This is a genomic window from Prosthecobacter debontii, from assembly GCF_900167535.1.
GTDB classification, from domain to species: domain Bacteria; phylum Verrucomicrobiota; class Verrucomicrobiia; order Verrucomicrobiales; family Verrucomicrobiaceae; genus Prosthecobacter; species Prosthecobacter debontii.
Map to the genome: position 1 here is coordinate 56,913 of NZ_FUYE01000010.1, position 57,671 is coordinate 114,583.

Consider the following 57,671-nt stretch of genomic DNA (forward strand, 5'->3'; position numbering starts at 1 on the left):
CTGCGTTTTGTATCTGGCGAGAGGCTCTTTCCGAGATTCGCCGACCAGGTTTCACGGCCAGGGTTCTTTCGATTTGCCCTAATCGCCCCACAAAACCCCATTTCCGCTCGCGCTATCTATGCGTCGCAATACGCTCTTTTCTTTTAGACAACTCTTGTTACACAATCGCCGAATCAATGCCCTCCGGCAAGCCCGCAGATACGGAGGTCATAAGCCTTCAGCAGCTCGTCGTTAGGGCAGCAGCTGTATTCGATTTTGTCGGCAGAGTCGCAGAGATAAGATCCAGGGAAAAAGTCGCATGGCTATTTTGTGGGTGGAAGACCAGGGAGTGACCCGTATGAATAATCGCCTTTTCCAGCCACCTCGATATCGAGCATTGTCATCGGAGGTAATGGCTTTTTACCACCAGGAGCTAGGATCCGCTTGGGTAGATGCAGATACTCGCCTTTTCGATCCAGCTTCACCGTCTCAACAGAAGCGTCATTGAAGGCGACGACGATCCCATCTTTTGGCCAAGCTCTGCCACGCACAGGTTTAAGCTCCTTATCCGCCCACCACCTCGGAGGCCATGAGAGATCAACCGTGTTTTCCAGGACGACAGGGTAGTAGGAAGGCGATGTCGGGCTTAGGCCAGCAACCATCATCCAGTGATTTTCTCCAGAAATGAGTGCCTGATCATTGTCAGGCGCGGTGCCGAGATTTTTATCCGGCATGAAACGTGATCCCGGACAGCCAAAGATGGTCTCGTCTGGAACCCAGCCTTCCTGAACTAAACGACGGAAGGCCTCATTGGAGGTGACCTGAGTCAAATCCAGCCCATGATCCGTGTAGTGGTCGCCATAGTCGCTCGCGTAAGTGAGTAATAACGCCACGATCTGCCGCGAGTTGCTGGCCGCCTTCATCTGGTTGGCTTTGACGGTAATACGACAGCTACAGGGTATCAAAGTGTCGATCAGCAAAATCAGCACAATACCTGACACAAGCCAATGCCACCAACGCCAGCCGGTTCGTGTCTGAGGGGGGGGGCTCATTCATGAAGGCATTACACCTCACAGGGATTCATGGAGGCAAGGCTAAAAATACAACCCAAGTCTGAACGCGGTAGGAAACCGCTATTACACCTGGCTCACAAGGCCATGAAAAACCCTGATTGGAACATGCCAACCAGGGGTCGAGGGAAGAAAGAGGAATGCGCTGAAATCAACGATCACTTCGCATAACCTGCCGCTGGCGTGCCGTCTTCGGCGAGCTTACCGGTGGTCCAGAGGATGGCACGGGTGACGAGACTGAGGTAACGTGCATCGGCGACGGTGTCGTTGTTATGGCCGATGGTGGTGCTGAAGACACGGGTTTTGTTAGGCCCGTATTCATTGGTCCAGGCAACCACGGCATTCGCTTCGGTGGCCTTGGCGCTCGGGTCAGGCTGCTGGCCTTTTTTCACGCGAGGCATCTGCATTTGTTTACCGCTGGCCAAGGGCTTGGCGGTGAGGACCTGAACGTTGTTGTAGAGTTCCTCATTGATGGTGGTCCAGTTGTCCAGGCCCTTGGTGATGGGGTGGGTTGAGTCCGTGAAGGAGATGTCGATAGGCGACTGCGGACCGTGACCGGTGGATTGCAGACCGATGAATTCATACCAATGCGAGTTGTCCGCACCTGCGGCGACGGGCTCTTTAAAATTGCCCCAGCGATAGCTGTGCATGGCGCAATGAAGATTGATCGCCGGAACGCCGCCTTTATGGGCATCGAGGATATTGGTCACATAGGCAGGGTCGGTGACATCGGCCGAGCACTCGTCGTGAATGACAACATCGAAGTCTTTGGCCCAGTCTTTGGTCTGGTAGATCTCAAAGGTGGCTTTGGTGGTTTTGTCGGGATTGAAGGCGACGTCCACAATGGCATTCAGGCGGGACTCAATGCCTTCTTTGAGAATGGTCTGCTGATGTTCGTAATCATGGCAGCAACCACCCGCGACGATGAGGACTCGCAAAGGTTTGGGAGCTTCGGCAGCTTGGGCCAAATAAAGACCTGCCGCGAGTGCGACAGTGAGTATAGGAGCAAGGAGCTTCTTCATGGAGGCTAGGGATGTAGTCAGTCTCCAACGATGAGTCGAGATCAAACTTGCGAGCAAAGCCTCGGCAAGTTCGATCCCCTGCTCTGCCGCGAGTTATTTGAACTCAGGATAAAACGGATTGTGGCGTTTTTCCTCACCGATGGTTGTCATGGGACCGTGTCCAGGACAGACGATGGTCTCATCAGGAAGCGTGAAGATCTGAGCGCGATTGGTGGCCAAGGCTTCGGTGAAAGAAACCGCACCGCCGCCCATGGAGCTGGCAAACAAGGCATCCCCGACGATGGCCACGGGCTTCTGCAAGCCGGTGATCACATAGGTAGTGCCACCTTTGGAGTGCCCGGTGGTGACTCGTGAACCGATTTTCAGGCTTCCCACGGACCATTCGGTGCCCGGAACAAAGCTCTTGGCTCCCGCATGCGGCTCAAGCTCGCTGACCAGAACCTCTGGGGCCTGGAGCGTGGGGATATCGGCCACATGATCCGGATGGGTATGGGTGAGGAACAGATACTTCAAGGTCAGGCCGAGCTCTTGAATCTTCTCCACCATGGGCTGAGCGGTTGCGCCGGTATCGAAGGCAGCGGCTTCTTTCGTGGCCGGATCCCAGACTAGATAGGCATTCACCGTCATGTCATGGAAGGTGGTGTTGAATTGAACCAAGCCCTCCAACGCGACCGGTTCAGGTTCCCAAGCGTGATCCGACATCTCGGCCAAGCTCGGCCCGTGCAAGCCTAAGGCAGCGGCCAGCTTCATCAACACGGAGGCATCGGTGGCACCTTCCTTGGTGGCTTCCACCGCAGCAGCCGTCACTCCGACCCGATCCGCCAACACATCGTTGGTTAAACCCAAGCCACGCTGGGCTTTGTCGATGACGTCGTTGAAAAGATCTTCGAGAGGAATGCTCATGGGCACGGAAAATTGAAAGGGAAAAGATCAAAGGATACGAACCTCGATGCCGTTTAGGCAGCGGCTCTTTTCTTCTCGGCACGCTCCTGCCACCAGAACGCCAAGCATGCGAGGATAAAGATCGCCTTGATGCTGTAGCCCGTGTTCAAGGCCAGGGTGATCCCGTCGGTGAATCCATAGCTGTGCAGGCCAATACTAAGCTGATTGACCCCGAACCAACTGAACAGCGTCACCGCTCCTAACACGAGCGATAGGGCGTGCAGACCGATTTCACGAATGTAACCACCGAGACGGGCATGAAGGATGATCAGGCCCATGAGCACGATCATGAGAGCGCCGTTTTCCTTCGGGTCCCACCCCCAGAAGCGCCCCCAGCTATCGTTAGCCCAGATTCCACCCAAGACCGTGCCCACCAAGGCGAAGAGAAGCCCGAAGCAGACGATCCCATAAGTGATGCGGGTAATGAGGCGGCGGACGTTAGCCACATCATCCCCACGAGCCACCAAGCGATAGATGACATACACCATGGACATGATGGAACCGAGCATGGCTCCCGCATAACCAATATTGATGCAAGTCACGTGAGTGGCCAGCCAGAAATTGGTGATCAAAACCGCCTCAAGGGTCGGCATCGTATCCTGTCCATCCAGGGCCATGAAACGATTGGACAAGAACATGCCCAGCGCTCCCACAAAACCAGTGACCACGAGTCCGATCCCCTGACGGGTGACTCGCTCCACAAACAACCCCACCAAGCCGATGCTGGCCGTGATGAAGATGATGGTTTCGTAAAGCGTCGCGATGGGGGCGCGCTCATTGATGATGCAACGCTGGACGATACCCCAAACATTGTAACTCAGAGCCAGAATAAGCGTCACCCAGGCGATACGAGCAGTCCAGCGCGCCCAAGAAGTCTGCGGAGCGACGAGACCGACGAAGCTCACCAAGAAGCCCAGCAAATACCACACGAGAGCGTAAGTGAAGTAGTCCGCTTTATAGTAGCTGACCTCACGGTCCACATGCTTCAGCTCACCACGCTTTTCCGCCTGGGTTCGGACGTCATCCACGAACGTCTTGGCCGCGGTTTTAAAGGTGTCCGCATTCAAGCTAGCCGCGTAGAGGGCGTCTTTACCTTTGGAACGACGCAAGTCGCCTTCCGAGAGTGAGCCATCCCGCATGAGATTGGTGATGGTCTGCTCGACCGTCATCCAAGTATCGTTTTTGAGGTCATCCGGCGGGAGAAAGGCCAGCGTCTTGCCAGGACGAAGCGTGGTGTTGATGAACAGTTCGAGGAGCTTGTTACTGGTTTCTTGCCCGAGTGCTTCCAGTTTATGATCGCGAATGAGAACGCCGAGTTTCTCAGCTACATCCCAGACGCTCAGCGTGGCTGCATCCGTAAAGTCCTTGGAGGCTTCCGGAGGTAGAATAGCGGCAATCTCCTTTTTCCAATCGGTGCGAGCAGCCGTGAGAAAGTCACTGACTGCATCGAAATCGAAGAAGTTGCGAGCGAGGTCGATCACATTGCGCTGAACCCCTGTGCGAGAATCGTTGGGAATCTCGCTGTAGGCTTGCGCGCGTTTGACCAGTTCTTCTTTGCCTTTGACGATTTCGTTCCAGGAATAGCGATCCCGGAGACCTTTGGGGTCCACTCCGATTTCCCCGACGGCTTGAGAGTTATCGACAACGAACAGCGGCAGGTCTCGGGCAATGTCGGGACGGAACCAGGTGAGCAGGAGCCACTCGGTGGCCTTGAGTTTGGTGACTCCAGGCAGTGAAGGGTGATCCACGGAGATACTTTGTTTACCATGCAAGCGCAGCAACAGATAACGCGCATAGGTATCCAGCGGTTTGACACGACCTCCTTCCTGGACGGGCAGGGATTGGAAGGTTTTGATGATCTCAGGATCTCGTAAGATCGCTGGATCTGGCTGCTGCTGGGCATGAGCCTGAAGCAGACCGGTCATCAATAAAAGGAAGCAAAGAAAATGTTTCATGAGCCAGAGAGCGCTAAGAGGTGAATCAGGCCGCTTTGGGTTTGAGCGCGCGGCTGAGGAACCGCACCAAGTGCATGACGAAGTGAATGATCAGGCCGATGGAAACCGCCACACAGCTCCAGAGCGGCCATTGGTCCGAAGGGTTTTTGACCACGGTGAACACCGACTGCTCACCGCTGGTGCCCGTGCTGAAGCTGGCCTGATAGACCACATAACCTTGATCACGCACCGGCACGTTCATGGTCACCACCAAAGGATCCTCTTTGCCGTTCGTGATCTTGGTCACATGGCTGGTGTATTTTTTGGCCTTCATGGTGCCTGGATGAAGCTCACGCTGGAAGTCTTCCAGACGGATGGCGAAAGGCAGCTTCCACTTCATCCGGGAAAGAGCGAAGGTGTAAGAATGGTCTCCCGCCTTGAAGGTGTAAGGTGCCAGTGCCCCTTCCCAGAGAAGCGTTTTTTGAGGTGTGCCCTCCTTGGGTTTGATGGTGATCTCCGCAGCCGATACGTTGGCTTCATCTTCCTTCGCCAGCTTCACGGGTTGGATGCGATAACCATCAATGGCACCCACTTCACCGTCTTCCGCCTGAACGATGTTTGCATTGCGCTGATACCCTGTGACTTGAATTTCAAAAGGAAGGTCCTTGGCAAAAAAGTCACGTGCCTTACCTGGGCCGAGATCTGAAAAATGGCTCATCGGGATGATCAGTGCCGTGTCTTCCCCTTTGCCAGCAGCATCAAAGCGACGGATCTCAATGATACGCTGATGGTAGCTCTGATACTGGTCACTGGCTTGACCTTCAAACAAGGGCATGGCGCCTTCTGACTTGTAGAGAAAACTCACGAACCCGGCTACAAGCATGAACATGATGGCCAAGTGTGAAATGAGGACCCCAATGGTTCTCCAGCCCTTGCGTATGCGAATGACTGCACCGCAAAGCATGTTGATGAACAGGATCACCATCAAGAGCCCGCCCCCAGGAAGCGGCACAGGCAAGACGACATCACCCATTTTGAAATCGTGGATGAGGCCCCAGGAATCAAAGTAAAGGCGCTGGCTATCCAATAGCCCCATGTCCTTCTGGGCTAAGGTGCCCAGAAAAGTGATCAAAAGCAGGAAGCTCAACACCACGATCGCCAAGCCGTATGAGGCAAAGAAGGCGAATACGCGGGCAGGCACATTGGTGGAAGACGTGGCAGACATTTCAAAAAAGGGTCGATACAAAGCGTTAGACTCACTGCGGCATGCGCAGACTCAAAGAACCGACAAATTGGTCAAAAGCTGCCGTATTGGCCTCCACCAGATCCTTAGGACCGACCATTTTGACAAAGAGACCGGAATCTCCCAGCGTGGCTACGACACCGAGCAAGCGGTAGTTTTCTTTGGCCTCAGTGGCGCCGACATTGGTGTAGTTGCCGTCCACCGTCACAAAAACGCCCTGAATCCCCATGAGAGTCTTCGTCGGCAGCTTGGCCAGCTCTTCTTCGGTTATATCCGGCTGTCCCATCTGTTTACGCCAGCGATTCACGTTAGCCAGCACACCACCGGCTCCACCTGGCAGCATGGAGAGGTAGCACTCGCCTTCCTTGTTCGGACCGAACGTGAGATTCACCGGTCGCATCTGACTACGCTCCGCACGGCCCCAGCCTGCGGGAGTCTCCCACAGCAGGCGTTCATCACCAAAACGCTCTTGAGGATAGGCATTGAGTTTCGGTTTGGCCTCATAGCTGGAAATTTCTCGGGTCTGGGTAATTTCCATGCGCTCCGTGATCCTTTCACAGGAGACGAGAGCTGGCAGGCAGGCCAAAAGAAGACCCGCGAGAGAAGAATGGGGGGCTCTAGGGGTGAGAGCAATCATGTGGGTGTTTAGTCAACGAACGAGAACGGCGAACCGTTAGTTCGCTCAAGAAAAGCTCCAAAACAAGAAAGGAAGCGCGAGAGCTACGCTCCTCAATTTGCCTTCGGTGCCGGAGCTGTTGCTGGAGGAGCCTCTTTTTTGGCGTCCGGGGTAGGTTTAGCAGCGGGCTTTGCCTCGGGCTTCGGAGCTGCGGCGGGCTGAGTGCCCTCCTTTTTGGCCACAGGAGCAGCAGGTTTGGCAGCATCCTTCTTTGGCTCTTCTTTTTTAGCTGCAGGAGCAGGAGCAGGCGGTGGTGCGGGAGGAAGGGCTGTCAGCTTGGCAATCTCAGCTTCACTAAGCCCCACATTAACCTTCAGACCAGGAATCTGGCCTTCGAGCGCTTGTGCTCCGGCTTTTGTCACACCGGTCTGCCACACGAAGAGTTTTTTGAGGCCTTTGGCTCCAGCCAATTTAGCAATGCCTGCATCGGTCGTTTTGGTGGCATAAAGGTTCAAATACTCAAGCTTCTGAAGCACGGCGAGCTTAGGCAGGATGGTGTCCGTCACTTTGGTGTTCTCCAGATGCAGACGCTGCAGATTGGTCATTTTAGCCAGGGTATCCGCAGCCGCATCCGTCACCTTGCTTCGGGCTAGGTCCACCCAGAGAATATGCGTCGCGATGGGTGCCAACATCGCCAATTCCTTATCGCCAAACTTGTCGGTGGCGTTGATGACGCTCAGACGAAGTTGCTCGGTATCCTGAGCAAGCGGCATGAGCGAACCGTTCAGTGAAGCCACCTTCGCAGTGATCTCGGCGACCTGTTTCTTTTCCGCGTCTGTCAGCGGTTTAGTTTTGGGCTTTTCTTCTTTTACGACCTTCGCCTCTGTTTTAGGCAACCCTTTGCTCAGGAGAGTGGCCAGAGCGCCTTCCACATCGGCGGTAGGCTTGGCCGCGGCCACTGTCGCCGACTCAGACGCCCCCGTGGCGATCCACCACTTGAGAAGAGCGACTTCTTCTTTGGTCATCTGGGGCTCATCGCTAGGAGGCATGTGCTCATCGTCATCCTCCGGTAGCTTGATACGCACCAGCATAAGACTGTCATCAGGCTTGCCGGACACCACGTTCACATCCCCTTCACTGCCGCCTTTCATGATGGAGGCAAAGTCATGCAACTGAAGCTTCCCTTTCTTTTTCTCAGCACCGTGGCAACTCACACACTTGGCTTCCAGGATCGGTGCGATCACATCCCGATAGACCACGGCCTTAGCCGCAATGGCCGGATCCAGTTTGGCTGACGTGGCTGGTGCGACTTCCGTCGGTTTGGGGGCCTCTGTCGGTTTCGTTGGGGCTGGCGCAGCAGGCTTGGCCGCCGCCACGGCCGGTGCAGCCGCAGCCGCTACGGGGGTAGGTTTGGCGTCGTCTTCAGGGCTCCAGCCGACATTGACTTGCACGGTAGGGAGCTTGCCTTTGATCTGAGCTACCCCAGCTTTGGTCACCCCTGTTTGCCAGAGATAGAGCGCCTTCAGTTTGGAGAGCCCGGTCAGCTTGGCGATCCCGGCATCGGTCACTTTGGTGTTGTAAAGGTTAAGATACTCCAAGGCCGTGAGCCCCTTGATGTGATCTAAGCCCGCATCGGAGATACTGGTGTTCTCCAAGTGGAGCTCGGTGAGGTTTTTCATGCCACCGACCGCCTTGAGCCCAGCATCCGTGATCTTGCTGCGAGCTAGGTCCAGCGAGGTGATCTTATCCGCAATCGAAGCCAGAGGGGTCAAGCCTGCATCGGTAAAGTCCTTGGCCACATTGAGCGCCGTGAAGCGGTAAGTCTTGCCCTCGGCTGAGACGGGCATCAATGAGGCCCCCGTGGCATTCACCTGATCCACGACAGCTTTCATGGCAGGATCTGCGGCTGGCTTGTCAGCAGCAGAAGCCAGGGTGGACAAAGCCAAAAGGCACAGAAGAGAATGGCGGAGGGACATACGCTAGGAATCGTGGGTGGCTAAAAAGAGAGTAAGGTTCGCTGCAACTACGGCTGTCCTTTCAAGAGAGCCGCGACTGTGGCCTGAGTTTCAGATGGAAATTGAGCCTCGGCGACTTTTTGGGTGTTTGAGGCACCCGACTGAACCCACCAACGGATGAGAGCCGCCTCCTCAGTCGTGAGCTGGTCTTTGCCATCCGGTGGCATGTGCTCATCGTCATCGATGGGCAGCTCAATGCGCTGGATGCTGAGGCTTTCGGCGGGTTTTCCGGCCACGAAGTTTATTCCGCTTTCGCCGCCCTGAATTGCCAATTCATAGGTATCCATTCGCAGGTCGCCTTTGGATTTTTCTTCATTGTGACACTTATTACATTTCGCCTCAAGGATAGGCAGAATGATGTTCTGGAAAACGAGTTTTTCCCCGGAGGTAGTTAGACCGCCCAGAGGCGCTGAGGGAGAACCGGTCGGAAGAACCGTTGGAGTTTGTGGAGCGTTGGTTACCGGCTCAGGGCTGGCGCTGTCCTGAACTATAGCGGGAGGCGTGACTTTAGGTTTTTCAACAAAGCTCAGCATCCATTTTTCCATACTGGTCATCTGGCTTTTGATCGGCTCCGGCGCATGCTCGGTGAGGAACTTGTTACCATGGGACATGTTACCGCCAAAGTGAGCGCCAAGGCCCATCACACCGAAGGATAGAAAGAAAATGGCACGGTAAGCATAGAGGAGCTCAAAGCTCCCCTGCCCCATGCCAATGATTCGCACAACAAGAGCCAAAAGAACTCCTGCGGTGCCGACTAGAGCCAGCATCTGGTGAAGGGTGAAATTACCTCCTTCATAGCCCCCCTCACGGGACAGCATGATGCCTGCAAGCACCGCAACCACCGCTCCTGCCGCCCCGACCCAGAGCGTGAGAAGCGCCGCTGGACCGAGCTTCTCCTCACCACTGCGAGTCAGACAGCCCAACTCCATGGCGCAGAGTACGATGAGGGCTCCCACGGGCAAATGTAAGAGGATGGGGTGGAAACGCCCCACGAAGAGCACCATGCTGGACGCCTCTTCCGTCGGCTTTTCAAAAAGAGGGGGGAAGACCATTAACCCGGCCACAAATGCGACGATGAGCAACAGCGTGGCTATCCAAGTGCCAGTGTAGGATTTGGGGGCATTCGAGTCGGAAACGGAGCGGGACATAGGAGGTTGACGATAGCTTGATGTTATCAGGCTTATCAACGCTGATATCGGACAGAATTGTTCACCGGACTCATGCCGAATGACGCTCTTCGCATGTCCGATTAACCTTACCGTGACCTGAATCGCAAGATTGATCCAATCCCCATCAAGTCAGGGGCGAGGATTGGTGCGACTGATTGTGGCAACAATAGCCAGGCTAAGGCACACTGGGATTATGAGCACGTTACCTTCTCTCTACGAACGGCTCGGTGGTGAATCAGCAATCGCCGCCCTCATTGAAGCGTTCTACATTCGGGTGCTGGCAGATCCAGAGCTCGCCCCGTTTTTCCGCCACAGTTCGATGGATCGCCTGCGCGCGATGCAGACCGAGTTTTTCTGCATGGCTCTAGGCGGGCCCATCATGTATTCCGGTCGATCACTCGGACACATCCATCACGGACGGGGGATCAGTCGCCATCATTTTGCGCTGTTTGTCGGGCATCTTCTCGAGACCCTGAAGGACATCGGTTGTGACACCCAAGAAACGGACGCGGTGATTGAGCACATCAATACCTTTGCCAATGAAATCACCGGCACGTCTTACTGACGCGTAAGCCGCATATCCAGCCAGACCGCCGCCAGGAGCACACTGCCACGCACCACCAGTTTATACTCAGGTGAAACAGACATCAACGTCATGCCATTGAGCAAAGCCGCCATGATCAGAGCACCGGCGAGCACGCCTAACACACTACCACGCCCGCCACGCAGACTCACTCCGCCAATCACACAGGCAGCCACGGCGTCCAATTCCATCCACTCCCCGAGATCGGTGGTCGAGTTTCCTGTATAGGAGGTCAGCATGAAACCCGTGATGGCCACAATCGCACCCATCAGAGCAAACGCAGCGATCACTACTTTTCCAGCAGGCACTCCCGAAACCAAAGCCGCTTCGGGATTACCTCCAATCGCATAAAGATACCTGCCAAAAGCGGTGTGCTGGGTCAGTAAGTAAACCGACAGAGCCACAACGCCGAAAATCAACGCGGGCAACGGAATGCCGCGAAACTGATTGGTCACAATAACAAAGAGCAGTACGGCTTGCGCGGCAATGAAGAGACGCATGAAAAGCGCTTCCCCATCCTCGACCTCAAAGCCATTGAGTCGGCGTTGTTTGCGGCCTTGGATGGCAGCGAAGCTAAAGACGGCGATGATCACTGCAGCCACGCCATAGCCAACCATCGGAGGTAGATAATAGGTGCTGATGAGGGAATAAAGATTCGTTTGGCCACCCGCCACCACCGGTACGGTTTGATTTTGAATCACCAACCAAAACAAGCCACGAAAGACCAGCAAACCTGCCAAGGTCACGATGAAAGCGGGAATCCTTTCCCGCACGACCAGCATCCCCTTGCCCCACCAAATCAGCAGCCCAGCGATGAGGCCGACACTCAGCGACACCGGCGCTGGCCAGCCCGCCTTCGTTGTCAAAACAGTGGCAATCCCGCTCAAGAGCGCCAGCCCGCTGCCCACGGACAAATCGATGTGCCCGGGCAGAATAACCAAAAGCATGCCCATCGCCAAAGTGGCCGTGATGGACAGCTCTGTCATCAGCAGCGACAGGTTACGAGAGTCAAGAAACTTGGGCTCAACGATCGCAAAGAACCCACAGATCCCCAGCAGAGCCAGAGCAATGGAAAAGTCCCGGATGGATAACGTGCGCGTCATGAATAGCGGCGGAAAAACCGATTTTCTACCCGGTTCTCTGACTCTCTCCAAGATAAACTATGCCAAGAATACTCGCAAAAACCCTCCCCAAGCAGTCTTGAAATGCGGATTCTTATCGATCCAACTTCTCGATCTCGAACTCACAGACTGTTCCACACAGCAAAAAACCGTTCTCGCTGACATCAGCGAGAACGGTTTAGAATGTTTCGGATGAAGGCGAACCCGAGGATCAACCTGCGGCTTCGATCTCGGCTTCCATGCGCTTACGCTCACGCAGACGCTGGGCGGAGTCGAGCGTGCGCTTGCGGAGACGGATGCTCTTCGGCGTGGCTTCCACGAGTTCATCAGGGGCGATGTACTCGATGGCACGCTCCAGACCAAATCTGACAGGAGGCGTGAGCTGAATGCCCTTGTCACCACCGGCTGCGCGGAAGTTGGTGAGTTGCTTGCTGCGAGTCGGGTTCACAGGCAGGTCGTCCGTGCGTGGGTTTTCACCCACGATCATGCCATCATAGACTTGATCACCGGAAGTGACGAACAGCTTGCCGCGCTCCTGGATCGTATCCAGAGCATAGGCGGTGGCTTCGCCAGATTCCGTGCTGACCAGAGTCCCGGTGCTGCGGGTCTGCATGTAACCGGCGTGCGGGGCGTATTCACGGAACAGGTGACTGTGGATACCATGACCGCTAGTCAAGTTCATCAGTTCAAATTCGAAACCGATCAAACCACGAGTTGGGATATAAGCCTGGAGGCTGGTCCGGCCGTTGTGGGCATTCATATCCTCGATCTTGCCTTTACGCTCGGAGATGGTCTTCATCACGCCACCGAGGTAGTCATCCGGCACGTCCACGTAGAGCGTTTCGAACGGCTCACAGATCACATCGTCGATGCGTTTGGTGATGACCATCGGACGAGAGACGAGCACTTCAAAACCTTCACGGCGCATCTGCTCCACCAGCACGGCGATCTGCATCGCTCCACGGGCACTCACGTCAAAGATACCCGCAGTATCGGTATCAGAGACACTGATGGTCACGTTCATCTTCTGCTCACGATCCAGGCGGTCGCGGATCTTGCGGGAAGTCACGTGATCACCTTCACGACCAGCCAGAGGGCCGTCATTCACCGCGAACTGCATGACGATGGTCGGAGGGTCAATGGCCACGAAAGGAAGAGCTGGCGCATCCGCAGCACCGGCCACGGTCTGACCGATATCCACGTCTTCAAAGCCGGAGATCCCCACGATATCACCGGCACCGCCTTCCACGGAGTCACTGGTGGTCAGCGTGGTGTATTGGAAAACCTTGGTCACCTTGATCGGCTTCGGTTTTTCATCTGGGGTCTTGCCCAGAAGGAACACGCGGTCGCCGAGTTTCACGGTGCCACGGGTCACTTTACCGATGGCCACACGGCCCACGAAGTTATCCCAATCAATGTTTGAAACCAGCATCTCAAAGCTGCCTTCCAGTTCAGCTTTTGGCGCAGGGATGTGCTTCACAATCTGCTCCAGGAGGAAGGTCATGTCCTTCTGCTCACCGTCGGCGTGGTCAGTGACCCAGCTTGCACGGGCACTGCCGTAAACGAAAGGTGCATTGAACTGCTCTTCCGTGGCTTCCAGCTCCATGAGGAGTTCCAGCACTTTGTCATGAACTTCATCCGGCTTGATGTGCGGACGGTCCATCTTGTTGATCAGCACGATTGGCTTAATCCCCTGCTGCATTGCCTTTTTCAGCACGAAACGTGTCTGCGCCTGCGGCCCTTCATAGGCGTCCACCACGAGCATCACCCCATCCACCATCTTCATCACACGCTCCACCTCACCACCGAAGTCGGCGTGTCCAGGAGTGTCCACGATGTTGATGATGTGATCATTCCAGTGAACGGACGTGTTCTTAGCCTTGATGGTAATGCCCTTCTCACGCTCGAGGTCCATGCTGTCCATGGCACGCTCGGCGATGGCCTGATTTTCACGGAAGTTACCGCTGGCGCGCAGCAAGGAGTCCACGAGCGTGGTCTTGCCGTGGTCAACGTGGGCAATGATGGCGATGTTCCGGATCTTGGAAGGAGGGGTCATTAGATGGGCGTTTGGGGGAAAGGGCGCGGAGAGTAGCAGCTTTCCGGCCTTTGGCAAACGGCGGTTTTCGAGGGTTTCGGCACCTGCTCCTCTTCAGGCACTATTCTGCTCCCGCTGGCATTCGCTCAAAACTTCCCGAATTTGCTCCCATGATTCGCCCGCTTCAGAAAGATGACGCCCTGCTCCAGGACATCGCGTCAACCCCTCAAAGCCCGGAGAGGTTGGACCTGTGGTGGCTTGGGCAAAGTGGCTTTTTGATCAGCTGGAACGGGCATTCCTTCCTGTTCGACCCCTATTTGTCCGACTCTTTGACAGTCAAATACGCCCACACGGACAAACCCCACGTCCGCATGACCGAGCGCTGTGTGGATCCCGCTCGCCTGACCGATCTCACCCTCGTCACCGCCAGTCACCTGCACACGGATCACCTTGATGCCGAGACCTTACTCCCTCTCGCCGCCGCCAATCCTGGCCTGCCCCTTTTTCTGCCCGCCGCCATTCTCGCCGATGCTCAAACCCGGTTCGGAGATGCCTCGCTCACCTATCACCCTCTCGATCATGGGGTTCGGCATGAAACACCCGACTGGAGCATGGAGGGCATCGCCGCCGCGCATAACGATCTCAAAGTCGATGACCAAGGCCGCCACCATTATCTCGGTTTCGTCCTGCGCTGCGGTCCCTTCACCCTTTATCATAGTGGCGACACCCTCTGGCATGACGGTTTGGTCGAAACCCTTCGCCCACTGAGCTGCGACCTCATGCTGCTGCCCATCAACGGCAACCGCCCCGAACGCCGAGTCGCCGGTAACCTCAACGGCACCGAAGCCGCCGCCCTCGCCAAAGCCTGCCGCGCCCGGCTCGTCGTGCCCTGCCACTACGACATGTTCACCTTCAATACCGAGACACCTGACGAGTTTGTGCAAGCCTGCAACCGCCTCCAGCAGCCCCATCAAGTCCTTCAATGCGGCGAGCGCCTGAGCTTGAGGAAAAACGCTTCGCTTTCCTCTTCTCAGGAAAGTTAGGCGATTCGTAGACCGACTCTCGCTCCCTTGTCTCGACTTACGCAGTCGCCCGACCGGAGCGCGAGTATGCTGAGCGAAGCGAATGCTACTCGCCACTTGTCCCTCCCTTCGACACCGCACGGCCAAGGCCCCTGCAACATCCACGACCACCCCACCTTTTACGGACCTCCCCATCTCAGGAAAGTTAGGCGAGTAGGCTCCGCCATACTCGCGCTCCGGTCTCTCGGTCTGCGGCATTGCTCGAGAGGGTGGGGGCTGTATGGGGAATATCAATCAATGTCTTTGCCCCCCAATCATTGCCCCAAGGACTAATCCTTGTGTTGCTTTGCACGTCAGTGAAAAGGTAAAACGACATCATGGCTTCAAAATCCCGTCGCAAAGCCGCCTTTGTGTCGGAGATAAAGTGGCTGACAAAACAACAAGTTTATCGATCATTGACCTGTTCGGTCAACTTCGCAGGGTCACTCCGCATCACCGACTATGGATTGGATAAGCACACTGATTGGCCTTTCGCTGCTAGCAGTCATTGTCTCGGCTACAGTGCTGATGATGCGCCACAGGGAACAGACGCGACTGGCTGCACGTGAGGCGGAGGCTCTGAACATTACCTCAAACGACACGCGTCGCTCGTTTTGGTATGCTTCTGTAGATGCCTCCGATACACCACATCCCTCATCTGACGGCATGGATGGTGACGGCGACTGACTGGCCTCGTTAGAGCCCAATTGCGGATAGTGATACGTTTAGCCATAAAACCTACGACCACTGCGAGCTAGGCCATCGGCCAAACGTGGGCAGACAAACCATTGGTGGTAACGGCTCGTAGCTGTCTGTCGCATGATCGGAGTCTTGCGCTCGCCGTCGGCATAGCCTAGACGAGTCAACTTCGCACGTCATGCGCTGTAAACGATGCAACAAGACTATCACCGAGCAGACGGTTCGGATTTACGGTGGCCGCTGCGTGCCCTGCCATCGCAAGCGCCTATCCCAAAGGTTTCCGCGCATTTTCCCAGAAATGCTTTCCTTCATCAGATTTACTCTCACGATTCCAATCAACCTTGCTAGTCTCCTAGTCTATCTGATCCCCCTTTGGCTTGCACCGCTTCCTTTCACGCGCCGTGAGGTCAGCGCGATCATCGAACCCGTCTATGGAAGCGAGGCTGCACTCGAGTATTTCAAGGGCTTGCGCTCAGGATTCGTCAACAAGCCGGTCCATACAGGGCCGTGTTTTTCTGACCCTCTCTTTTTCAGTCTTGGAGTAGACGATGGTTATAAGATCAAGTGTGACTTATCCCAGTGGCCCAGAGGGGTTCAGAATCGTGCAACAAAACCCATCGACCTCGCCTAACCAGGCACCGCCGCGAACGGTCCCAGGCAGTCTATTGCCCCGCATAACTTCCCACCCACCACACCCGGCGGCGCTCAGGGACTGAGCGCCCTACCGGCCCGACGCATCAACTCGGCAGCACATTCTCCCTCAGCGAATGATGGCTCCGAACGCAATCACTTGGCCCCTTTCCTGCGTCCTCGCTGAAAACCTTCTCTGGAGGCATGATCCTAGAATTCAAGGGGCAAACCATTCAGGGGCACTGATCGACACTCATGAATGCTGTTTCAGAGTCATGAGTGTTCATCAGTGTGGATGAGTGGTTCGTCATCGGCCTCAGACACGTGCTCACTTCCTCTTCAGTCCGACCCGCCATCACCGCCGAGAACGGACCGCCGCGAGGACGCGGCTGTCGACACGCGGGACGTGTGCGCTCCGGTTCTCGGCTCCCATATTCTTTGAGCTTTCCCCTGGTGGATCAACGGACCTAGATCACGGGCACCCTGCAATGCACCGTGGCCACTCTGCATCGCTGCACGGCCAGTCTGCATCGCTCCATGGCCACTCTGCATCATGCAGTCTGAGACTGAATCCCCCTTATTGAGACGCAAAGCCCTTCTTGATGAGAATTCGATCGGGTTATTGAGAATCTCGATAACAGGATAGGCTTTGGGGGTACTGTCGGACTTTTCCTGCCCCTTCGAGTCGGGGAAGTAGATCTCCGTTCTTATTTAAGCTACGAGCCTAGCGCCCCCTCACGTAGGTTTGACACGCGAATGCCATTTAGCGATGGTGGACAAAGCGCTCACATTGATGCCAACGACGGTTCTCGCCAGCAGACTTGCCTATGGGTTGTTTAAATACGGCCTGCATGGCTTATGCTTGGGCTTTGTTGGAGTGGTTTGGATGATGCTCATGAGTTCGGGCAGCAACGATCTCGGTGGAGGCCTTGCGTTTGGCTGCATCTGGACGGCAGGCATCGGCTCTTACTTTATCCTGGCCAGACGTTTTCTCAAAACACTCGACCGCGAAGTCGAAATCGTTCCGGGGCAGTTGAGGATTGTCTTGGGAACGGGGGAAAGATCTGAGGTCCCTCTCGATGAGTCCATGGAGATCAAAATTATCCGAAAGCCAAGGCTCAGCTACTGTGAGATCGAGCAAGAAGGTCGATTAATCGCCCGCTTTCTGCCCACGAATGATCTGCTCGAGGATTTACGCCATCCCGGTCCAGCGCGACACTGGCAGTGGCTTATGGAGCGTTATTTGGAACCTCACCGAACCGCCGCTTGACTGACGTCAGGATTCGCATCGAGTTGGGGTCAAAAGAAGCTCGGTTTCCCACTTCACGAAGCCCATCTTGACTCCCTTGACCGCTGACGAGCCTTCCATTCCCGCACTCCGCTCAATTCTCGTTTGCATCCCGCGTGTCTGTGTCCTATCACCCACGTCCTATGGAAACGACCACCAAGTCAGTCCTGACCGACCTCCAGGCGTTCGACGTGGCGAGCCTTAAAGGCCGCCTGAGCGAACTCCGGAGGTATCTTTGACCTCCCTAAACTGACCGAAGAGCTGTCGGCGCTCGAACACAAGATGACCGACGCGGGCTTCTGGGATAACCAGGCAGCCGCCAAGAAAGTGATTGATCGCGCCAACGTGATCAAAAAGCAGATCAACCCGCTGGGTGAGCTGGAAACGCGCGTGGAGGACTTCCCCGTGCTGATCGAGCTGGCCAAGGAACAGGGGGATACGCAGAGTTATAAAGAAGTGCAGGTCGAATTCGATGCGCTGCAAAAGGCCATCGCCGATTACGAACTGGAGCTTCTCCTCAAGGGCCCGTTTGACCACGGCAATGCCTTCCTCACCGTCCACTCAGGAGCCGGTGGCACGGAGGCCTGTGACTGGGCGGATATGCTCATGCGCATGTTCGTCCGCTGGTCCGAGCGTCGCGGTTACAAGGTATCCATCATCGACCACCAGGAAGGTGACGACGTGGGCACGCGTTCCGCCACGCTGGAAATCGTGGGCGAAAACGCCTTCGGTTTCCTCCAGGCCGAGCGCGGCGTGCATCGCCTCGTGCGCATCTCTCCCTTCGATGCCGCCAAGAAGCGCCACACGTCCTTTGCCTCCATCGATGTCACTCCGGATAACGAGGAAGACATCGACATCGAAGTGCGTGAAGACGATCTCAAGGTGGACACCTATCGCGCGGGCGGCAAAGGCGGCCAGAACGTGAACAAGGTGGAAACCGCTGTCCGCATCACCCACATCCCCTCCGGCGTCATTGTCGCCTGTCAGGTGGAGCGCTCTCAGCCGAAAAACCGCGCCAAAGCCATGGCGATGTTGAAGGCCAAGCTCTACCAGATCGAGGAAGACAAACGCCAAGCCGAGATCGCCCGCCAGTATGGTGAGAAGACCGACATCGGCTGGGGCAGCCAGATCCGCAGCTACGTTTTCCAACCCTACCAGATGGTCAAAGACCACCGCACAGGGGAGAAAACCAGCGATGTCTCCGGTGTGATGGATGGTGACCTGGATGCCTTCATGGAAGCGAAACTTCGCGGCAAGAAAGCCGGTGAAGGTGATGCTGACGAGGAGGTGTAAACGTCCCGCATTCGTCAGACTCTGAAATCAAAAGCCGAAGGTCAAGACCTTCGGCTTTTCCATGGACGGAGCGCTTGGTTAGGCCACCTTGCGCTCGTGAGTGGTTCCTGTCATCGCCCCTGGGGTCATTGAGGCGATGGGGGAGGCCGGGGCGCGTTTGCCACGATAGCGGTTCACCACCACCAGATAGCGCTTCAGCGTGCGCCAGATGCGCAGCTTGCTCACGCCTGCCTTGAGGTCATAACGCAGGGTGTAAGGAATCTCGGAGGCGGTGGCACCGATGGAGCGCAGCTTGAGCATGACCTCCAGCATGCAGACGAAGCCAGTTTCCTCGACGAGTTTGTCCTCGCCATAAGTCTGAGCCATGCGTTTGAGCACGGTGCTATCGTAACAGCGGAAGCCGGTGGAGTAGTCGCGCACGCCTCGGAAGGGCACGAGGGTTTTCATCAGCCAGAAGCAGCCCAGACTGAGCAGCTTACGAAACGCGCTCAGCCCCACAATGACGCTCCCGGGGCGGTAACGAGAGGCGATAACGAGATCGACGCCTTTGGCCTCCAACTCGCTCACCATGTCCATGACATAGATGGGATCGTGCGTGTTGTCGGAGTCCATGACGACCACTGCGTCTGCCGCCTTCATTCCGGCCACGAGGCCATTTTGCAGGCCCATGCCCAGACCTTTGTTCACTCCATGCTGGATCAATGTCACTGGCATGGTTTGGGCTGCCTCACGGGCGATCTCTGCGGTGCGATCCTTGGACCCGTCATCGACGACGATGACCTCATAGCGGAAGTTTTGGCCTGTCAGGGTTTCTTGAATCCGCGCCAACAGCGCAGGCAGATCCTTCTCTTCATTGAAGGCAGGCAGAACGAGGGCCACGGATTCGATGTGTTTCATGAGCGTGTGGGATGAAGATTGAGCGATGAGACCGGGCAGTTTGGGTCCGTGTTATGCGTAGTGAGTTGATGGGCGATTTGTCCCATGGTGGCCGTGCCCCAGACGCTGCGGAGGCTGCTGAGAGTGTGGCGGACGAGTTCGATCTTCTTCGCCGCAGGGATTTGCATGGCCGGGAAAAAGCCGAGCTCAGGCACATCGTTCACATCCAAAAAGTCGGTGGGATGCAGCAGCAAGGATGGCGCCACATGCGTCATGCGGCACAGGCTGATGTGCATGTTCCAATACAAACGAGCCAGCGGCATGGAATACTGGGCCAGGAATAACAAGTAGCTCAAATGTACCGGTGTCCGGAAGATCGGCATGGTCGTCACAGGCATCTCCAGAAGCCCAGGCTGGATCTGGTAGGGCATCAGGGGCGAAAAGGCGCTGGAGAAGCTGCCATAAAGCCCCTTTCGCCGAGCCTTCTCCTCAGGAGGAAGCTTGGAGGTGAAAAAGAAATAGGCGCGTGCCACAGGAGCCATGACGGTGGGGAACAGGCTGGCATCATAATGGTAACCCCGCTGGATAAGCATCTCCCTCACTTGGGGGGATGTGCTGAAGCCTGGACCGCGAAAACCGACGGGGCGCTGGCCTGTCGCTGACTCGATGGCGGCCTCCGCGTTTTCAAAGTCGGCCAGCAGTTCCTCCGGGCTGTAAAGATGCAACCAAGGCTCATGCATGTGACTGTGGTTGGCCACCTCATGACCAGCTGCGGTGATGCTACGCAGAACTTCATGATTTTTCTGAAGTGTGGCATCCTTTCCTACGACAAAGAAGGTGATGCGCAGACCGGCACGCTTCATCGTATCCAAAATGCGCGGGACGGCGACGTCGAGATAACTGGGAAAATCCTGCCATCCGTCCACCCCTTGGGTTTTCATATAAGCCCATTGGTTGTCGAGATCGAGAGAGACGCTGGCAGGGATGGTATTCACGGACAAGCTTGGATCAGGATTGGAGGAGTTTGGCAAGAATTCTCTCAGAGGCATGCCCATCACCGAAGACTTTCTCAGCCCGGGCTGCATGATCAAACCACGCTGTATCGGAAACAGCCGTGTTTAAAAGGGATTCCAGATCCGTAGCCGACTCTCCCACCAGCCGCGCCACCCCGGCATCCACACCTTCGGGTCGCTCGGTATTTTCACGCAGCACCAGGATGGGTTTCCCCAGAGAGGCGGCTTCCTCCTGAATGCCTCCCGAGTCGCTCACAATGAGCCAGGCATCTGAAAGCAAATGGACGAAGTCCGCATAAGCCATGGGGGTGGTGATGATGATCTGATCACAACCCGCCAATTCTTGAGCGGCGGCTTCCTTAACTGCGGGATTTGGGTGCACGGGAAACACCACACACAACTCTGGATGAGCCTCGGTAAACCGGCGTAGCAAACGCAAATGCGTGCGCATGGTTTCGCCAAAGTTTTCTCGCCGATGGGTGGTGAGAAGTACCACTCTACGCCCTGCAGTTTTCTCTCTTAACCCGGCGATCTCCGGCCCAGGCTGGGTCTTCGACAGGGTGTGATAAAGGGCATCCACCACCGTGTTACCCGTGACAATGATTTTTGAGTCCTCAATTCCCTCAGCTCGCAAAGCGAGGCGGTTCCGCTCGGTGGCGGCAAAGTGAAGTGTCGCGATCTGCGAAACCAACCGACGATTCATTTCCTCCGGGAAAGGACTCAGAGGATTCCCCGACCGAAGCCCCGCCTCGATATGTCCGACAGGAATCTGACGATGAAAAGCGGCCTGGGCCCCGCCAAGAGCCGTGGCGGTGTCTCCTTGAACCAGAACATAATCGGGCTGCTCCGCTTCGAGCACGGGATCCAGTCGCTCGATCACCCTTGCGAGTAAGCGATTGAGGGGCTGTCCGGCCACCATGGCCTGAAGATCATGCTGCGGATAGACCCCAAAAATATCAAAGAGTGGTGTCAGCAAATCCGCATGCTGACCGCTATTCACGAGGATGGCTTCAGCGCCCTGTTTCCGAGCCTCAAGAATCAAGGGCGCGACCTTAATCATCTCGGGACGGGTGCCGAGAACAAATAGGAGACGCTTGGAAACCACGGGGCTTTGCATTCTAGAAATTTTAACATTTCCAATGGATTAAGCAATCTCTTCTACAAAATCCGCGAGCTTTTCTCACATCACCTTGCTTTCTCCTCCGCTATGCCCTTCGATGCAGGCTCATTTTTATACTTATCATGGGTGCACAATGGAAACAGAAATGGCGGGAACTAGCCGCCGATCAGAAAGGCAAAATCGTCGGCAAGCTGACTCGTGAAATCCAAGTGGCAGCGCGCCTCGGAGGTGCCGACCCGGATCTTAATGCCCGTCTGTATGCCGCCATCACGGCCGCACGCAAGCAAAGTGTCACGAGAGATTCCATTGAGCGAGCCATTGCCAAAGGCGCTGGTATCGGTGGAGATCCCGTCACCTACCAGACCGTCATTTTCGAAGGATTCGCTCCGCATCGGGTTCCGGTCATGGTCGAGTGCCTGACCGACAACAACAACCGCACCTCCTCGGAAGTGCGCGTGCTTTTCAAAGTGGGCAGCATGGGCACTCCGGGCTCTGTCGCCTGGATGTTTGAGCATTGCGGCCTGATCGAAGGTCAGCACACGGATAAGGACATGGACATCGAAGTCGCCGCACTGGAAGCTGAGGCGGACAATGTGGAACCGCTCGACCTCGATGAAGATGAGTCTGCGGGGCATGTCGGGGCTCGCTTTTTCTGCCCAACCACTTCGCTCGATACGGTCACCAAAGCCCTGAAAGCCGCGGGTTGGCAGATCACCACCTCTGAGTTGCACTATCATCCGAAGGACTATCCTGAACTCACCGAAGCCCAGCGTGAAGAGGTGACCAATTTCCTCCAGGGATTGGATGGGCATGCGGATGTGCACCGCGTGTACGCTGCACTCAAATAAGGACGATGGATTTCGCTAGGTCGCCCAACTGTTAGGCGGCCTAGCGAGCATACCTCTGATAGAGCTGATTTTGAAACAGTTCATGAGGATCGTATTGGCGCTTTAAGGCAAAAAAAGTTCGGGCATTCGGATAGGCCTGATCAAACTGGTCCAGCCGTGCATGCAGTCGGTAGGGCAGATAGAAGGTGCCTCCACAGGCCAAAACAGCATCAATCATTCGCTGTGTGTAACGAATCATCTGCTGCTCATCCTCTGTCGAGCCGCAATGCTGGTGGAAGAGCATCACCAGACCAAAAACCTCCTGCCGAGCATAGCGCAAGTGGGTGATACGGTCCGTCTTCACATTCCTCACCGTGATATTGAGCAGATCGGGACAGTCGCCCTCGCGATGAATGCCCTTCATCGTCTCCAAAAAGTCTGCCAGTCGTTCCTTGGGCACAAAGTATTCGTGCAGGATCTCCGTCGCCTTCGGATCTCGGTTGCCATAGAGAGAGGCAGGCTCACTGAGAATATCACTGCGGCGTAAAATACCTCCTCCGGTCTCCCCATAACGAGTCTCCATCGCCCAACGAAAATCCTTACCGCGATCACTGCCGACAGCATTGCGAAACACACCTCGTTTGACACTTAGAAGCCACGACGCAGGAACCAGAGATCGCTCAGATTTCAAGGGCGGAGGCACGGGCCGCAAAACGCTCACAACGCTGTCTTCTAAAAACGACGATGGCGCCACACTGATACGTCCATAAGCCATGCCATCCCATTCCGCCTGGGTCATGGATTCAAACGTTTTCACATACTGCGCAGGAGGCACCCTTTGAGACTCCGCCTGATAATAGCTGTCAGGGATGACCTCTAAGGTCGCCTCAAGAATCACCCCGAATAAACCGTAACCTCCCAAGACGAGAGAAAACAATTCCTTCTCCTTCTCGCGACTGCATAAAAGGAGGCGGCCGTCAGCCGTCATGACGCGGATTGATTTCACCGTGCTAGCAATCGGCTCCGAGTTGTGTTGCCAGCCATGACAGTTGACCGACAAAGAGCCCCCGACCGAGAAGTCGCTATTCGACTGCATGATTTTCGGTGCATAACCCTGCTTGCGTAACTCCGGCACAATGTCCTTCCAACGGGCCCCCGCCTCAACAGTGACCCAACGCCTACTTCCCTCTGCAAAGACCGGTCCGATGTCATCCAGCCCTAACATATCGACGGTATAACAACCGCTTTGACCTAACGTCTGCCCGCCCATGGAGTGCCGTGCTCCAGCGATGCTCACGTGTGCCTTTTTTACCTGAGCCTCTCGGAGAAACTCACGCAGCTCTTGCTCCGCCGAGTCTGGATTCGAAGATAGCTTGAGCACGCGGGCGGGTTGATGAAGCTCATGCAGGCGGCTCACATCAGTGCATCCGGCCTCTGGGATGGGTAACAAAGTGCGACGCTCCAAAGCCATCCGCCCCAGGACACAAGCCCCATCATAGAGTGAACAACTCGACACGCTGAGGAGCAGCGCAGGCATCAGCCCGAGACGCAGTGACAATGAAAGGTTCATCAATGAGGCCTGATCTTGCTTAATCATCGCTTGCTTGCCAAGTCCTAGTGAAAGGCTTGGTAGAAAAAATTTGAGTGCCACCCGCTCGGATACCTTACCCTCTTTTTCCATGGACTCGCCATCGGCAATACAAGGCAGAGGTTTAACAATTAACGCAGCAACAGCCTTTGAATCACCGGCGTAGCATGATCTGGCAACTTCTCTTGCATGCCTACTCTCTCATCTTCTTCCCCGGTCACCGTTGGCATTGACGTCGGTGGTTTGAAAAAAGGCTTCCACGCAGTCGCCTTACGTGACGGGCGATTCCACGCAAAAATCACTTCTCGAGATGCGGCTGAAATAGCGAACTGGTGTCGAGATCTCGGAGCCGTCTGCATTGGGATTGATGCGCCTTGTCATTGGCGTGGCCCTGAGAAAGCCCGTGCCGCAGAGGTCGCCTTGATGCGGGCAGGGATTCACTGCTTCAGCACACCGACGAAGGAGATGGCCGAGTCACATCCGAGTGGGTTCTTTCACTGGATGGTCAACGGAGCGTCCATGTTTGCCCACCTGGATTTGTCTCACCCCCTCTTTAAGGGTTCCGAGACGCCACTCCCGACTTCGTTTGAAACCTTCCCTCAGGCGATCGCTTGTGCCCTGGCTGGCAAGCGGCTGAGCGCTCAAGATAAACGACGGGAGCGCCGCCAGTTGCTGGAATCAGCAGGGGTGTGCACCCAGAAGTTAGGAAACATCGATTGGTTGGATGCAGGCCTCTGCGCGCTAACGGCCTACCGCCTGACTGACGGACGCTGGCAGGCTTATGGAGACCTTGAAACAGGCTTCATCGTCGTCCCCAGGTAAGGGCCTGAGAAGATTCATGACTTTTTCTCGACAGGTTTGCCTGTAGCGGCGTTCTTTAGATAACCCACCATGATTCGCCTTACCTGCGCCTTCGTCCTTTTGTGCCTCACGGCTTCCGCTCAGTGGCCCCAAGATCAGAGCGATATCAAACCCGACCCGAAAGCCACCTTCGGCGTGCTCGAAAACGGGCTCCGCTATGTCATTTTGCCCAATCCTGAACCCCCGGGCCGGGCCAGCATCCGCCTTTACATGGACGTCGGTTCCCTGATGGAGGAGAACGATCAGCAAGGCATGGCGCATTATCTGGAGCACATGGCCTTCAACGGCAGCCGTCACTTCCCCGGTGGTGAAATGGTGGAGTACTTCCAGCGTCTCGGCATGGGTTTCGGCGCAGATACCAACGCCCACACCTCCTTCAAGGAAACGGTGTACATGCTGGAACTGCCCAAGATTGAAAGCTCCATGCTCGGCGAAGGCATGCAGCTCTTCCGCGATTACCTCGACGGCATGGCCTTGGGAGAAAAGGAGATCAACAAGGAACGCGGCATCATCCTGAGCGAAAAACTCAGCCGCGACTCCATTGAATACCGCACCATGCTGGCGGGTTACAAGTTTGCCCTGCCGGATTCCCTGTTGCCCGAACGTCTCCCAATCGGCCAGGAGGAGACCATCAAGACCATGCAGCGCCCGCGCTTTGCAGAGTTTTACAAGAAGTGGTATTCCCCGAAACGTGCCGTGGTGGTGGCTGTGGGCGACTTCAAGGACGTGGGGGCTGTGAAGGAGCAAATCGAGAAAAACTTTGCCGACGCCAAGGCTAATGGCCCTGAGGTTGCCGATCCGGACTTGGGCAAAATCAGCACGGGCCGAGGCCTGATTGCCAAACTCCATACCGAGCCTGAAGCCCAGGCGGTAGACATCTCTGTCGAGATGCTGCGCCCTGCGAAAAACAAGCCGGACAGCATCGCCAGCCGCCGGGAAAAAATGGTGCGTGATCTTGCCGACAGCATCATCAATGAACGCCTCTCCAAGCTCGCTAAAGCCGAAGGTGCCCCCTTTATTTCCGGCGAATCCTACAGCTACGAATACCTGAAGTTCGTCGAGGTCATCGGCATCATGGCTCAATGCGCACCGGATCAATGGAAGGATGCGCTGACGCTCTTGGAAACCGAAATCCGCCGTGCCGTGCAGCATGGTTTCACCGATGCTGAGTTTGAAGAAGCCAAAGCCAAACTACTCAAGACCGCGGAACTCCGTGCCGCTCAGGCTGACTCCCGCAAATCTCGTGATCTCGCCAGTGGTCTTGTGAGCGTCATCGCCGCAGACAAGGTCATCACGCACCCCAGCGATGACCTCGCTCGCATCAAGACCGTCTTGGCCAGCCTCACCAAGGAAGAGTGCCACACCGCTCTGGCTGACACCTGGAAGGGTGACGACGTCCAAATCTTCGTCGGTGGAAATCTGAAGCTCGAAGGCAATGCTGAAGAGCAAATCAAAGCCGTCTATCAGGCCAGCCAAGCCAACCCGGTGGCAGCCCCTAAACAGGAAGAGGCCGTTTCCTTTGCCTACACCGACTTTGGCACTCCTGGCAAAATCATCTTCCAAAAGGTGGAGCAAGATGTCGAAGTCACCTTGGCGACCTTTGAAAACAATGTGCGCGCCAACATCAAGTCCACCCCGTTTGAGAAAGGCACGGTCCGTGTCACCCTCAACTTTGGCGGCGGCAAACTCAGCACTCCCACAGGGAAGCCAGGGATCATCCCCTTTGCTCAGAGCACCTTCATCATGGGAGGTCTCAAGGCTCACAATGTGGATGATATCCGCCGCATCTTCGCCAGCAAAACCGTCAGCAGTGACTTCAGCGTGGGGGACGAAGCCTTCATGCTCAGTGGCCGCACCACGCCTCAGGATCTGGAAGCTCAGCTCCAGCTTCTCACCGCTTACATGACCGCTCCTGGTTATCGCGAAGAAGCCGCACGTCAGTTTCAGAAGAATCTGGAGCCCATGTATGTGCAGCTCAAACACACCGCCGAAGGCATCATGGCAGATAAGGTCGTCGCTTTCATCCACAGCGATGACTACCGCTTTGGATTCCCCCCGATCACGGAGATGCAAAAACGCAACCTCGCTGAGTTGGAGGCCTGGATGACCAAGCCTCTTACCGAGGATTTCCTGGAGGTTTCTATCGTGGGCGATGTCGAGTCTGGCGCCGCACTCGATGCCATAGCCAAAACCCTTGGCACCCTGCCAAAACGAGCCGCCGAGAAGCCCAGCTATGAAAAGGCCCGCGTGATGCCCTTCCCTCAAGGTCCCGTGGTGAAAGACATGCCCTTTGATACTGAGATTCCGAAAGCCATCGCCGCTATGTATTGGCCCACAGGCGATATGCTGGACATCCAACGCACCCGCCGCCTCAGCCTGCTGGGCTCGGTTCTCGATGACCGTCTGCGCATCAAGGTGCGTGAAGAGTTGGGCGAAACCTACAGCCCTGCCTGCTACCATGTCGCCAGCGATACCTTCACCGGTTACGGTTACATGACCGCCATGATCGAGTGCAAACCCGAGCAGGCAGCTTCCATCACCGAACTGGTCATCAAGATCGCCGCCGAGCTCGCCAGCGGCCCGATTACCGACGACGAGTTTGAGCGTGCTCAAAAGCCCCTGATGACCCAGCTTGAACAGATGCGTCGTGACAACCGCTACTGGGCTCAGAACGTCGTGCGCAACTGCCAGGAGCACCCCGAGCGCCTCGATTGGGCCAAGAACCTGCTCAGCGACTTCCAGGGCATCTCCAAAGAAGAAATTCAAGCGCTCGCCAAAGAGTTCCTCGAAGCCAACCGAGCCGTCGCCGTGAAGATCCTGCCGCAGGTGAAGAAGTAAGAGCCTGCGTGAGGTTTCACTCCCTGCATCCATTTCACCATCCAAAGGGACCGACTCACCATCGGTCTCTTTTGGTTGTTTCAAGCTGAACCCACCCAGTCGTTCAATTCCCTTCTCTGGTCCCGTTTTGTAGCCTTTTTTCAGTTTGTCTATAAAGCTGCGCAACACGTAGTCTAACTGACTATCATTCAATGGAATCAGGAATGACAAACGGTGTTTAGGCGGACACAAATGGCGACAAAAGGAGGCACTTGCCTAACTGGGAGTGGAGGTGGCTCGCCTCTACTCGTGCGTAGAACGACCTGATGCACGACATGTGATAAAAACGTCGGGGCGGCTCGCCCAGACTCTTTGGTGGCAATCTTCGAGTGATGCGGGCCCCCCTGCCCGCAACTCCGATCCATCCCAAGGTGTGACGATGTCTTCCTCCCCCGCATCATCTCTACCCAAGGCGTCAAGTTCTGCCGATGGCCCTAAACACGTTGTTGGGTATACCCGTTTATCCTCCGATCGGGCGGATCAACCAGCGGTCACGCAAGCTAAAAGTCTTCCGAGGACATCCATCTGCCAAGCCGCATGTGACTTGATCTTGACTGGCTGAGCCAAAAGCACTAATCTTAATGACTAATATTATTATATTAATAATATAGACTACAACACATTCTATCAATCCTTGACTTAACGGGCCTTCAAGGTCAATCATAACCGGAAACGAACCGCTGCATCGCATCACTTCCCACCGATATTTCAGCCTACTAATTACACTGTTCGGCTACCCGCAGCGCATTGTGCAATCAAAACCATGAATGATTTGCTATTTCTCGCACCTTTGCTGATTGGCCTCGGCACGATGGTGCTCGGCTTCAAGCTCCAGATTCCTAAAGGTCCTGCGATGAACCGACCTGCTTTTGGTGCCCTTCTTGTTGTTGGCGCTCTATTCTGGTGGCTATCTAGCGCCATTCTTTTGGCCTACGAAGGGAAGTTCTATTTCATTTTGAACATGCTCACAGTGCTCATCCTCTTCGTAGGGTTAGCATTCTTCTTTCCTCGCCCTCCTGATGCTACACGCGTTAATCAGCATGGTATTGGCGGCAACATCATGGTGTGGCTTGGTCTGATTTTGGGGTTCGCACATTCTTTCGCCCTGGCGTTTACGTCAGCATGGCCCACACGCCTGATTCAATTTTATAATGCACTTGGCCTGCATCCGGTACCTCATCCCGGCGCATGAGCGCTAGCCCTCCTGCCCCACACCTGACCAAGCCGATGCGGGCGACCAGCGTTCCGGCAACGCCTGATCTTTGACGTTCGTCCGACTAGGAGAGGCGTATGGTCTTCGAGCACACAAGACATCCTGGGGAGACACCTATGAAGTTATTGATACTGAGGTCCTATCGTTGATAAGACATCCAACGACTCCACCCACACATGTTTGTCAAACCCTCAGGCCCAAGGCACACAGTCACAGAACAGGCGGACAGCCTTGTCTTTCGTATCCCACCGAAGCGCAATATCTTCATGCTTGGCTTTCTCACGCTATGGCTGGGCGGGTGGGTTGTCGGGGAGCTGATGGCACCCATCGGCTTTTTCACCGCAGTTCAAAAGAATCCCGGCGCAGCCGTATTCATGTTGGTGTGGTTCTGTTTCTGGACGGTTGGGGGAGCCTTCGCAATTTACACCTGGCTATGGCTGGTCAAAGGATGCGAGGTGGTGACCATTTCCGCCACGGCGCTCAGCATCAAGAACGAGATCTTTCGCTACGGACGCACGAAGCACTACGACGTTTCCGAGATTCGGGATCTTCGTATTTCGCCGCTTGTTTACAATCCCTATGACTTTCGTTCCGGCTTGGCCTTTTGGGGGATCGGCGGTGGTGCGATTGCCTTTGATTACGGGTTTAAGACGTATCGATTTGGTGCCGGGGTTGACGAAGCTGAGGCCCGCCTCATTCTCCAGACAATCACCTCTCGTTTGCCGCAGTTCGTCGACGCAAGCGACACCTAACTTTAAGCACGACCAAGCCTTCGTTGAGCAAGGCATCCAACCACAAAACCGACGCTTGTGGCCTCGGCTTAGTTGCTGTTCACTCTGGAGTTTCTTGCCTTCTGCATGCTTATTCCACCGACCTAGATCGTCGAGCCATTGAAGCCTCCGCAGATCAGATCTGAAAGGTTAACTTGGCAGCCTTCCTGACTACAGGATTAGGCTCAAGAAGTGATTCGAACTTCAGCCCACAGCAGGCGCTAAAGCTGGCGGACCCAATAGCCAGCAGTGGCTTCATCTGAATTCGAGAGGCCTAAAAAGCATCTGCCATGCGATGTCATGATTGGTTAGAACCAAATTCCCCTTATTGCCATGAAATCAAGACTCCTTATCCTTTCTGGTTTGGGCCTCCTTTCGCTCCCGCTTCCAGCCCAAGTCACTGTCGTTGCTCCCCCTACCACTCCAGTGGTCGAAGTCGTGCGTCCCGCTGAACCCTCGTTGGACACCAGCGATGCTCAGCGCCGCCTTTCAGTTGCCCCGCAAGTCGTGGTGGTGCCCTCACCCGATGCGGCTGTCCCATCTCGCACTACAACGATCACCGAAACCAAGGGACGTCCAACTCGGATTTATAATGCAGATCGAAATGTGGTGATCGTGCAAGAACAAGGCCAAAGTCGCGAGTTACCTTTCGTGACCCTGCCCGTGTTGTTCGTGAAAGAAACCGACGAACTTCTTGATGAAAAGTCACGCATCGCTGTCGAACAAATTGCGGGGGTTATTTTAGCCATCAGCCGCACGGAGGCAGGCACAGTCTTCGATATTGAAGGACACACCAGCACCGATGGTGAAGAAAACTACAATCTCGAACTGTCTGCGGCACGAGCCAAGCGTGTTTATGATGAATTGACTCAACGTTATGGCGTCCCCGCCGAAGTCCTGAGTGCGCACGGTTATGGCGAGGCTTTTCCCATGTATCCAGACGGCACGGAAAAAGAGATGCAGCAGGACCGCCGCGTGCTGGTGGTGAGGACCAAATGATGAGTGTCATTGACAGCCCGCGACCTTTTTCGTCAGCGCCCAGAGGCCCTTGATCAAATGATCAAGGGCCTTCGAGCATTTTTGAAGCCTGAGGAAAGTGATCATTAGCCTAGAAGGCTTAACTTGAGTTCGGGAGAAAAGCGGCTGGAATCGTCTTCTGGCAAAACGAGCTATAAACAAACCCGGCAGGAGCTTGACAGTATGTCGGGGAAAGTCAGGTTCTCTGAAAGACCCAGGGCTTGAAGCTTGTTTTTCCGTTGCCCCATGTGGGAGGCACACGTAACCCTTCCGCTTTCGTATTTTTCACTCCATGTCTTCCGTTCCCCACCTCCCCGCTCTGCGCAAAGGCCGCCCTTACGAATCGCTGGATAAAGTCCAGGTGAAAGACCACAAGACCGGCGAAGTCTGTGCCGAGGTGAGCCAGGTCAATGCAGGGATCGTGCGGCGAGATCTGGCCCGCATCGGAGAGGCACGCAAAGCGCTGAAGAGATTCACGGTGAAAGAGCTGGTGGCGATTACGGCCAAGGCCGGTGATCTTTTCCTCAATGGCACCCTTCCCCTGGGCGATAAAGGCCATACTCAGAGCCCGGAGGAATACATCGCCACCCTGTCCCGCACCAGTGGTCTGCCTCATGTAATGGTGAAGCGGAACATGGCCAAGCTGCACTACGCGCTCACCCACATGGATGTGATCCTGAACGGCCTCTCCCGTGGTCTGGACATGAGCGTGATTGATAAAGGCTTCGGTGAGCAGTCCGGCTGCCCTGTGGCCTATTTTCCGACCACGGATTCCCTCGGTCTGGTGATGCCCAGCAACTCCCCTGCGGTGAATTCCCTCTGGCTGCCTTCTATCGCGCTCAAGATCCCCGTGGTAATCAAACCCGGCCGTGAAGAGCCTTGGACCCCCTTTCGTTTGATCCAAGCTTTCATCGCCGCCGGTGCTCCTGCTGAGGCTTTCGGCTTCTATCCAACGGACCACGAAGGCAGTGGTGAAGTGGTGAAGCTCAGCGGACGGAATCTGGTCTTCGGTGACGTCAACATCGCGAAGATGTATGAAGGCAACCCACGCGTGCAGGTGCACGGCCCAGGCTGGAGTAAGATCATCATCGGCGAGGACAAGATCGAGAACTGGAAGGAATACATCGACGTCATCGTCAGCTCCATCAGTGACAATGGCGGACGCTCCTGCATCAATGCCTCTGCGGTGATCGTGCCGAAGTATGGCAAAGAGATCGCCGATGCCATCGCCCAACGCCTGGGTCCCGTCGAGCCCCTGCCTTCTGACGATGAAAACGCCCGCCTTTCAGGCTTCGCGAACACGAAGATGGCGGATTACATTGATAGCGTCATTGATGCCGATCTCGAAGGCACCCCGGGCGCTGAAGATGTGACGGCCAAGTATCGCAAGGGTCCCCGCAAGGTGGAATTCCAAGGCGGTATCTTCCTGCGCCCCACCATCATTCACTGCAATAGCTGGGAACATCCGTTGGCTAATCGCGAATTCCTCTGCCCTTACGCCAGTGTGGTGGAGGTGAAGCAATCCGAAGTGCTGAGCAAGATCGGCTACTCGCTGATCGTCACCGCCATCACCGAAGATCCCGACTTCACGGAGGCTCTTCTGGAGTGCCCCACGATTGATCGCCTCAACCTGGGACCTCTCAGCACCATGAAGATCAGTTGGGATCAGCCGCATGAAGGGAACATGTTTGAGTTCCTCTACAAACGGCGCTCCATTGATCGCGCATGATTTACGGAGGGCGGTTGACCACCCTCCTTTTCTCTTCGCCTTTTGCTGGCCTGACAACGCCGCCCCCTGCTCATGTCCATGCCCCTTTTGCCCTTCGACTATCAGCCTCGCACCCGACTTATCTTTGGTAACGGAACCCTTGCTCAAGTGGGTGACCTGACTCGGGAGCTCGGCGGAACGCGGGCGTTGATCGTCAGTGATCCTGGCATCGTCAAAGCAGGTTATGTCACCCGTGCCGTCTCCTATCTGGTGGCAGCCGGAGTGGAAACACGCGTCTATGGCCATGTGCGGGAAAACCCCAGCACCGAGGATGTGGATCGCTGTGTGGAGGCGGCCAAAGAATTCCAGACTGACTTCATCATCGGACTGGGTGGGGGAAGTAGCATGGATACCGCGAAGGGCTGCAATTTCATTCTGACCAATGGCGGCCGCATGCACGACTACTGGGGCACCGGTAAGGCCACCAAGCCAATGCTGCCCCTTATCGCCATTCCGACCACCGCAGGCACGGGCAGTGAGTGTCAAAGTTATGCGCTGATTTCCGATGCGGAAACGCACGTCAAGATGGCCTGTGGCGATCCCAAAGCCGCTGCGAAGATCGCCATCCTAGACCCTGAGCTGACGGTTTCGCAACCGAACCGAGTCACCGTTTGCACGGGAATTGACGCTCTCTCGCACGCGTTGGAAACGGCTGTCACCAACAAAGGCACCGCTATCTCGACGGTCTTTTCCCGCGAAGCCTTCCGGCTCTGCCATGAAGGCTTCACACGCATCCAATCCGAGCCCACCGATGTGGAAGCACGCGGCCAGATGCTACTCGGCGCGGCCTATGCCGGCATTGCCATCGAGAACTCCATGCTCGGTGCCGCGCACTCCTGCGCTAACCCTTTAACAGCTAAGTTCAACGTCGTGCACGGTGAAGCTGTGGGCGTGATGCTGCCCCACATCATCCGCTTTAATTCCAAGATCCCGCAGGCTGCCGCTACTTATGCGAGTTACTATGCGGGCGACCTAGCCAATCGGGTCACTGAGCTTCTCGTGCTAGCGAACATGCCCGTGAAGATTTCTCATTACGGCGTGACGGAAACCGATTTGCTTCCCCTGGCGGAAATGGCCCTGAAGCAGTGGACCGCCCAGTTCAATCCGCGTCCGCTGACGGTGGAAGACTTTGTGGAGCTTTATCGTGCGGCGATGTGATCCACTCACATTCTCCGCCGTCCCTGCAATGCTTGATAAAGCGTGAGTTCGTCCACATGATCCAAGCCGCCCCCAGCAGGCATACCCTGGGCCAAGCGAGATGCGGCGACGCCTTGGGCGCGTAGGAGATCACTCAAATAACTGGCGGTTGCTTCACCTTCGACATCGCTACCCACGGCGAGGATCACCTCCTCGACTTTTTGAGCCTCGACCCTCTCCATAAGAGGCTGAATACGCAGGTCTTCAGGCGTGATGTTATCCAGCGGTGAAAGCTTACCGCCGAGCACATGGTAAACACCGGTAAACGCCCCTGAGCGTTCCAGGCGCAAGACATCTGCAGCCTGCTCGACCACACAAATGAGCTGATGGTTGCGCTTCGAGCTATGGCACAGCACGCACTCATCCCCACGCTGGATGAAAAATCCACACTGATCGCAGGAATGCACCCGTGCACTGAGGTCTCGTAAACCGTCCACCAGTGGTTCAATCCGGCCTCCGTCTTGCATGAGCCACAGGACAAGACGCTCTGCACTCCGCGGCCCCAAGCCCGGCAAAGCGCGGATCTGCGCGATCATACGCTGGAGCGGAGGCGGGTAATCGAGAGCGGGCATAAGACGACAAGTAGCAGCAAAGTCTGACTGTGGCAGGAAAACGCCGTCAGAGTAAAGAAACGCTCGGAAGCTTGCAAACGACGTCTGCTAACCGAGCAGAAATAATAGAATTCCTGAATGAGCTTGAAGCTCAGATTCTACTCCACAAAGCGAATCACGTATTCGCCCTTCTTATGCATGTTCTCGTGATCACGCGCCCGAATCTCCAGGTAATTGGGGTCGGTTTTGATCCACTCCACCTGACGTAACAATTTATCACGCTCTCCTTTGAGAGTGTCTCGCTGAACCTGCATCGAGGCCAGCTTTTGGCGCATCGCATTTTGCTCCGCCAAGGGCTTTTTATAAATGGCAATCACGACAGGCACCGCCAGGAGCAGCAGGCAGAATTTACCCAGCCGGACCAAAGCCCGCAGCCAGCGTTCAGCCTGCTGCGGTCTCTCGTGCTCGATTGGATATTCCTGATACTCCATGGCAGTGTGTCGTTGGATAGATAATCGGTTAGACCTTCATGCGGCCACCGAAGATCGCGTCGTCAGCCAACTCCTGTTCGATACGGAGGAGCTGGTTGTACTTGGCGATACGGTCGCTACGGGAAAGGGAGCCCGTCTTGATCTGGCCGCAGTTCGTGGCCACAGCAAGGTCGGCGATGGTGTAGTCTTCGGTTTCACCGGAGCGATGGCTCATCACAGCCGTATAACCATGGCGGTGAGCCAGATCCACAGCGTCAAGAGTTTCGGTCAAGGAACCGATCTGGTTCACCTTCACGAGGATGGAATTCGCGGTCTTGTTGTCGATACCCTTCTGGAGGAACTTGGTGTTCGTCACGAAGAGATCATCACCCACAAGCTGGGTGGTGGCGCCAAGAGCATCGGTGAGATGCTTCCAGCCAGCCCAGTCGTTTTCAGCACAGCCGTCTTCGATGGAAATGATCGGGAAGTTCTTCTTCAGCTCAGCGTAGTAGGCCACCAGCTCTTCAGCGGTGCGCTCGGACTTGTCGCTCTTCTTGAAGACATACTTGCCTTTTGCCTTGTCGTAGAATTCGGAGGAAGCCACGTCCAGCGCGATGAAGATGTCTTCACCCATGGTGTAGCCGGCTTTCTCGATCGCCTGAGCGATGACTTCCAGCGCGTGGCTGGCGCTCTTCAGCGTCGGAGCGAAACCGCCTTCGTCACCCACAGCGGTGTTCAGGCCCAGATCATGAAGGATCTTCTTCAGGGCGTGGAACACTTCAGCACCGTAGCGCAGAGCTTCGGAGAAGGTCGGAGCGCCTTTTGGCATGATCATGAACTCTTGGAAGTCAATCGGAGCATCGGAGTGAGCACCACCGTTGATGATGTTCATCATCGGCACGGGCAGCACCTTAGCGTTTGGTCCGCCGATGTACTTGTAAAGAGGCTGACCCAGAGCTGCGGCAGCCGCTTTGGCAGTCGCCAAGGAAGCGCCGAGAATGGCATTGGCACCCAGCTTGGCTTTGGTTGGAGTGCCATCGATTTCCAGCATGGCCTTGTCAATCGCGACCTGATCCAGGGCGCTACTGCCGATGATGGCGTCTGCGATCTCGTTGTTCACGCTATCCACGGCCTTGAGCACGCCCTTGCCGAGGTAACGCTTCTTGTCGCCATCGCGCAGTTCCAAAGCTTCGTGTTCACCCGTGCTCGCACCACTTGGCACAGCAGCGCGACCGATTGCGCCCCCCTCCAGCATCACATCCACCTCCACGGTGGGGTTTCCGCGCGAGTCGAGAACTTCGCGCCCAGTCACTGCTACAATGGTCAGATCGTCCATGGTTCGATATATTTAAGTATGCTTAATCTTCGGGAGTTTGGCAAGCGGGGTTCTGAGAATCCACGATTGCCGGGCTTTGATAGCAGGAAATGCACCTGTCTCAACCGGAGATATTGCCCACAGAGGGCGGAACCATACGAAATGAGGACGGATTCGAAAATCCGTCCTCATACATCCATCTCAATTTGAGGCTAAATCGCTGATTACCGGCGAATCGTCGCCGGCAGAGCTTTCTCCAGAGCTGCCAGAATGCGTGCGTGAGCGGCATCCACTTCGGCGGTCTCCAGAGTTTTGTCCGCCGAACGATAGGTCAGCGTCCAGGCCAGAGATTTTCGGTCAGCGGGCAGTTTTGCACCGGTCGGATCGGCAAAGACATCGAACAGCTCCGTTTTCATCAAGAGCGGTTCTTTGATGCCGTTGAAGAAGGTGTTCACTTTGGTATTGGCGAGATCGGCAGGCAATTCGAAGGCCACGTCACGGGTCACTGCGGGGAAACGTGGAAGATCCTCAAACTTGGCTGGGCCGGAGCTACCCTGGCGCAGTGCGCTGAGTAGCAACTCAGCCACATACACCGGATGACGGGCATCAATCTGCCGAGCACGCGCCGGGTGAAGCTGGGCAATCCAGCCCAAAACACGGTTCCCTGCTTTCAACTCGTGATGCAGGAGGAAGGAACCGTTGTCGGCCAGGGGTTTGACTTCCAAACTGGTCACTCCAGGGAGTGATTCAATCAAACCACGAAGATCAAACGCATCCACGGCTTTCGGCTCCTTGCCATGCCAGGAGCTTGTCGCCGCAGGACCGCTAAGCAGGATGGAGATACGATCTTCTTCACGGGTTTGACCATTCGGCAACTTGAGGAACACACGACCGGACTCAAAGAAACGCAGCCGTTGAGCCCCTTGGCGGATGTTCAGCGCAGCGGTTGAGAGCAGCCCAGGAATCAACGAAGGCCGCAGGGTGGTGTGATCTTCACTGAGCGGGTTTTTCAGAGCTACACTGACTGAAGTCGGGTTCGCATGACCGAGGCTGTCGCCAATCTGAGCGGTGGAGATCAGGCGCAACGTCTGGGCTTCATGGTAACCGCGATTGGCCAAAGCCAGACGAAGCTGCATGACGTGGTCGTATTGACGATCCGTTGCATCGCCATTGGCCAGAACGGCCACATTGCGAGAAGGCACACGATCCAAGCCGACCACACGTGCCACTTCCTCGACGAGATCCACGCCGCGCACGAGGTCGAGACGATAGCTTGGGATGCTCCAGACGGTCTGCCCATCGGCCTCGGAGGTTTTATTCAAGCCGAGTTTGGTGAGGATGGCGTGAGCTTCCTCGGCCTTCAAATCAGGCATACCTAACAAGCGATGTGCTCTAGCTTCATCCAGAGTGACATCATTGACCAAGACAGGAGCTTCACCCGCGACAGCCACCGTTTCTTCGACAGTGCCCCCCGCGATTTCCAAAATGAGTTTCACAGCCAGCTCGGAAGCTCCCTGAACCTGTTGAGGGTCCACACCACGTTCAAAACGATAGCTGGAGTCCGAGTGGATGCCCAAACGACGAGATGTGCGGCGAATGCCGGAAGGTGTGAAATAGGCGCTTTCCAGCAGCATGTTTACGGTGGTTTCCGTCACTCCTGTTTCTTCCCCCCCCATCACCCCAGCAATGGCCACAGGGCGTTGACTGTCGGCGATGACCAGGTCTTCTGCAAGGAGGGTTGGCTCAGAGCCATCAAGGGCGAGAATCTTCTCTCCTTCAGCAGCACGACGCACAACGATGCCGCCCTGGAGTTTATCCAGATCAAAGGCGTGCAGAGGCTGTCCCATCTCCATGAGCACGTAGTTAGTGATGTCCACCACGTTATTGATGGGGCGCAGGCCGATGCTCTCCAAGCGGCTCTTCAACCACTCTGGGCTCGGGCCGACCTTGATGCCTTTGATGATGCGAGCCGTGTAATAGGAACAGCCATCCGTGTCTTGCAGACTGACTTCGGCATCTTTCGCGACGCGTGTCCCAGCCGTGGCCTGAGCGTGATCACGTTCGCCTTTGAGAGGCAAGCCTGTCAGCGCAGCCAATTCACGAGCCAAACCCAGGTGGCTCAACAGGTCGGGGCGATTCGGGGTAATTTCGAGATCGAAGACGGTATCGGAAGCGATGATCTCCTTCAGCGGCTTACCCGTGGGCAAGGAGGCATCGAGAATCATCAAACCACCGGTGTCTTCACCCAGGCCGATCTCCTTGCCACTGCACATCATGCCGTTGGACACAACATCGCGGAGCTTGCCTTCCTTAATGGTGAATCCACCAGGTAACACAGCTCCAGGGAGAGCGAGAGGCACTTTATCACCAGCCTTGAAGTTCTTCGCGCCGCAAACAATCTGGCGCAGCGTGCCGGAACCATCGTCCACCTGACAGACGCTCAGCTTGTCCGCATTCGGATGCTGAACAAACGAGTCAATCCGAGCCACGACCACTTTGTCCGAGGCCACACCCTTTTCTTCAATGCCCTCGACCTCAATGCCTGCAAAAGTCAGGAGGTCTGAAAGCTGGGCCGTGGTATAACCACTGAGATCAAGATGCGTGCTGAGCCAGGAGAGAGAAACTTGCATGAGGAGAAGGGAAACAGGGCTTTAAAGGACAGGATTTACAAGATTTCAGGATTAACGAAAAGAGATCCAAGAGCTTGTTAGATTCAGTGTAGATCGAGAGGTTCTGAAGAAGATGCTCGGGAACGATACAGACGATTTTTGTGCTTAAATTGAAGACTTGGCGCGCCAAAGTTTAGGATCAGTCCGTCATCAATGCCTGTAGCTGTGAGGTAGTTGACGACCTGAACTTCGTGGGCCTTGACGATGACTTCACAAGATTTCAGTTCAATTAGCAAACGCTTGCCAATGGTAATGACCATGTCTGCTTCGAACTTGCCAACCAGCTTCCCTTTGTAGAAGACATTGATCGGCACTTCGGACTCAAAGGGAATACCCGCCGCAGCAAGCTCGACTTCCAAGCTCCGATGATAAATAGATTCGTTGAAACCTGGGCCCATCACTCGGTGAATCTCCATGGCCATGCCAATCACCTGTTCTGTGAGTTGGTCAATCGTCATAAGTTCAGAGAGAAATCCTGTGAATCCTGAAATCTTGTCAATCCTGTCAAAACCAGGATCGCTACCCATCAGAACTGCTGCAGAAAGCGCACATCATTCTCGATGAGATGGCGGATGTCGCTGATGCCGTGGAGGATCATGGCGAGGCGGTCGAGGCCCATGCCGAAGGCGAAGCCTGTGACCTGCTCAGGATCAAACAGGTTATCGCCACGCTTCTTGCTTACTTCGGCGAAGACCGCCGGGTCCACCATACCGCAACCAGCAATCTCGATCCAGCGAGCTTCCTTGCCTTTGGCTTCCAGCTTCACGTCGATCTCGAAGCTCGGCTCCGTGAAGGGGAAGAAGTGGGGGCGGAAACGCACCACGGTTTTCGGCCCGAACACCTCACGAAAGAAGAACTCTAGCGTGCCTTTCAGATCCGCGAGACTGACATCTTTATCCACATACAGGGCCTCGATCTGATTGAAGACGCTCAGGTGGGTCGCATCAATCTCATCGCGTCGATAAGCAGCACCTGGAGCAATGACACGCACGGGAAGAGCCTTCACCGTTTCCATCGTGCGGATCTGCACCGATGACGTGTGGGTGCGCAGGAGACGACCATCGGGAAGATAGAAGGTATCGCTCTCATTGCGTGCAGGGTGATCTGCCGGAGTGTTCAGAGCATCGAAGCAATGCCACTCGGTTTCGATCTCTGGACCATCAGCCAAGGTGAAACCCATACGGCGCAGCGTGCGCACGGCCAGATCGCGAATCTGAGTCAGCGGATGCAAAGTCCCCACGCCAGCTCCAGGACGACCTGGCAGGCTGAGATCAATACCAACCACAGACGCAGCATCCTTCGCGGCTTGCAGTGCTTCCTGGCGGGTGGAGAGCCCGCCAGAGATGGCTTCGCGGACTTCGTTCAGCTTAGCCCCCACCTCTTTCTTCAGATCTGGCGGGACATCACGCATACCTGCGCTCAGGGCGGTCAGTTTACCTTTTTTACCCAGATAGTCGATGCGAAAGGCCTCCAGCGCGGCTTCATCAGACAACGTGTCGAGTGCGGCCAAAGCCTCGGTTTTGAGAGAGTCGAGTTGAGAGAGCATGGGAAATGAAGGCGGAATCGCCAAAGGGGCCGCGATGATGAGCGTGGAATCGTCCCTGTGCAACCTAGAGGTGAAAGGACTGTCTTTCCGACAATCTGGATATTTTCTGCACACATGACGCTAGGTTTTGCTCCATTCCTGTGTTCTTTGGAGTCCCTTCTCGTCCGTTCCGTCGCCGCCACCTGTGAATCCCACCACTGAAACCAGCCTTCGTTTTACCGGGGATTATCCTGCCCTAGCGGTCTGGGGCTTGGCTTTCGGGCTCGCGGCAGCGATGTGGTTTCTCTATCGCCGTGAAGTGCGCCTTCTGTCGAGTCCACTCGCTTGGGTGCCAGCGGCGTTACGTTCGGCGGCCGTATTCTTAGCCGTCCTCGTGCTGTCAGGGCCGGTATTACGCAACGAAACCACGATGCGCCAGCTTGGCCGCGTGATCCTGGCGATTGATACCTCAGCCAGCATGAACCTGGAGGATGATCCTCCCACTGCGGACGGCGAGCCCCCCCCAACTCGCAGCGAAGCACGGATCACACGCGCCCAAAAGCTGCTTCTCGGCGGCACCTCTCCCCTGCTGGACAAACTCAAAGAGACCCAAGACGTTGAATTGGTGCTCCTCCGCGGTGGCCAAACTCAACGTCTATGGTGGCATCGCCAAGGCGGCAAAGATACCTCGGGGGAGATGCCGCAGAGCTTCGATGTCCCAGCTGATGCAGCCACGACGAACCTAGATTCGGTCCTGAGTGAAGCTGTCGCACCTGTAAGCCCAGGGACCGCGCTCGTGTTGTTTTCTGACGGTCAACACAATGGCCCTGGATCACCTGAAGAATTTGCTTCAACGATGCGCCAATCGGGTGTGCCTATTTTCACCATCGGCTTTGGCAGTGAGATTCCTCCGCCGGATCTGAGCATTCTGAATGTCCTCACTGCCGAATCGGTGTTCGCCGAAGAAAACCTGCAAGGACGCATCCTTGTCAGTGACTCCCTTCCTGCTGGCACTCCCGCGCAAGTTCGAATCACCAGCGCCAGCAAGACGCTGTGGGAGCAAAACTTTTCGGCTGAGGGCAAAGGAGAACGCCGGTTCGACTTTACCATTCCAGTCAAAGAACTGCCAGAGAACTCAGCGACTGCGAACGACAAAACCCTCCGCCGTCTCAATGTCCAAGTGGCAGTCCTAGGCGAGCGCTCCAACATCGAAAAAACCCGGGCCAATAACAATCGAGAAATCGCCCTGCACCTGCTCTCCAAAAAGCGCAAGGTCCTCATTCTCGATGGGCGTCCTCGCTGGGAAACTCGCTACATCCACAACCACTTTGATCGCGATGATCGTTGGGAAGTGAAGCTGGTCTTCAATGATTATGCCGAAAAGTCCGACAGCAGTGCCTTGCGCAAAAACTTCCCGCAAACTCGTGAAGAACTCCTGACCTATGATCTCATCCTGCTGGGTGATGTATCCGTCTCGAATTTCAGCAGCCAGCAGTTGGATTGGCTCGTGGAGTTTGTCGAAAAGCGGGGGGGAGGCCTGATTCTTATCGATGGTGCCCACGGTCACTTGCGCACTTGGGCCCAGGGAAAAACAGCTCCACTGATGCCCATCGTTTGGACTGAAAACGCCGCTACATCGGCTCTCAAGAAGATTTCCTGGAAGCTCTCCAGCGATGGCGAACGAGAGACGGCTCTGCGCCTCAGCGATAGCCCCAGCGCCAACTCGACTCTCTGGCCGACCCTACCCGCCATGCGTTGGTTTTCAGTCGCCAAGGCTCTTCCTGGCTCGACCATACTTGCTCATTTCCAGGCCGCAAATCTCCCCACTGATGAAGGACTCCCTGCGGCAGTCTTCCGCCCCGCAGGTGCTGGTGCCGTGCTTTACATCGGCACGGATGATCTGTGGAGATGGCGTTACCAAGTGGGAGATCTTTATCACCAACGCCTGTGGATGCAGCTCGCCGCGTGGATTTCTGCGCCTCCGTTTCAGGCCGAAGATAGACGATTCTCCATTGGCACCGATCACCTCCGTTACACCCCGGGTGAGCCGTCGGAAATCCGTGTTCGCGTCCGCGATTCGTCGGGAAACCTCATGAGCCAAGCCGAGCCTCGAGCCTTTCTTTACCATGAAGGCAAAGAAGTGGCCACGCTTCAACTTGAGCCGGACCCGACCCACTTCGGCATCTACCGCACCCTCACTCCCCCTCTCAAGAGCGGATCCTATGAAGTCGCGGTCGCAGAAAATGCCTCCGCACCCCGCAGCGATCTTCGACTAAGTCTGCATGTCGCCGATCCCGGCAATCCCGAATGGGCGACGCTGACCATGAATCGCCCCTTGCTCGAAACCATGGCCACCGTCACGGGGGGGCGATTCCTCCGCGAGGAACAAGCAGCCTCCGAACTGCCCCAGTTACTTAAATCGGTGGATCGCAAACAGAGCACCGTGAACGAAACACTCTTGTGGTCGAGTTGGTGGTGGTTTGGGGCCATTATTTCGCTCCTCACCGCTGAGTGGCTCCTACGCAAGCGCCTCAGATTAGTGTAAAACCTAGGAATAAAGCAGTTTTTCAACGCCAGACTTTATCCTTCATCTGGCTTTTTTTGAAAAAGTCGCGCAACGAGATCTCGCTGATTGGAGGAGCATTGATTGCCATGTCCTGAACCCAATGACATGAAATGAATTTACTAAAGCTATCCTTATTATCAACACTTTGTGGCAACTTATCATGACAGAGCCGTGAACCTTCACAAGGACTCACAAGCTACTTCAACCAAGTTATTCACCTAATCAACTGACGCCGACGGCTGAACACCCACGGGGTAGGCACCGAGACTGCTTGGATAAAAGGCTAGACAAAAAGTTAAATTTATAAAATATTAAATCTGCATTAACCTTTTTTAAGGAACGCATGAGCACAACACTTGATCCCACAAGACTGCGTTGGTTGCTAAAGCGCCTTCACAGTGATTTCCCCGGAGTTGATTACGCAACTCTCGTTCGATTAGTCATGCAGGCAGAGCAGACCAGTGATTCTGATGAATCCCTCGAAGCCTACTGTTCCCGTGTCCAAGACATGGTCAGAAAACGTCCCGAAGCTCAACAAGAAGGCCTGATCCGCAGCGCCAAAATTGTTTTGCATCGCACGGTTGCCGAACCGCATTTCTCTTAATCAGTCGTTTTTCGATTCCGATCACCAACGCATCCTTGCCAGCAGTTCGTCGAGCAAGTCACCGCGACTCAGCACGTCCAGCGCTGTTTGAGGATTCGTTGGAGTCGGCATTGAGCTAGGCCCACCAATTCTTTCCCAGGCTTCTCGCGTCAGGGGCGGAGACTCCATCATCTCTGCTTCCTGAACGCGCTGCTTCATTTGTTCAGCAACCGCATCCTCAGGAATGGGCACAAGGGCTTCGGTCAGCCAGACTTTGGCCAGAGCCTCGGTGGCTGGTGCCCCCAACTTGGCATCGTAACCAGGGAAAAAACCGCGTCCGGCGAAGATCAGGGCTGCGGTGCCACCATCCTGCGCCCTTGAAACATCCACATCGTTGAAAAAGCTGATCATCGAACGGCTTTCGGCAAGCTTCCGGACCAAATGGATGGTCTCGACACCCGCCAGCGTCGTTTCGGTTTGTTTGGCTAAGGCACAGGCATAGCCTGCCGATTCACCGATCTGCATCCAGATGGGTTCCAGGCGGATCGCACCCCAAGCCACATGAGTGGAACTGACACACACCGGCACGATCAGGTTATCCACCTCACTCGGCAGCAAAGCCCGATACGGCACCTGGGCCGGAAACGTCTCGTGATGCAGCATCATCTTTCCCTCATCCAGACTCGTGCCAACCTTTCCAGGTGTGCAGGCATGGGTATCCATATACCACTCGGCGAAAGCGATACTGTCCGCGTGAGCCGGTGCTCGATCGGCACCTAGCTTGAGCATGAAATCGTGTTGAGTGATCACGTAGCGCCCCCTCAAACGTCGGGCTTCTCGCACATAAAATTCATGTGGGCGATGACCGTTATCGACAAACTCATCCTTCGCCAAGCCATAAGCACCAAAAAACTTCCGACGCTCCGGCGTCACCGAGGGATCGTTTTGCAGAAAGTAGAGCAGCCCCATCGTCGCATTCCAATGCTGATCCATGACCTGCCGCCGCGTTTTCCAATCTCCCTCCACATATGCTTGATGCGGTCCGATGAGCTGAGGCCTATTCCAGCCTATTTTTTGGTTAGGCAAAGGCGATACGATGGATCCAAACTCCAAGGTCTTGAGAAACTCCGGATCATAATCGGCAGGCTTCTCCACGGGCAACCGATTCGCAGGATCGGAGGTCAATGTGGTTCGATAATTGAAGGCCTGAACATTCGAGTCCCCCTCCCCCGTGCTCTCTGGTTTCACGATGATCTGGAAGCCTGGAAATTGACGCAAGTTCAGCCGATCATGTTTCTCCGCCATCTGCGCCGTGGCCTCATCTGGGGGTGTCTTGGACGCTTGCATGTAGATGCGCCCTGCATGCGGTTCTTGGTATTCATCTCGGCTTTCCCGCCCGACTCGATACTCCACGCCTGCCAATGGGAGCAAATCCCCCTCATAGGAGCAATCCGCATAGCTGGCAGCCTGAATCTCCAGAGGCGTGTCCGGCTGTCCCCAAGCCGCAAGATGCAGCTTGGTCAAAAGCCGACCTTCACGCTCTAGCTTCACGGGCACAAACCCCTTCAGCACCGTGATGTTGGGTTCTCGATGCACCAACTCCGTTAAAATTCGCTCCGCCACACGAGCCTCGAACCGCCCGTTGGTATGCCCTGATTTACCCGGTTGCGCCGCTTGGTATTGCGGAGACTTCTCACCATAGGTCGTTCGGTAGTGCTCCATGATCGAGCGCCGCACTTCATCGTAAATGGGAGACCGCTTCCCTTCGTATTGAGTATCCCAGACGCCGAGCCCGTTCGCCAAGATTCCCCCAAGATGCTGCGTGCGATTCAGCAACAGCACGGATAAACCTTCGCGGGCTGCGCGCACCGCCGTCGCTATCCCCCCCGGTGTGGCTTCGACCACCACGAGATCATACTCGGTCTTGATCGGGTCACTCGCCGACAACGACGAAACCGCCACGCCCCACATAGCCAATGTCGAAATGAAATAACGAAAGCGATTCATAGTCCTTCAAGGTTCCTCTTTGATCTGGAATTGGTGCGGCATTGTGCTTCGGCAGCCATTGTTTCAGATCGTCCATCATAGGCCGGGTCGAGACATCACCGGCGAGATTGCACCATTCATGTGGATCTTGGGAGTGAGGATAACGTTTCTCACTGTCATCGGCATAATCCCACTCACTCCGTGAAGTAGAAGCTGAACAGCTTGGCGCGTTCGCCTTTGAACGTGACACGAACCTCACGGCCCTTGATCGCACTTAAATTAGAACCGCTTTTCCATTTCACCACAGCCTGCGTGGCGTTGGTGCGTAGGGTTTCGGAGTCTTCGAGTCCAAAGCCTTCCAGGCTCTTGCCCTCGGCATCGGTCAGGCCGACCTGCAAATGACCGAAAACGGCGGTATCCAGATTGAGAGCGAGGTTCGTTCCATCCACTTTCACCCGCTGGGTCAAGGCGCTGCCGCCGCCAGGAGCGAAGTCGAGCGAGACAAAGCCATCGACACGTTGAACATAACGAAAGATAACGCCGTCAGTTTGGATCTCGCGTGCTTTTTTATCGCCATGTCGAGAGCGAAAACCGGTGCCGTATTGCCAGATCTCTTCGCCACGCATCACCAGCCATGGTCCCATGAAAACCATGTTGGCACTCTCACTTCCTGCGAGGCCTGGGCGTGCATAGGGTGAACGATCATAGCGATGCCAGTGATAGCCATCCCGACTGCCGATGAACTGCACATCGAGCCGACCATCACTGGGGCTTTTCTCACGCTGGAAAAAGGAAGGAAAGCCGATGTACCAACGCGGGTCGAGCGGATAGGGCTGGGCGGAGATGTTGTAAACATCACTGTTGGGTGGATCAATCTCATCGGTTTCCAACACTGTGGGAAAGTCATCCCCGATCACTGGCGGTTTCTCTTTGCCCCAAAGGTAGAGCGTTTTATCGGAAGGTTGGTTAGGCAAGGGGGTGTCCAGATCGGACAACTCAGCACGCACCACCGTGCGATAGCGCTTTTTATCCGCCCGGGTTTCCCAAGCACGCAAATAAAGGGCGTATTTGCCCACACGTTCATCCCAAAACGTGACGGCCTGACTATCGGCGCCGAACTTCAACAAGACGTTCTCATCCCGTGTCCAATGCAGGCCATCGGGGGAATGAAAGCGCAGCATACCACCGTCTTTTTCCCAATGATGCGTGATGTAGTTGTAACGCTTCTGCGGCGGGGCACGTTCATCACGAAAGACCGTTCCTTCGAGAGAACTCAGACCAACGAGGTTGTTATCCTTGCTGCCCTCATGCTCCACGATACCGAGATTCGGCTTGATCCAGTTCACCCCATCGGTGGACTCCGCATAGGCCACATTGGGCACATTCTTCTTGTCGCGACAGATGTACCACATGCGCAGCTTGTCCCCATCGTCCAGGACGGTGAGAAACAGACTGATCATCAATTGCTCCCAGGGCTTATCCGCCCGAATAACGGTTTCACGCTGCTGAGCGGCATTCACATGCAGCGTGGCGTTTTCGGCCTTCGCGATGAACGCCGGATCGAGAAACAAATGGCGCAACGGCTGGGCCGGGGACTGCGCATTCAAAAAGGGAGAGACTGTCAGCAGCAAGCCTGCAAGACCCATTGGAAAGTTCATGGTGGATAGGGGTATGAAGTTTATTGAGCTTGGACTTTCTTCATCACCAGGTTGCCCGTCAAGACGGTCTCCAAACCCTTGTCGGTGATGGCGGAAGCTGTGACGTTGTCACGGATAATGTTGGACTTAGCACCCGGAGCGATTTCGAGCGTGCCGTTGACATGAGTGTTGCCGGTCCAAATCCAGTGACTTGCGTTCAAGGTCGTGGGTCCAGGTTGGCGCAGCATGTTTCCTCTCACCACGATATGGGTCGAAGTCATCGCCTCCTGAGGTTCGGAGAGCAACGCTCCTTCGCAGACATTGTCTGCAAAGATGATATCCTGGACGGTGGTCCTCCCAGCGGTGCGCACATCGTAAAACTGGACATCTCCATCGAAAACATTGCCTGTGAGGGTAATGCCCTCATACACGCACGAGAGCGCTTCCGGGCGGGTCACGAAGCGTGCCGTGCATTTACCTGCGGTATGCTGGTTGCGAAAAACATTCCCTGTGACCACGACATCGCTGATTCTTGAATGTAGAGGTAGCGGCTCCGTACGGAAGAGCAGACAAGGCAAAACCGCTTTCTTCGACACCTCTGGCATCGGCTCCACATGGTTGCCGCTGACTCGGATGTGATGGGAGCCTTCGGTGATATTGATGCCCGTTCGGGTGAAATGGACGATATTGTCGCGGATCTGCACGTTGCGACTGCCAAAGATCACCTGCGGTCCATCCACCACATTGACAATATAGTTGTCCGCGATGAGGCCGCCGTTGCACTCGGCAAGCTCGATCGCTTTGTTGCCACAGGTCTCGATGTAGTTGTTGTGCACCTGCCAGTTTTTGAACTGCGTGGCCATTCGGTCGGCATCAAAGTAACCCGTGCGCACTTTTTCAGGGTCCTCCGAGGCGGCTTTAGCTTCCTCGGCCGGAATGACATGCTTGACCAGATACATCGCTGTGGCCGCCTTCGTGCAACCTACCGCCTGTTTGGCGTCATAGATCCAGCAATGGCGCACGGTGATGTTGTCGCAGGATAGCAGCAGCGATTCCTTTTCATCCAACCGAGCATTGAACCCCATGATGGAACCTCCCCCGATGGCTTTATCATTTCCGGTATAACGTAGGTTTTCGATCACCACATTGTGAGAAGGCACACTCGCCGTGCCGATCCTCATGGGAAAATAACGCAGTTCGTTAGGCGGAGTGGTGGGATCAAGATAGATGTGAGTGGCATACCCTTGCCCACGCAGAGTGATGTTACTCTTGATGACCACGGTTTCATCATCGGCGTGACGGGACAGTTTAAAGTCCCCTGCCCCAAGCAAGACCACACCACCACCGGCAGCAGCCACTTGATCAATAGCTTGCTGTAAAAGGGTATCCGCAATCACATCCGGACCTGGAGCAGGAACGCGCAGTTCAAACCCGGGCGATACAGGGGCAGAAGCCGCAAGCGATGACTGCGACCATAAAACCTGGGTGATGCCCGTGCAGAGTAGAGCGAGAGACAAGAATCGAGACATGAGGTGAAGAATGGAACGTGAAACTTGAGATTAACGTTTCGCCAGCGAGCGCCACAAACCCGCCAAAAAGTCACCCCGTGTTTCGGAATTCGCTGCGGCGGTTTGCTTTTCAGCGGCGTGAACTTTTCGAGCAAGAACCATCGGATCCAATGATCCCTGTTTCAGGCTTTCGAATCCTTCCAACCACACGGTCTTCAGCGCCTCACTCAAAGGTGCATCGAGTCGGGCATCATAGGTGGAAAAGAAACCCTGGGTGCCAAAATACTGAGCGGCTGCTACACGCGGATCGTCCGAAGTGACATCCACATCATTGAAGAAGCTGATCATCACATGGCTGGAAGCGAGCTTACGCATGAGCAGATCGGGATCGAGCTTCGCGGGCGTTGTGCTGTTTTGCGTGGCTAGGGCCGCAGCAAAACCCGCCGCCTCTCCCGCCTGCATCCACACAGGTTCCAGGCGAATGGAACCCCAGCCCACATGCGAGGCGGACAAGGGCACCGGCACTAACAGATTATCCACCTCCTGAGCCAACAAACAACGGTAGGGCACCTGCGCCGGACGGCTTTCTTCCGCAAGGAAAAAGATGCCATCGTCATGCCCCCCTGGCACGCTGCGATCCAGGCAGGCCACCGAATCCACGGGCCAATCCGTGATAGCAATGCTGTCCGCATGAATGGGAGTCCGGCCGATGCCGTCCGCGACTTTATTGTCATGCTCTGTAAAGACAGAGCGCCCAACTAAGCGCCGAGCCTCGCGCACATAGATTTCATAGGGCACGTGATGGTTGTCGGGGAACTCGTCGGCCGCCAGACCGTAACCCGCGAACTGTTTGCGCTCTTTCTCCGATGCCTCAGGATCGTTCTGCATCCACCACAGGCGCATGAGCATGGCCTCCAGGTAACGCTTGGAAATGGCCTCACGCGTGGGCCAATCCGCCGCTGGATAGTCATTCTGCGGACCGATAAGACGGCCACCATTCCAAGCGACTTTACCGTTGGGAAGATTCGGCACAAAACCACCCCCACCCGCTGATTTAGCCATAGCGTCGTCGTAGTTGGCAGGCTTGGTCACCATGATCCTATTCGCTGGATCGCGAGTGAGGATAAGCCGGTAGTTATAAGCCATCACTGAGCCATCGGCTTCACCACTATCAGGTCCCTCTAGGATCTCGGCTGTGGCATGACTGTTGTAACGAATGTTGAGGCGGCCTTCATCGGCATCTTTGGGGAAGCCGCGTTGACCTGGAGCCTTTTCACGTTCTGCGGTGTAAATGACGCCCGCATGAGGTTCATTGTACTGGCTGCGAGCCTCACGGCCAATCTGAGATTTCACGCCAGCGGCCGCAATGAGATCGCCTTCATACATGCCATCGGCAAAGATCTTCGCCCTGACCTTCACCACGTCTTTGCCGTTCCCATGCAAGGCTTGGAGTGTCACACTTTTGAGCAAACTCCCTTCACGCTCGGCCTGAGTCACAATGTGACCTAACAAAACGGTGAGATTTTTTTCCTTCTCAACCATCTGATTGAAAAGCATCTCCGCAATCCGAGGCTCCACCTTCGGACGATCAATATGTGCTCGGCTAGTGGCACTGGGCATGGAAGCCAAATATTGAGGCGATTTCTCACCATAGGTCTCCCGATAGTAGGTCGAGATACCTCGCAGCATCTCCGCGTAGAGTGGAGACCGGAGACCATCATACGGAGCCTCCCAACCACCGGCACCACTGGTGATGAAGCCGCCCAAATGCTGTGTGTGATTGACCAGCAACACGCTCAAGCCTTCCCGTGCCGCGCGCACGGCTGTGGCGATACCTCCCGGTGTTCCGCCAATCACCACGAGGTCGTAGCTTTGACCATTCACCACATCGGGAGCCGCTGCAGATTTCAGCAGCATCGGTGCAGGGATCTTAACCTCAACCGGTGGCTGCACGGATGTGGATGACTGAAGCGAAAAACCTGCATCCGCACGGGTGTTACGTTCCACCTTGGCCTCGGCTTCAGGAACGATCTGTAAACCATCCACAACCGCATAACCACTCTTCGCCTTGGACAAGATGCGAATGGTCGCCTTTTTGCCTTTAACGAACTCGAACACCCCGAGCGAATGAGGAATGCCTTCTTCCAAGCACTCCTCACGTTGGTTCAAGGTCACCTTCTTTTCACCTTGGGCATCTTGAATCAGGATCTCCACCTTGCTGCTGCGGTTCGAGGAAGCCACATAGAGTAACCGCACTTCGTAACGCCCATCAGCAGGAATATCTGGCGTAAAGGTGGCGCTGCCGTCTTGAGTGGTGGCTTGATATCCGGTGCCCGTGAGAAAGCCGATCTTACTGCCCCCAGTGATCCATTGGCCCTCATACCGAGCTTGATCGTCATCCAATAGAATGCCAGCCACCTTCGCTTGTGAAATGCCGGTTGTTTTCTCCATCGCATCCGTCTCCTTGAGCTGGAAGCGAGTGCTCACCACGGAGTGCTTATCTGGGCCTTCACGATATTTGACGTAGGTGGTGGCTACGAAGGTGCCATCGGGCAGCACTTCCAAACCTGGATAACCGCAATCGCTACGAGCATGGCTGTGCAGCAGCTTGATTTTGTATTCACCATCCTTACCTGAGATGATATCCTCATAACGTCCCACCCAAGCCACGAAGTGGTTACGGGTAGGGCTGCTGGCCCCCATATCGCGGAAGGTCACCACCAATCGCCCATCGGGAGCATACTTGGCTTTGTGGCGATCCCCATGCAGGCCGGGAGGTAATGTTTTCACATCGGACCAGGTGCGACCTTCATCATCACTGGTGATGAAGTGACTGCCGTGCGTGCGGATGTTTTCACGGATCAGACAGAGGAGTTGTTTGCCATCGGGTGAACGCACCACTTCGGGTTCACAAGGCTTGAGGTCGCCGAGGTCCACCAGCACACGCCAGGGACTCCAGGTCAGGCCGCCATCCAGCGATTCACTCTGCGTGACGATGTTTGACCTCGGGTCCTTCGTTTCCCCTGGACGACGGATATTGGATAGACCAATCAAGCGCTTACCGCCATCCACGGGCGTGATGGTGCAAAAGGGCATCACACAGTCGAGGCCATTCGCTTTCATCTCCGTCCAGGTTTTCCCCTGATCCAGAGAGTAGGCCTGATGCATGCCGCCGTTGTCGGGATGGCGTGTGCCTCCTGGTCCCTGCCCCGCAAACACAAAGAGACGTGAGACGCCCTGGGGATCGGTCAGCCAATAAAGGGCGGGACAGTTGCGTGTCGTGGCCCAGTTCTCCGGCACGGGCAGCAGCTCACTCCAGGTCTGGCCGCCATCTTCACTGCGTTTCATCGGTCCACAACCACCACCGTGTCCATAGGTCCAGACGCAATACATGGTTTTGCCATCGGGGAGTAGGACGGTCGTAGGATGTCCCTGATAGATCTCAGGGGTGCCTTGGGCGACGATGACGTGGCGAGAGGTGTCTTTAGAAAGATCCACAAGGAGCGGATGATCAGCCCCCGTGAGATGACCCGCTATAAGCCCTAAGGCCGTAACGAAAAGCGTAGAAAAACGAAACATGGTTCGAGTTAACAAAAGGTTGGTATCCGTGCAGTGCCGAAGCGATTCCGTGAAGCCTTCAGTGAGCACCGCTGTTACCGTGCTTCCACTCGAGGACTTGGCCATCCTGATCCAGACGCTGGCGCAGTTTTGCATAGTCCACTTTTTGAATCGGCGTCTGATCCTCAATCGCCATCACCGCAGCCGTGGCGGCGCTTTGGCTCGTGACCATAAAGACCGGCTCCATGCGCAGGCTGCTAAAAGCCGTGTGGCTACAGCTCAGAGCAAATGTGACCAGAAGGTTGTCGCACTCGGCCTGCTTGGGCACGATGCAGTCATAGCCAATGTGATACGGACCAAAACCACCTCGCCCACCCGCAGTCTTGCCCTCACGGATCACGACGCCGTCTTTGACAATGCGGCGGATCTCATGCGTATCGGTGCCATAGCTGCCGAGGCTAATCGGTTTAGGGGCAACTTCTCGACCGAACGTATGATGTTCTGTCAGCACAAGGTCACTGACCATGCGTCGTGCCTCACGGACATAGATCTGATGTGGCCAGCCGCCGGTATCTTTGAATTCGTCCTTGGGCAAACCAAAGCGCTTCATGTCTTGGCGCACTTTCTCAGGCACACGTGAGTCGGTGGCGAGGAAATGCAGAAGGCCCCGATGATAGTTCTCGTGCTCTTTGGCAATTTCATCCCGTCGCGCGTAAGTCGCCTCAGGCCATTCATGGCTGGCTCCCGGCAGATTGCCACCAAAGGTCGCCGTGTTGAAATCCCATTTCTGGTTAGGCAAGGCATCGTATTTGGAAAACCAGCGCAAATCCATATCGTCCCCGTTGGCCAAACAAGCCTCGATGAAACGCACCACGATTTCATATCGCTTTGGATCGTAACCCGGTGGTGGAGCAATCGGAATGCTATTTGCAGGATCGGTGGTTAAGCAGAGACGGTAGCAGTAAGCCTGCACGCCAGGGGCAGCCTCTCCAGGAGTTCCAGGTTCACCCTCCTGAATCAAAGGCAAAAGCCCGCTCTTGGGATCGCCTTTGATCACATAAGGATCGAGGGGGAAGTCACGATCCCACACGCCTTGTCCACCCGTCACACGCCCCGTTTCTCCTGGCATGAGATGCCCCGTGCGAGGACGATACTTCTCATCATAATAGATGCCGTTGTAGGTCTCGCCATACTTCGCATTGCCTTCTCTCATCAGGGAGTAGCTCACCCCTGCCTTCGCCATCAGATCGCCTTCATAGGTGGCATCGATAAACATCTTCGCGCGGAAAACGGTGCCATCCTCCGTCACAATCTCGGTGATGCGCGCGCCATCCTTCACAGCCCGTGCGAGACGTGCTTTAAAGTGCACCTTCACTCCCGCCTCGCGTGCCATCGCATCAAAGACGCCTTCGGCCTTATGAGGCTCGATGGCATAGGCGCCACCTGTGGCTGGGCCACCGCCTTTCGCGACGAAGGGTTTATCCCAGGCCAGCACCACGCCCACTGTTGCGGCGAGTTGGGTGAAGTATTCACGAGCGATGCCACCGACACTGCGAGGATCGCCGATATCCACCGCACTCAAGCCCCCCGAAGTCATGCCACCGAGATGCTTCCCCGGTTCGGCAATCACGGTGCTTTTCCCCATACGAGCCGCCTGAACGGCCGCCGCGACACCACCGCTGGTGCCACCATACACACACACCTCGGATTCAATAACGGCAGCTTGGGCACTCGCAAAACCAAGCCCCAAACAACTCAAGAGGGCAAAACGACAATGAAACTGGCGATGGAAGAAACGCATCATGGTGGAGCTATTCTAAACGACCACCCCAACCCTCAACTAACTGGTCAATCCCACCAACCAGTGCAAGTTTCTCTCAGGGGGCTGCTGGAGCTGCCGCGTTTTTAAAGGCGTAAAGCACCCCATCATCCGCACCGACGAGCACATAGTCACCGGCAACCGCAGGCGATGTCTTCACCGCCGCCCCGATCTCGTAGGACCACAGCTCCTTCCCGTCCTTCAAATCGAGCGCATATACATAGCCATCATCGCAGCCGAAAACCGCTGCTTTACCGGCACAGATCACCGCACTGCTGTCGATGCGATCCCGGCAGCGATACTCCCAGAGCTGCTCACCGGTGACACGATCAATCGCATGGAAGCGCTTATCCCGGCCTCCCACGTAGACACCCTTTTCCCAAATAGCAGGGCCAGCATAAAACTCAAACTCACGCTCACCGTATTCCCAGATCTTGGCTCCATCGTTGAGACTGTAGGCGCTCACACGATTGCCATAGTGAGACACATAGACCACCCCATCGGCAATCGCCACGTTGTTACCGATGTAGGCCCCCACTTCGATCTGACGCTTTTCTTCGCCATTCGTCACGTCGTGAACGTGCAGCACACTGTCACAGCCGCCAAAGACCACCACGCCCTCGCCCACCGCAGCGCCGCCATTGATGTAGTAGCCCGTCTCCGCCGCCCAGTCACTTTTCCCCGTCTTGGCATCCAGGCAATAGACCTTGTAGTCATAGCTGCCGATGAGGATTTTCTGCACGCCCGTTTGGGGATCGGTCCAGGTGTTGGCCGCCGCATGAATCTCAGCCTCCGTTTCAAACTTCCAGGCTTCTTGACCCGTCTCCGCATTCCAGGCATACACGAACCCATCCTGGCAACCCGCCACGACCAGATCACCCGCAAAGGAAGCAGCCCCGTCAAAGGCCCCTTTCGCCGTGGTTTCCCAGACTTTCTGGCCCGTCTTCAGATCAATCGCATAGAACTGCCCATCTTTGCACCCCGCATAGACTTTCCCCGCCTTGACCACCGCACTGCTGACCAGCATCTCCGCCTGCCCCTTGGGTTTGTCCTGCAGCTTAAACTCCCACGCGAGTTCTAGAGGAAACCGCAGTTCCTGGGGAGACACCCCCGTCATGGACTCATTGCCACGAGTGAAAACCCAATCGCCAGCCACCTGCCCCACCGCCTGTTGCATGGGAATCACCGAGAGAGAGGCCGAGACGAGAAAAGCAAACACTGGATTCATGAAGAGAAATACGGTTCGAGACTTCATTCATGGCATAAAAGATGGGTCGATGAAATCCCAACGTTCCTCGCCGCCGTTTTGAGCATCATAAGAGGACAACACGGACTCTCTGTCCTCATTTTTCATTCGGGGTCCATCCGTGATGGCGTGATCCAGTCTCCGTTGACTCCATTTATATGCATTTAATCATAAGAATTATTTGCAACGTTTTCAAGCCATGGATATTTTACAGTCAGTCATCAGTTCATTCTGAAGACCGAATGATGAAGAGTTTAAAGCAATGACTCAAAGCATCAGGCCTCCTTCAATCCTTGATTTAACGGTGCTCACCTCTCGTTCATGGCCGGAAAGGAACCGATGACAATCAATTCAAACCGATATTGCGGCACACTAATCACACTGTTCGCCCGACTTGCCACATCTCCATCCAATGATACCAATCCTTCAAGTCCTTGATAACCACCGTCAAAAATATCTGAAATCGTGCTCCGCGTCTCTAGTGGAGATTCTCCTAAAGTTTCACGAGAAAGTCCCGCTGGATTATTTTGAGCTTCAGGACCAATACCAAAACGAGAACATTGGATTGACTCATTTTCGCGACCAAGAAATACAGGGGTTACACATCCATTGTCATAGCGAATCTACAGGCCATGAGACTCAGGAATCGGCGGGACTTCCTTATCTCCTGACGAAGCTAAGCGAACGAGGCAATGGGGAGGGACGCCAAACATATCGACATGGCTTCCCCCTGTTAGGGACCAATCCAATTCAATAACTGATTTGATATATGGCAGTTGCCCCAATGTGTAGCAAACGTGTATGGGGCAATAGTATATGCGGGCTCTGAATCCAACGCGGGCGACCAAGGCGCTGCACCCAACGGGCGTTCGCCCGTGTTAGCAGCCGCGTTTTCACCCGCCCGTGGGTGAACTAAGTCGATAGCCAAAAATAATCATGCGATCCGCAGCAGACGAAGCTCTCAAATCAGTCGTGGTTCCCGACCTTCGGGTTCGTGGCTTTAAGGGAAGTTACCCCAATTTCTTTCGAGATCGTGGTGGTCATATCGATTTGCTGACTTTTCAATTCAGGTCGAGTGGCCACAGTTACGTCTGTGAGATCTCATTCGTGGACCAAGATAAATCGAATGTCGCAATCTACAAGGATACGGAGCCCAAGAAGCTTCGCACCAATCAGACCAGAATTCGCTTACGACTCGGGTCGTCACCTGATCGAGGAGTGAATGATCACTGGTTCTGTGTGGAGACCGTTGATGCAGTGAAGGCAGCACATGAAGTTGTTGCGCTCATCGAGTCCCAAGGTGAGCCCTGGTGGTTCGAACACCAAAGAAGAGCAGCTATCAAGTCGTGAGTGGCAAATGGCGATAATGCCCCTTCTTGAATCGGAGCTTGATCTCGCCGTTTCTACCACTCCACGTTAGGCAAAATCGAACGATGATTCCGGAAGCTCTAATTGCGTATCGAAGAACAGGTGGAGCTGAATTCGCCTTCACAGACGGTGCTCCCGGCTATTTCCAGCTCTGGCCTGAAAATGAAATCCAGCAGTGGAACCTCGATTATCAAGTCTCCGAATATGCCCCCGGATTTATCGGATTCGGCAGCGATGGCGGAGGCGAGATGTTAGCGTTCGATAAAACGGGGGCGGTTTATATGATCCCATTCATTGGCATGTCACCCGAGGACGCCCAAAAGATTGCCGAGTCTTGGTCCGAAATAGCCCAACGAATCGAAAAATGAAAACTGAATCTGACAAGGAGCTAGTGACAACTTCGGTAGCTGTCATAGATTGTGGTTTCGCACGCTCCGCGCCATTTGCCTCCTCGACTCATCTTTGATGTTCACCTAAAATTCCATTTCCGATGTCCGATCTGCCAGCCAGTCCGAAGCAGGTAGCCTACCTCTCCTATATGGGCATCAGTGAGGCAGCAACGATGACTCGAAGAGAAGCGTCTGTGCGCATTGATACACTGATGGACAGTGCCTCGCAGGAAGAATGGAACTGGCTATATGAGCGACAGGGAGAGTGGCTGACAGATCGATTTATATTGTATCCCGACCTATACACCTCGGAGTTCCAGCGGTATCTTGATGACCAGCTACCGGATGCACTTCATACGTATGTGCGAGGGAGAGTTACCGGAGCCGCTGAGACCCTCACTAAGGCTAAGATCAGGAAAGTGATTCATGCCATTACGGCTGAAGACCGAGAATGGTGGCGTTCGCCACAGAGGAAGGAAGTCTTCTTTGACAGACTATCCCGCATGTTTCCAGGCTGCTGTGAGGGAGGCCCGCGAGTTCGTTCACACCGAGAAGGGCCCAAGATTGAGCAACAACGATTCTCACTGTTAGATCACTCTACATTAGGATCACTGTTACGCCACTATACCGAGTTTTGTGAGCCTTGGGAGGTCA

The 57,671-nt window shown here is 55.4% G+C and carries 42 protein-coding genes; 16 read left to right on the forward strand and 26 right to left on the reverse strand.

Features of this window, described 5'->3' with window-relative positions; genetic code table 11:
- Nucleotides 1-302: 302 nt before the first annotated feature.
- The 8 genes from B5D61_RS15370 to B5D61_RS15405 form a co-directional block, all read right to left on the reverse strand.
- The gene (locus B5D61_RS15370; RefSeq protein ID WP_139373286.1) at nt 303-1,031 is read right to left on the reverse strand and encodes a hypothetical protein; all 729 of its coding nucleotides are present in this window, start codon (nt 1,029-1,031) and stop codon (nt 303-305) included.
- A 176-nt stretch (nt 1,032-1,207) separates the two neighbouring features.
- Nucleotides 1,208-2,071 carry a ThuA domain-containing protein gene (locus tag B5D61_RS15375; RefSeq protein ID WP_078814300.1) on the reverse strand — a complete coding sequence of 288 codons (864 nt, stop codon included), beginning with the start codon at nt 2,069-2,071 and terminating at the stop codon, nt 1,208-1,210.
- Nucleotides 2,072-2,164: 93 nt separating this feature from the next.
- Nucleotides 2,165-2,974: an MBL fold metallo-hydrolase gene (locus B5D61_RS15380; RefSeq protein WP_078814301.1), complete on the reverse strand. Its 810-nt coding sequence runs from the start codon at nt 2,972-2,974 to the stop codon at nt 2,165-2,167.
- Between the two features lie 53 nt (nt 2,975-3,027).
- Entirely contained in the window at nt 3,028-4,968 is a 1,941-nt protein-coding gene (locus B5D61_RS15385; RefSeq protein ID WP_078814302.1) for a cytochrome c biogenesis protein, read from the reverse strand.
- 25 nt (nt 4,969-4,993) lie between these two features.
- Complete coding sequence (locus B5D61_RS15390) at nt 4,994-6,172, reverse strand: cytochrome c biogenesis ResB family protein (RefSeq protein WP_078814303.1); 1,179 nt, start codon at nt 6,170-6,172, stop codon at nt 4,994-4,996.
- Between the two features lie 31 nt (nt 6,173-6,203).
- The gene (locus B5D61_RS15395; RefSeq protein ID WP_139373287.1) at nt 6,204-6,827 is read right to left on the reverse strand and encodes a hypothetical protein; all 624 of its coding nucleotides are present in this window, start codon (nt 6,825-6,827) and stop codon (nt 6,204-6,206) included.
- A 92-nt stretch (nt 6,828-6,919) separates the two neighbouring features.
- Nucleotides 6,920-8,782, reverse strand: a complete 1,863-nt coding sequence (locus tag B5D61_RS15400) for a c-type cytochrome domain-containing protein (RefSeq protein WP_078814305.1) — start codon at nt 8,780-8,782, stop codon at nt 6,920-6,922.
- A gap of 47 nt (nt 8,783-8,829) precedes the next feature.
- A complete protein-coding gene (locus B5D61_RS15405; protein ID WP_078814306.1) occupies nt 8,830-9,969 on the reverse strand; it encodes a c-type cytochrome domain-containing protein in 1,140 nt (379 codons plus the stop codon).
- A gap of 214 nt (nt 9,970-10,183) precedes the next feature.
- On the opposite strand from B5D61_RS15405, the gene B5D61_RS15410 reads away from it, so the two are divergent.
- A complete protein-coding gene (locus tag B5D61_RS15410) occupies nt 10,184-10,555 on the forward strand; it encodes a group I truncated hemoglobin (protein WP_078814307.1) in 372 nt (123 codons plus the stop codon).
- Here the strand turns inward: B5D61_RS15410 and B5D61_RS15415 are convergent.
- Together B5D61_RS15415 and typA are read right to left on the reverse strand one after the other, a co-directional pair.
- The gene (locus B5D61_RS15415) at nt 10,549-11,676 is read right to left on the reverse strand and encodes a sugar ABC transporter permease (RefSeq protein WP_078814308.1); all 1,128 of its coding nucleotides are present in this window, start codon (nt 11,674-11,676) and stop codon (nt 10,549-10,551) included. The two genes, B5D61_RS15410 and B5D61_RS15415, sit on opposite strands and share 7 nt — an antisense overlap.
- Before the next feature lie 229 nt (nt 11,677-11,905).
- Nucleotides 11,906-13,750: a translational GTPase TypA gene (gene typA, locus B5D61_RS15425; protein ID WP_078814310.1), complete on the reverse strand. Its 1,845-nt coding sequence runs from the start codon at nt 13,748-13,750 to the stop codon at nt 11,906-11,908.
- A gap of 149 nt (nt 13,751-13,899) precedes the next feature.
- Here typA and B5D61_RS15430 point away from each other — a divergent pair, with 149 nt between their 5' ends.
- The 3 genes from B5D61_RS15430 to prfB all read left to right on the forward strand — a co-directional run bounded on the left by B5D61_RS15430 (nt 13,900) and on the right by prfB (nt 18,700).
- Entirely contained in the window at nt 13,900-14,772 is an 873-nt protein-coding gene (locus tag B5D61_RS15430) for an MBL fold metallo-hydrolase (protein ID WP_078814311.1), read from the forward strand.
- Between the two features lie 2,140 nt (nt 14,773-16,912).
- Nucleotides 16,913-17,389 (forward strand): hypothetical protein, encoded by a 477-nt coding sequence (locus B5D61_RS15440; RefSeq protein WP_139373288.1) that lies wholly within the window; start codon nt 16,913-16,915, stop codon nt 17,387-17,389.
- A 185-nt stretch (nt 17,390-17,574) separates the two neighbouring features.
- Nucleotides 17,575-18,700, forward strand: a protein-coding gene (gene prfB, locus B5D61_RS15445; protein ID WP_217698996.1) for a peptide chain release factor 2 whose coding sequence is annotated in 2 segments (ribosomal slippage) — nt 17,575-17,637 and nt 17,639-18,700 — 1,125 coding nt in all. Because the reading frame shifts where the segments join, the coding sequence is not laid out codon by codon here.
- A 78-nt stretch (nt 18,701-18,778) separates the two neighbouring features.
- On the opposite strand, the gene B5D61_RS15450 is transcribed toward prfB, so the two are convergent.
- From B5D61_RS15450 to wecB, 3 genes are read right to left on the reverse strand one after another with little or no spacing between them, the layout of a single operon-like run.
- On the reverse strand, nt 18,779-19,597 hold the full coding sequence (locus B5D61_RS15450) for a glycosyltransferase (RefSeq protein WP_078814315.1): 819 nt from the start codon (nt 19,595-19,597) through the stop codon (nt 18,779-18,781).
- Nucleotides 19,594-20,571 carry a polysaccharide deacetylase family protein gene (locus tag B5D61_RS15455; RefSeq protein ID WP_217698989.1) on the reverse strand — a complete coding sequence of 326 codons (978 nt, stop codon included), beginning with the start codon at nt 20,569-20,571 and terminating at the stop codon, nt 19,594-19,596. Before B5D61_RS15455 ends, B5D61_RS15450 begins: the two co-directional genes overlap by 4 nt.
- Nucleotides 20,572-20,584: 13 nt before the next feature.
- Nucleotides 20,585-21,706, reverse strand: coding sequence for a non-hydrolyzing UDP-N-acetylglucosamine 2-epimerase (wecB, locus tag B5D61_RS15460; protein WP_078814316.1), 1,122 nt, complete (start codon nt 21,704-21,706; stop codon nt 20,585-20,587).
- A gap of 125 nt (nt 21,707-21,831) precedes the next feature.
- Between wecB and B5D61_RS15465 the strand changes: the two genes are divergently transcribed.
- Complete coding sequence (locus B5D61_RS15465) at nt 21,832-22,557, forward strand: YebC/PmpR family DNA-binding transcriptional regulator (RefSeq protein WP_078814317.1); 726 nt, start codon at nt 21,832-21,834, stop codon at nt 22,555-22,557.
- Nucleotides 22,558-22,597: 40 nt separating this feature from the next.
- Here the strand turns inward: B5D61_RS15465 and B5D61_RS15470 are convergent, their stop codons facing one another.
- Nucleotides 22,598-24,106, reverse strand: a complete 1,509-nt coding sequence (locus B5D61_RS15470) for an FAD-binding oxidoreductase (protein ID WP_217698990.1) — start codon at nt 24,104-24,106, stop codon at nt 22,598-22,600.
- A 207-nt stretch (nt 24,107-24,313) separates the two neighbouring features.
- Here B5D61_RS15470 and B5D61_RS15475 point away from each other — a divergent pair, with 207 nt between their 5' ends.
- From B5D61_RS15475 to B5D61_RS15505, 7 genes are all read left to right on the forward strand, one after another.
- On the forward strand, nt 24,314-24,946 hold the full coding sequence (locus B5D61_RS15475; RefSeq protein WP_078814319.1) for a DUF429 domain-containing protein: 633 nt from the start codon (nt 24,314-24,316) through the stop codon (nt 24,944-24,946).
- 69 nt (nt 24,947-25,015) lie between these two features.
- Nucleotides 25,016-27,823 (forward strand): M16 family metallopeptidase, encoded by a 2,808-nt coding sequence (locus B5D61_RS15480; protein WP_078814320.1) that lies wholly within the window; start codon nt 25,016-25,018, stop codon nt 27,821-27,823.
- A gap of 802 nt (nt 27,824-28,625) precedes the next feature.
- Nucleotides 28,626-29,054, forward strand: coding sequence for a hypothetical protein (locus B5D61_RS15485; protein WP_078814321.1), 429 nt, complete (start codon nt 28,626-28,628; stop codon nt 29,052-29,054).
- A gap of 197 nt (nt 29,055-29,251) precedes the next feature.
- Entirely contained in the window at nt 29,252-29,827 is a 576-nt protein-coding gene (locus tag B5D61_RS15490; RefSeq protein ID WP_078814322.1) for a hypothetical protein, read from the forward strand.
- A 351-nt stretch (nt 29,828-30,178) separates the two neighbouring features.
- Nucleotides 30,179-30,844 (forward strand): OmpA family protein, encoded by a 666-nt coding sequence (locus B5D61_RS15495; protein ID WP_078814323.1) that lies wholly within the window; start codon nt 30,179-30,181, stop codon nt 30,842-30,844.
- A gap of 310 nt (nt 30,845-31,154) precedes the next feature.
- Nucleotides 31,155-32,591, forward strand: a complete 1,437-nt coding sequence (locus B5D61_RS15500; protein WP_078814324.1) for an aldehyde dehydrogenase family protein — start codon at nt 31,155-31,157, stop codon at nt 32,589-32,591.
- A gap of 72 nt (nt 32,592-32,663) precedes the next feature.
- Nucleotides 32,664-33,788 carry an iron-containing alcohol dehydrogenase gene (locus B5D61_RS15505; protein WP_245846552.1) on the forward strand — a complete coding sequence of 375 codons (1,125 nt, stop codon included), beginning with the start codon at nt 32,664-32,666 and terminating at the stop codon, nt 33,786-33,788.
- Nucleotides 33,789-33,793: 5 nt separating this feature from the next.
- On the opposite strand, the gene recR is transcribed toward B5D61_RS15505, so the two are convergent.
- From recR to pheS, 6 genes are all read right to left on the reverse strand, one after another.
- Nucleotides 33,794-34,399, reverse strand: a complete 606-nt coding sequence (gene recR, locus B5D61_RS15510; RefSeq protein ID WP_078814325.1) for a recombination mediator RecR — start codon at nt 34,397-34,399, stop codon at nt 33,794-33,796.
- Between the two features lie 137 nt (nt 34,400-34,536).
- On the reverse strand, nt 34,537-34,869 hold the full coding sequence (locus B5D61_RS15515) for an FtsB family cell division protein (protein WP_078814326.1): 333 nt from the start codon (nt 34,867-34,869) through the stop codon (nt 34,537-34,539).
- Nucleotides 34,870-34,897: 28 nt separating this feature from the next.
- The gene (eno, locus tag B5D61_RS15520) at nt 34,898-36,184 is read right to left on the reverse strand and encodes a phosphopyruvate hydratase (protein WP_078814327.1); all 1,287 of its coding nucleotides are present in this window, start codon (nt 36,182-36,184) and stop codon (nt 34,898-34,900) included.
- A 203-nt stretch (nt 36,185-36,387) separates the two neighbouring features.
- Nucleotides 36,388-38,793, reverse strand: a complete 2,406-nt coding sequence (gene pheT, locus B5D61_RS15525; RefSeq protein ID WP_078814328.1) for a phenylalanine--tRNA ligase subunit beta — start codon at nt 38,791-38,793, stop codon at nt 36,388-36,390.
- Nucleotides 38,794-38,876: 83 nt separating this feature from the next.
- On the reverse strand, nt 38,877-39,290 hold the full coding sequence (locus tag B5D61_RS15530; RefSeq protein ID WP_078814398.1) for a GxxExxY protein: 414 nt from the start codon (nt 39,288-39,290) through the stop codon (nt 38,877-38,879).
- A gap of 68 nt (nt 39,291-39,358) precedes the next feature.
- Nucleotides 39,359-40,378, reverse strand: a complete 1,020-nt coding sequence (gene pheS, locus B5D61_RS15535; protein WP_078814399.1) for a phenylalanine--tRNA ligase subunit alpha — start codon at nt 40,376-40,378, stop codon at nt 39,359-39,361.
- A gap of 184 nt (nt 40,379-40,562) precedes the next feature.
- Here pheS and B5D61_RS15540 point away from each other — a divergent pair, with 184 nt between their 5' ends.
- Entirely contained in the window at nt 40,563-42,902 is a 2,340-nt protein-coding gene (locus B5D61_RS15540; RefSeq protein WP_078814329.1) for a vWA domain-containing protein, read from the forward strand.
- A gap of 364 nt (nt 42,903-43,266) precedes the next feature.
- A complete protein-coding gene (locus tag B5D61_RS25795; RefSeq protein WP_139373291.1) occupies nt 43,267-43,527 on the forward strand; it encodes a hypothetical protein in 261 nt (86 codons plus the stop codon).
- A 21-nt stretch (nt 43,528-43,548) separates the two neighbouring features.
- Here the strand turns inward: B5D61_RS25795 and B5D61_RS15545 are convergent, their stop codons facing one another.
- The 6 genes from B5D61_RS15545 to B5D61_RS15575 form a co-directional block, all read right to left on the reverse strand.
- Nucleotides 43,549-45,513 carry an FAD-dependent oxidoreductase gene (locus B5D61_RS15545; protein ID WP_078814330.1) on the reverse strand — a complete coding sequence of 655 codons (1,965 nt, stop codon included), beginning with the start codon at nt 45,511-45,513 and terminating at the stop codon, nt 43,549-43,551.
- 173 nt (nt 45,514-45,686) lie between these two features.
- Entirely contained in the window at nt 45,687-47,150 is a 1,464-nt protein-coding gene (locus tag B5D61_RS15550; protein WP_139373292.1) for a glycoside hydrolase family protein, read from the reverse strand.
- A gap of 20 nt (nt 47,151-47,170) precedes the next feature.
- Entirely contained in the window at nt 47,171-48,658 is a 1,488-nt protein-coding gene (locus B5D61_RS15555; RefSeq protein ID WP_078814332.1) for a right-handed parallel beta-helix repeat-containing protein, read from the reverse strand.
- A 30-nt stretch (nt 48,659-48,688) separates the two neighbouring features.
- Nucleotides 48,689-52,216 carry an FAD-dependent oxidoreductase gene (locus tag B5D61_RS26670; protein WP_217698991.1) on the reverse strand — a complete coding sequence of 1,176 codons (3,528 nt, stop codon included), beginning with the start codon at nt 52,214-52,216 and terminating at the stop codon, nt 48,689-48,691.
- A gap of 58 nt (nt 52,217-52,274) precedes the next feature.
- Entirely contained in the window at nt 52,275-53,999 is a 1,725-nt protein-coding gene (locus B5D61_RS15570) for an FAD-dependent oxidoreductase (protein WP_078814333.1), read from the reverse strand.
- Nucleotides 54,000-54,072: 73 nt separating this feature from the next.
- On the reverse strand, nt 54,073-55,242 hold the full coding sequence (locus B5D61_RS15575; RefSeq protein ID WP_176159467.1) for an outer membrane protein assembly factor BamB family protein: 1,170 nt from the start codon (nt 55,240-55,242) through the stop codon (nt 54,073-54,075).
- A 954-nt stretch (nt 55,243-56,196) separates the two neighbouring features.
- On the opposite strand from B5D61_RS15575, the gene B5D61_RS27205 reads away from it, so the two are divergent.
- Together B5D61_RS27205 and B5D61_RS15590 are read left to right on the forward strand one after the other, a co-directional pair.
- Entirely contained in the window at nt 56,197-56,610 is a 414-nt protein-coding gene (locus B5D61_RS27205) for a DUF4304 domain-containing protein (RefSeq protein ID WP_078814336.1), read from the forward strand.
- Between the two features lie 83 nt (nt 56,611-56,693).
- Nucleotides 56,694-56,996: an SMI1/KNR4 family protein gene (locus B5D61_RS15590; RefSeq protein WP_078814337.1), complete on the forward strand. Its 303-nt coding sequence runs from the start codon at nt 56,694-56,696 to the stop codon at nt 56,994-56,996.
- The last annotated feature ends 675 nt before the right edge of the window (nt 56,997-57,671 follow it).

What these genes read in the sequence shown, in the direction of transcription:
- B5D61_RS15370 (WP_139373286.1), bottom strand. Translation starts at nt 1,031, where the DNA reads ATGAGCCCCCCCCCTCAGACACGAACCGGCTGGCGTTGGTGGCATTGG.
- B5D61_RS15375 (WP_078814300.1), bottom strand. Translation starts at nt 2,071, where the DNA reads ATGAAGAAGCTCCTTGCTCCTATACTCACTGTCGCACTCGCGGCAGGT.
- B5D61_RS15380 (WP_078814301.1), bottom strand. Translation starts at nt 2,974, where the DNA reads ATGAGCATTCCTCTCGAAGATCTTTTCAACGACGTCATCGACAAAGCC.
- B5D61_RS15385 (WP_078814302.1), bottom strand. Translation starts at nt 4,968, where the DNA reads ATGAAACATTTTCTTTGCTTCCTTTTATTGATGACCGGTCTGCTTCAG.
- B5D61_RS15390 (WP_078814303.1), bottom strand. Translation starts at nt 6,172, where the DNA reads ATGTCTGCCACGTCTTCCACCAATGTGCCTGCCCGCGTATTCGCCTTC.
- B5D61_RS15395 (WP_139373287.1), bottom strand. Translation starts at nt 6,827, where the DNA reads ATGATTGCTCTCACCCCTAGAGCCCCCCATTCTTCTCTCGCGGGTCTT.
- B5D61_RS15400 (WP_078814305.1), bottom strand. Translation starts at nt 8,782, where the DNA reads ATGTCCCTCCGCCATTCTCTTCTGTGCCTTTTGGCTTTGTCCACCCTG.
- B5D61_RS15405 (WP_078814306.1), bottom strand. Translation starts at nt 9,969, where the DNA reads ATGTCCCGCTCCGTTTCCGACTCGAATGCCCCCAAATCCTACACTGGC.
- B5D61_RS15410 (WP_078814307.1), top strand. Translation starts at nt 10,184, where the DNA reads ATGAGCACGTTACCTTCTCTCTACGAACGGCTCGGTGGTGAATCAGCA.
- B5D61_RS15415 (WP_078814308.1), bottom strand. Translation starts at nt 11,676, where the DNA reads ATGACGCGCACGTTATCCATCCGGGACTTTTCCATTGCTCTGGCTCTG.
- typA (WP_078814310.1), bottom strand. Translation starts at nt 13,750, where the DNA reads ATGACCCCTCCTTCCAAGATCCGGAACATCGCCATCATTGCCCACGTT.
- B5D61_RS15430 (WP_078814311.1), top strand. Translation starts at nt 13,900, where the DNA reads ATGATTCGCCCGCTTCAGAAAGATGACGCCCTGCTCCAGGACATCGCG.
- B5D61_RS15440 (WP_139373288.1), top strand. Translation starts at nt 16,913, where the DNA reads ATGCCAACGACGGTTCTCGCCAGCAGACTTGCCTATGGGTTGTTTAAA.
- B5D61_RS15450 (WP_078814315.1), bottom strand. Translation starts at nt 19,597, where the DNA reads ATGAAACACATCGAATCCGTGGCCCTCGTTCTGCCTGCCTTCAATGAA.
- wecB (WP_078814316.1), bottom strand. Translation starts at nt 21,706, where the DNA reads ATGCAAAGCCCCGTGGTTTCCAAGCGTCTCCTATTTGTTCTCGGCACC.
- B5D61_RS15465 (WP_078814317.1), top strand. Translation starts at nt 21,832, where the DNA reads ATGGGTGCACAATGGAAACAGAAATGGCGGGAACTAGCCGCCGATCAG.
- B5D61_RS15470 (WP_217698990.1), bottom strand. Translation starts at nt 24,106, where the DNA reads ATGAACCTTTCATTGTCACTGCGTCTCGGGCTGATGCCTGCGCTGCTC.
- B5D61_RS15475 (WP_078814319.1), top strand. Translation starts at nt 24,314, where the DNA reads ATGCCTACTCTCTCATCTTCTTCCCCGGTCACCGTTGGCATTGACGTC.
- B5D61_RS15480 (WP_078814320.1), top strand. Translation starts at nt 25,016, where the DNA reads ATGATTCGCCTTACCTGCGCCTTCGTCCTTTTGTGCCTCACGGCTTCC.
- B5D61_RS15485 (WP_078814321.1), top strand. Translation starts at nt 28,626, where the DNA reads ATGAATGATTTGCTATTTCTCGCACCTTTGCTGATTGGCCTCGGCACG.
- B5D61_RS15490 (WP_078814322.1), top strand. Translation starts at nt 29,252, where the DNA reads ATGTTTGTCAAACCCTCAGGCCCAAGGCACACAGTCACAGAACAGGCG.
- B5D61_RS15495 (WP_078814323.1), top strand. Translation starts at nt 30,179, where the DNA reads ATGAAATCAAGACTCCTTATCCTTTCTGGTTTGGGCCTCCTTTCGCTC.
- B5D61_RS15500 (WP_078814324.1), top strand. Translation starts at nt 31,155, where the DNA reads ATGTCTTCCGTTCCCCACCTCCCCGCTCTGCGCAAAGGCCGCCCTTAC.
- B5D61_RS15505 (WP_245846552.1), top strand. Translation starts at nt 32,664, where the DNA reads ATGTCCATGCCCCTTTTGCCCTTCGACTATCAGCCTCGCACCCGACTT.
- recR (WP_078814325.1), bottom strand. Translation starts at nt 34,399, where the DNA reads ATGCCCGCTCTCGATTACCCGCCTCCGCTCCAGCGTATGATCGCGCAG.
- B5D61_RS15515 (WP_078814326.1), bottom strand. Translation starts at nt 34,869, where the DNA reads ATGGAGTATCAGGAATATCCAATCGAGCACGAGAGACCGCAGCAGGCT.
- eno (WP_078814327.1), bottom strand. Translation starts at nt 36,184, where the DNA reads ATGGACGATCTGACCATTGTAGCAGTGACTGGGCGCGAAGTTCTCGAC.
- pheT (WP_078814328.1), bottom strand. Translation starts at nt 38,793, where the DNA reads ATGCAAGTTTCTCTCTCCTGGCTCAGCACGCATCTTGATCTCAGTGGT.
- B5D61_RS15530 (WP_078814398.1), bottom strand. Translation starts at nt 39,290, where the DNA reads ATGACGATTGACCAACTCACAGAACAGGTGATTGGCATGGCCATGGAG.
- pheS (WP_078814399.1), bottom strand. Translation starts at nt 40,378, where the DNA reads ATGCTCTCTCAACTCGACTCTCTCAAAACCGAGGCTTTGGCCGCACTC.
- B5D61_RS25795 (WP_139373291.1), top strand. Translation starts at nt 43,267, where the DNA reads ATGAGCACAACACTTGATCCCACAAGACTGCGTTGGTTGCTAAAGCGC.
- B5D61_RS15545 (WP_078814330.1), bottom strand. Translation starts at nt 45,513, where the DNA reads ATGAATCGCTTTCGTTATTTCATTTCGACATTGGCTATGTGGGGCGTG.
- B5D61_RS15550 (WP_139373292.1), bottom strand. Translation starts at nt 47,150, where the DNA reads ATGAACTTTCCAATGGGTCTTGCAGGCTTGCTGCTGACAGTCTCTCCC.
- B5D61_RS15555 (WP_078814332.1), bottom strand. Translation starts at nt 48,658, where the DNA reads ATGTCTCGATTCTTGTCTCTCGCTCTACTCTGCACGGGCATCACCCAG.
- B5D61_RS26670 (WP_217698991.1), bottom strand. Translation starts at nt 52,216, where the DNA reads ATGTTTCGTTTTTCTACGCTTTTCGTTACGGCCTTAGGGCTTATAGCG.
- B5D61_RS15570 (WP_078814333.1), bottom strand. Translation starts at nt 53,999, where the DNA reads ATGATGCGTTTCTTCCATCGCCAGTTTCATTGTCGTTTTGCCCTCTTG.
- B5D61_RS15575 (WP_176159467.1), bottom strand. Translation starts at nt 55,242, where the DNA reads ATGAATCCAGTGTTTGCTTTTCTCGTCTCGGCCTCTCTCTCGGTGATT.
- B5D61_RS27205 (WP_078814336.1), top strand. Translation starts at nt 56,197, where the DNA reads ATGCGATCCGCAGCAGACGAAGCTCTCAAATCAGTCGTGGTTCCCGAC.
- B5D61_RS15590 (WP_078814337.1), top strand. Translation starts at nt 56,694, where the DNA reads ATGATTCCGGAAGCTCTAATTGCGTATCGAAGAACAGGTGGAGCTGAA.